The organism is Bacteroides sp. 44_46, from assembly GCF_001915465.1.
Lineage (GTDB): Bacteria > Bacteroidota > Bacteroidia > Bacteroidales > Bacteroidaceae > Bacteroides > Bacteroides clarus.
This window is the reverse complement of record NZ_MNQO01000018.1, coordinates 346030-403700: the sequence shown is the minus strand read 5'-3', so window position 1 is coordinate 403700 and position 57671 is coordinate 346030. Positions and strand designations below refer to the sequence as shown.

The window sequence follows — 57671 nt, the reverse complement described above, 5'->3', positions numbered from 1 at the left end:
CATACACGATAAAACCGTCATCCTCCAACTGCTTTTTCACACTGGCATAAGTACCGGGATTAGAAATCTGTGCCAATGTATTACTCCAAGTAACAGGACGGTTTCTGAAAACCACCTCTACATACTTGTCACAATGGCTGGCTGCCTGATATTCATTTTTAAGAATATCCGCTTCTCCTTTTAATATACTTAAATGAGAACTAACCATGAAAGAAGGAGAAACTACTTTTGCATTATCATCTGCAGGATCGGTCATGTCTTCATCAAAAGTAACATTACTACCTGTATAAGGTATTCTGCGAGGAATACCTATATGATTTTCATCCGAAGTAGCTGCAATACGAATATGATAGACATTAGAATTTTCACGTCCAGAGTTCAGATAATAACATCCCCACCTACTAAACAGAGAAAGGCTCCAGCCATAACTGAAAATTTTTCCTAATCCTGTCTCGACTGAATAATCTTGCAATACTTTAGATATAAATACTGTATTCTCTCCGCTCACCCAATCTGATTCACTATAAGAAGACATATTCCATCGGTCAAAATTCCACTTCCATTTATTCTCGTCAGTACCATTATTTAATTGAACATTAACTCTGTCATTAGTTTCTCTAGGAAGCACGAAATCTAAGTTAAATCCATAATGGCTCACCCACGTCGTTACATTATCCTCTCTATTATTAGCTGTAAAATCCGTCCTATACGAAAAATACCCCAACTGCGAAGTTACATACTCCAGAGGATACTGTTCAAACGTTAATTCCTCTGCTTTTCCTTCTTCATTCGTCACTTTCACTACAATATACCGTACGGCAAGGTTGGTCGGTACAGGGCTACTAATATCAATCACCCCTTCTCCGCTTTCTGTGGAAGCCGAAACCGTAATTGGTAATCCCAAAATTTGAGAATCCTCCAATGTCTGTTTTAAGCCAAATTTATCATAATAATATACCTCTACCACTTCTACCTTCTCGATTGGGGAAGATGAAGAATAACTTACCGAGTGATTTTCTCTCGCATTATCCATACGTACCTTTTTATCGCTCAAAAAGAGGAATTCCGGACTATCTTCACCGCCTACAACAATATCCTTGCTCCGCCAAGGTTCCACCTCGAGTAGCACATCAGTCAGTTCCACCGGCACCGCTTCGTTTTCTCCTCCTCGACCATTGATGGTCACCGTTATATTATATATATGATTACGCTTCAACTGTCCTTTCTCATCCTTCTTCGAACTGAGGTTCACCGGAATCTTATAATAATTCTCATCTACTGTCTCCTCATTTTCTACCAACGGTACGCGCATCAACACACTCGGCTCATTATCGGCAAGTGCATCCTCTCTCCAATCATTCGGATAGGCATAAAGCGTCATAGTCATAGTCGCATTGCTCGTACCCATTCCGGAAACATCCGTACCAAAAATAGTAGTAGACGCGCCACTGTACAATACAGGTCTGAAAGCTTTCATCTCCCCTTCTGAAGGTTCCACCACGAAAGTCGACATCGGGAAGTTCACCGGCTTACGTGACGTCCTGTTCTTCAAGGGTTCAGGGCTGGTTTCATCATGAATGAATTTCACCTTCTCTCCTTGTTTCAACGTAATGACAATCTTCGCCGCCGCGCGCTTCAACGATACAGGTACCTCTATTGCATCCTGCGACGTTCCCTCCGGATTCAAAACCATCGATGTGTGGCCGTCCATCAGGAAACTCCCCGGTACATTCGCATTGGTATCATCCAGCCCCGTTGCGTGTACATTCGCCGTGCGAAGCTTCAAATCTTGCAGCTCTGTCTGTTTTTCAATAGCTGACAGACTATTCTCATTATCCACCGGATAATTGGCAATCAGAAAAACAGTATATTCTTCATCTATCTCAAAAGCAGATTTACGTTTACTCAGAAGTAATGTATTGTCGTCCGACAGATTCTGAAAAAGTTCATGATGTACCTTATTTCCCTCTTTATCGAAAATCAGCACATCCAAATGAGTTACTTTGCTCTCCGTATCCGCATTTGCAGCACGCGTAAGCATACCATCGTCCTTTCCTACAACCAACAGGATATTATCCTTTCCTCCGATAGCACAAGGTACTTCCAAAGAATCCCTGATGCAGCCCGCCAACACCAATAGCATCAACGCCGCAAACAACATATGTATTCGTTTCATCATCCCTGTTTTTAAATTATAAGTCTAATCCCTGAGTTATTTTAATGTGAGAATCCTTCTTTGTTTCCGTCATCCAAGGCCAGTCTTCATTCTTGTTGATAGGCAATGCAATATTTTCCAGCCCCCACAATCTTGTACGTATGCAGAATTCCACTTCCGGATGTTCAATACCCGCTTGCAACAAGGATTGTTTTGCCCGTATCTCGATCACGTATTCCGTATCTCCCGTTGGTACCGGGTAACTTACTTCTTCCTGTTGGGCCGTATTATAGTTTTTATAAACCTTTACTTCAAACTGGTTTGAATCTCCATTGCCCAAAGAAGGGGTCCATGACATAGTACCGCTCGGCATCCTGAATTTAAACCGAGTGGTAATCTCTTTTGAGGAATCATCAGAAAAACAAACTTCCGTACTGAATCTGCCCGGATCATCTCCTGCAAAGAAAGGTGTAAAAGAATATCCCTCCGGGTACACAAAGTCCACCACCGCATCTCCTGCCGAATCATCCCAATCGTCTACCGTATACACCACCGATACCACTCCATCTCTTGGTACCCAGTTCAATACACGGTAAATGGTATTTCGCTTCGTTGGAGGCAGGTAAATATCTTTTGTACCGGGTGCTCCGTCCAGCGTATAACTGACAGTCAGTTTGTAACCGTTCGCATCTCCTGGGGTATTAGTATCATCCGCCCCGTAGTAATTCTCAAACAAATAGAAGGGTGTAGTCTCCAGCACATTTACATACCTGTCCAATTCTGCTCCCGACATCTCGCCTTCCAAAAGAATCTTCTCTATCACCGCAGGTTCCTCCAGCAACGTCAATTCGTTCGTAAAAGTATGGGGAATGTTTTTCAACATCTCTTCCGTAGGCTCTGTCACATAGGCCCAGTCACAAATACCCTCTTTCTGCAAAGCAATGCTGTTCACCGTCAACCCACACTCTGCTCCTTTGGCAAAATACATTTCCAATTTGCTCACACAACGTATCAATTCGAACTTCAATGCATTTTCTTGTAACTGATGATGCCCGTCGTGAGTACCGGTTCCCGCCGCAAAATTCACATTATCGGTGTTCAAATTCCTTGTCACTTTCACAGACATGGGTAACAGTAGTGTTGTTCCTCCCGTTGTAGCAAGGCGGCGTTCCGCAAAATGGAAATCTTCCAGTTCTTTTTTAGTCATTTTTTCCCTAAAGTAAGCAGACCCGCTTGCCATTTCACCACCTGGGCTGTTCCAGCAAACATGCTCATTGGCAATCACATAAAAGTCAACATCCACATTACCCGTACCAGCGGGTATTTCCAAATCCATCCAAAAGTTGGATATAGCGGATGAGTTTGAGCTATAATAATATCCCACCTGTTTCTCACTCCGGTAAGCATATACCCGCAGACGCTCAATGGCATTCTCGCTATCGGTACCGGACTGTATGCCGTCATTCGCTTCCGTTTCAATGCTCATATTGACGGCAATGCCGGACGACACGGGAGAGATGTCCGTATCTTCATGCGTACAACTTCCACAAAGCACTGCCATGCCTGCAACGACAGTGAAAAATATGTTATATAAATGTCTCTTCATAATTAATCCGTCTCCATTATAACCAATTATATCTCTTTTATGCCCTATTATATTTCCGGGTCAATTTCTTCAATAAACCATTCCGGTACGGTTATCGTCACGCCCACTTCCTTAAAGCGAATGGAGATCGGTATTAGAACCTCATTCATTGTGAGGTCTATATCCGGATGGTCCGCCAAAAATTCAGCTAGATTTATTTGTACAACAATTTCGTTGTCTTGATTGAAAAGAGTCAGCACCACCGAACTGTCGATATGGCGCATAATGTTAAAACGTGCCTCACACGATTTCGTTGCGGGGTCGTAATTCCCCAATTCAGGATAATAAGTAACAGGCTCACCACCAACCTGGTTCTCAAAGTTTGTTTCGGGTAACAAGCCACACAGCTCCAGCCTAAATCCACCGTTGCTGCGTGTAAGGAGAGCAGGATCTATACCCACCACTTCTGTATAAATCTTATAATGCGAACTGGCAAAATTTACCATTGCATCTTCCGCCAGCTTATCACTCACCTCAATCCACGTCGAAGCATAATAAAGTGAATCGTTTGATGTTGTCCAGCCACCTGCCAGATAACGAGAACAGGCAAAACTGATTTCATCGCAGTCGCCTACTGTCGGATCGGTTATACCCGTATTGTCCGTGTTTGCAACGCTGACGATGCGATAGCTCCCTTTCGACAACTCCGGAAGTACTACTTCCCGTGCTTTCAATTCTTCTTCCGGTACTAAAAAAGAAGTGACGTGGCTGTCGTCGGGGCGGAAAACATACATCCGGATGTTACGGATCTTATCTCCGATAATTTCAAGCGAACTATCCCCCGTATAACTCAGCTTAAGCGTGAAATTCTTACGGCATCCATCTAAATTCTCCTTGACACAACCGACAAGGAAAAAAATGCCCGATAAGAGCAAAACATATTTCATCAGTCTGTTCATCATGAATGTATGTTAATATAATGTTTACTATTAAAAGGGAGCCGGGCTCTGTACCCGGTTCCCCTAAAATTAGAATGGTGATTATTTCCCGTATTCCGGAGTGGTGATTGTTTCAACCCCCCAGTTTCCAACTGTAACTGTGGCTTCCACACAAATAACCGTATTGTCCAAGTTGGTCAACTCGCCGTTTTTGATAGTCAAATTTTCAATTTTATAAATTTTACCAGCTGCAAGTACTTTTTTATTAGCGTCTGTTGCTTGATCCGTGAAATTTATAATTTTGAGGTATGCGCGCGGAACCGGAGGAATAGTCACAGCATCATCAGCTCTTTCACTATTAAAAGCAAGCATAACTGTCGGTTGGCTACCGGCAGCCAAGTTGTAGCCATGTACCGGCAATGAAAAAGGAGCAGCCGTCGTTGCATCAGTAATCATCTCCTTAGGAGTTAATACATCAAACATCCAACTTCCAGCCGTGGTAAGATCTCCGGGATAACCTTTTGCATTGTCACCTGCTTCAAGTGGAGCCCCTGAAGGAGCACCTGCCAAAGTGAAAGAAGGTGCTACATTATTCAAACCAACATGAGTCGGTTGCAAAGAAGAGAAAGTGAATTTATCCATACCATCACTCACGGTTAGTGTTACGGTTCCACCTATTTCAATACGAGACAAAATCGGATTCACAGTAAAGTCAACAGTGTACATCTTACCGTTTGTATGATCTGTAGCAGTTGCGTCATGGGTTCCTCCTTCAGTCAGCGCAGTGGCAGTAGTGCCGCTGGTCACCGGTACACTTGCCAAAGTCGTATACTCCGACAAGTTAGCTGACAAATTTAGTAAGTCTGCCAACGTATTGAAATGTTTTCCCGACAAATTAATATTACCCACTACATAGGCAGCCTTGGCTGCAGGATTTACATTATGTAACTGCTGGGGGCTCCCCGTTACAGTCAACTCTCTATAATCGCAAACGGTTCCAGTAGTAGCAGCATCCGTCAAAAAGAAGATGGTGGCAGAAGTTAATGTTGCTTTTGTGTTGTTGTCAGTAAAAGCGTCCCCTTCATTTGCCGCTCTTGAATCAACCTTGTTTCCCTTGATAGTCACCGTTACCGTTTTTCCCTTGCCTTCCGGAAGCGTACTTTCCGGAGCATCATCGTTGTTACAAGCAACAAGACCCATTGTCATTGCCGCCATCAAAATCCAATTGTTTAATTTCATAACACTAATTTAAAAAAGATGAATAATTAATTTATTAACACTCTATTCTGTTTTTGCAAAATTCCATTATTTCAGTTGCTCCAGGTTCTTTCGCGCTTCTTCGTGCCCCGTCAGCAAAGCACGTTCAAACCACCCGATGGCTTCCTCCTCATTTTCCAACATCATGTGGCATACACCGATACTGTTGAACGCACGATCGTCTTTCTGATATTCCAACAATATTTGCAAAGCCTCCGCATACTTACCTTCCCGAATCAACCCGTTCGCCGTGTTCACCGCATCGGCCGCCTTGTCGCCCAGCATGTCATAGTAAACAGACACATAGCAGGCATTACGTAATTGCGGATAGAAGTTATCCAACATATAACGGTAGGGCTTGCCGCCTGCCAGTTTCATCAGAATTGTTTTCCAATTTGCCTTCCCCCTCTCATTATCCAGAATTGCCAGTACTTCTTCCCTAAATTCCATATCGGATGCCTCTACCAAAGCACGCAGGCCTTCCCAATTCTCCACACCGTTTATCAGATGGAAATCATCATCTTTCAAAGAAGGTTCCGCTTCTTGTATATAGCCTTTCAAAGACTCCGCACGTTTGGCACCCAGGCGGGTATTCAATTCCAACCCACCTTCGGGGGAGGCAAATCCTGTTATCTCCACACCTTGAAGCCGCAGTTTATCCATATCATTGATTTTACGTATAGTAGCTACTATCTCATCCAAAGTTCTCCGGTTATTGTATCTATCCAAGTGTAATACTGTGACCGACAATGGAAAATATATTCTCATCTCATCCCGGAAGCTCCATTGTTTCTTGGCTTCAACAACCTCGAATTTCCTTGATTGCGGAGCCACTTCCGTCACCGAAATCACCGGTGGCGTATATACCTCTGCATTATTCAGCAGGCTTTGATTGCCGTTGCAACAATTGCAACCGCATCCTTCCAGATAGTAAGCCACTCCCAACGAAGCACGTTTCATCCAACGTTCGTAGACGGCAGTCGATGCATAGCAAAGTGTGTCTTTCTTCCATAATGCCTCATTCTCTTTCAGCATCCAATGACGTTCACCATTCAATGCCGCTTCCTGGCGTTCACGTTTGTATCTTATTTTACCATATATCCGGGCAGGTGCTAACCACAACGTGTCCCTGCCACCGTACAAATAAGGAAGCAACACCATTTTCTGCCGGCTATGCATTCCTTCGGGGCGTTCGTGTACCTCGAAACGTACTTCCACATTACGCTTCACCTTTTTCACACTTGCATTTTCCACCACTATCTGGGCAGATGCAGAGTACCCAAACAGAAAGAGGATTCCGATTGACAGTATATTTTTCATTATTCTTCGTTTTTTAGTTGCAAAGCCTTAGTCTATCATATAAATAATGGATATGCCTGCCTTGGTAGGACTGAAATAGTGTTTCTTGTCACTATTCTTAAAGTCACCACAGGTAGCGCACTCATATTTGTCATAGCTCGAATAAATATAACCGAAACCGAGTGTAGCTTCCAGATTCCAACGTTTGCCTAAAATCCACGAATATCCATAAGAGAACCCCACACCTGTAGCCCAACCCTGATAACGATAATCACGGGTGGACTTATCTTGAAACGGAAACCTTACACCACCGGCATTATAAAAGGCATATCCGCTATGAAGACCCAAGAAGTGACCGTTAAACGCCTCACACAGCCAATATCGTGCTTCAGGTTGTACCATCCAGTGCTTCCACTTCTTATTGTCTGAAAATGTAAAAGGATTATAGTTGGCAGAAAGATCCAGCGTCCATTTTGGAGCCAGACAGAATTCGGCACCTAGATTAAAGGTCGTTGTAGCATCATACAGCAGGTTCGTTTTGACAGCCATATCCTGTGCTGACAAAGAGATGCCGACAAATAGGAAAATAATGCAAAAGCTCTTTTTCATACTCTCCGTTTTTATATGATATAAGTTATCTGTTTATATGCTTTGTCGTTTTAACATTCCCGTTACTTTGTAGGTAACGGAAAGCAAGGAGAAACACGCTGCAAGAGGCATTCTTGTACCGACATAACCAACTGTTACGGATTATCGGATGAATCGAGAGAGTACGAGCAGATCTTCCCGTGTTAATTTTACATAACACGGCTATGGGAGTATTATGCATTTCCCGTTAAGGGAAAATACTGTTATTCAAAGTAATGCACCTTATAAGTATATAGAAAGGCGGTTTTTACTTATTTTTCAAAAAAAATCCTTTTTTTTCTTGTTTGATACAAATGTATTGTTGATATTTGCGATAAACAAATAATTCCCGTTACCTACAAAGTAACGGAGAATGCTTGTAGTATTATCAGAAAGTCAACACGATAAATCGCACACGCCTAAACATTTATAAATCACTGTTTACTAAATACATAAGACACTATTTCCTTATTCATATCCCATATTTTATCATCCGAGTGTCTCTTAAAGTAAGTTTCTGTTACCTTAACAGAAGAATGTCCCATTGCATTACTGATAAGCTCTTGTTGATAATTCCGATAATTGGCAATAGTAGCCCAGCTATGCCTTGCCGTATAGCTCGTCAATCCCGTAATGCCGTTTATATATTCCCCTAATTTCTTTAAGCGGTAATTAAAACCGCGCAGGGCGTTTTGGTATTGCCGGTACTCATCCTTTCCCGGATGATGAATAAGAGGAAATAAATAGGGAGAAGCCCCGTCGGCATTCTTGAGACTGCGGATAATCTCCATTGCTTTAGCCTCAACGCGTACAGTAAGCCATGCGCCCGTCTTTTTACGACGATATACTATCACATTATCATGTAAATCACAATGCCGCAGATAAGCAATATCCACAAACGGCATTCCACGAAGCATAAAAAGCAATAGAAAAAGCAAGCGTACGGACTCCAGACTTTCATCCGCCACAGGTGTATCGAGCCGGCGGAACACATCTTCATCCACAGCACGTTTCACGGTAACCTTTGTTCCCGTATACACCCCTTTGAAAAGTCTGGGTTGATAAGGCGCCATCCCTTCATCCACAGCGCGAAAATAAGTGGCACGCAACATTCTCATATAAGTGGAAATCGTATTCCAATGGAGCTGACGTCCCAACAGATACTCTTGAAACGCTTTCAGCCACACGGGAGTGACTTCTTCAAAACTTATGGAATCCCGCTCCATAAAGTCCTTGATGCGATTCAATGTACTTTGATACACGTGCGCCGTACCCATGCGCCGTTCTCCTCTCAACTGAGAGATAGTCATGGCCATATAGGCCGACAGATTTGTTTTACTCATATAGCTTCTACTTTAAAAGTGAGCCATATAAATGCCTAAAAAACAGATTAGTTCAAGTGACGATTCTGTTAAAAAAGTACACAGATTACAAACTTTAATACACATCCGGAAGTTTGTCTTTCTTCCGAAATACCGGAATTTATCAAAAATTCGCTACGGCAAGTGTCAGCACACTGATACGCACGCCCTCTACGTCCCTAAATACATCGGCGCACGCAGTGGTGGTAGCTCCGGTAGTAAGTACATCATCTACCAGCAGGATATGTTTTCCGACGAAACGTTCGGGATGGCGGAGATGAAAGATGCCGTCCACATTCTCCCACCGCTCATAGGCAGACTTACTTGTCTGCGTCTCCGTATGCTTCCTGCGCATCACGGAAGCAGCATCCAAAGAAATACCCGTAACCGCAGCCACACCTTTGGCGATACATTCACTCTGATTGTATCCCCGCATCCGTTGCTTGCGGGGATGTAAAGGGATGGGCACAATGACGTCCACACTATGAAAGAACCCCGAAACAGTCAGTTCCGCCGCCATAAAACGCCCCATTGTCTCTCCCAAGTCCTTACGGCCGCCATATTTCAATTGATGCAGTATCCGGCAGAAATCACTGCCCTTATGGTAAAAGAAATAGGAGGTAGCACGTTCCAAAGGAAGTTTTCCCCAGAACATACGTTCCACCGGATTGTCCGTACGAAGATGATAATCCGTACGGGGCAGATTCATATTACATTTCAGACAAATAGTCTCCTCTCCTTCCTGCAAGGGTGTGCCACACACAGCACACTGACGGGAAAAGAACAAATGAAGAAAAGATAAAAACCAGGTTTTAAGCGTGTTTTCCATAATACTGCCAATTCATAAAATCAGCGCAACGTCCATAACCGCATGCCGGAGCGCTACATGCCCGAAGGCATGGCTTCCTCTACCAGCTGCAACAGGAACGGATGCAACCGTCCGTTGGTAGCAACCACATGATGCCCGTCGATAAAACAGGCGTTACCATAAAAATCAGTCACCTGTCCGCCGGCTTCCTGTACAATCAAGGCTGCCGCCGAAAAATCCCATTTTCCAAGAAAAGCCTCCAGCCAGGCATCGAAACGTCCGGCAGCCACATAACAGATGGCCATTGCAGCGGAACCATTCATACGAATACCTGCCACCTTGCCATACAGTTTATGTATCAGATACTCTCCCGTACGGGCATACTGCTCCGAATTATAAGGAAGCTCCGTTACTACAAAAGCGTCCTCCAACCTGCGGACGGAAGACACCTGTATGGGCTGTTCGTTAAGATACGCGCCACCGCCTTTCCAAGCATAGAAGCACTCGTCCAGACAAGGGTCATAAACCACTCCCAGCAGCAACTCGCGCTTATTGCGCAAAGCGATGCTGACACAGTAAGGCGCATTGTCATGAATATAGTTGGTAGTGCCGTCCAGCGGATCCGCCACCCAGCAATAAGGTTCATCCCGGTAGACTGCCGAACCTTCCTCCACAATGAAACCGGCTTCGGGCAAAAGAGCTTTCAATGCGGCGACAACACGCTTTTCAGACTCTTTATCCACATAGGAAACATAGTCATGGGCATGCTTTTCCTCTACCGCTTCCCTGCGGAAACTTTTCCGTTCTTCCTTTAGGAAATGTCCTGCCGCACGGGCTATGTCACAGACCTTACCAGTCAGAGTTTTCAAATCATCCATCATTCAAGAAATTATTTGTCCGCCACCTGTTTATAAATGAGCTTTCCACGTCGGCCTACAGTCCACTTGCCATTCTCCAAGCGCACGTTCTTCGTATCGTCATCTTCCATATTCCAGGCATATCCCCCGGCAGGCAAGCTACGACGGTCAAGAATTTCGTTCTGAGCGTCCTCTTCCGAGAAAAACAGTTCTACTTGAGTGGAGTCGGGACTGAACACAATAAACAGTGTATTCTCCGCATCGTCAACAGAAGCCAGGCGAACCCCTTTCTCCCACAGACGGATACAATCTTTCTGCACCTCGCTCCATGTATACCCTGCCGAAGCGATACATCCATGTTCATCCTTATCGTCCCCTACTATTTCCGTTTTCTCCGTTTCAGCGGCAGCAGCAGCATTTTTTTCACGACTGTTTCCACAGCCCGCCAGAAGCGCTCCGGCGCATGCCAGGCAAACAGACATCATTTTTACATTCATAGTTATCGGCTTTTAAAATTTTATACGCATGCCAAAGGTAGAAACAAATCGCTAATAAAAAAAGTTTCTCTCCCGATATCACGGTTTCAAATAGACCACCGTCTTACCGCTGCCATACTTACGTATCACGCCCTCCTCAAGATACCGGTTCAAGTCCGTCATTGCCCGATGCTTCACCAATCCCGTTGCCGATTCATAATCCGTACGCGTGATACATCCATATTTATCCAGATGCCGCAACAGCTTTTCTTTCCGTTCCTCCTCACTCATCGAGGAACGGGACACATACGGAGAAGCCTTACGCTCCAACTCCATCGTATCGAAACGGCTGCGGAACTTACTGCCCAGCCGCAGATTCACGTTCTGAAAGTGTACGGACGGGGAACGGATTTCTTTTTTGTCGGTAACCGGACGGTCACATTTCAACGAAACGGAAAAATAGCCCAGCTCTCCCACTTCCACAGTCCAACCCTCGGACAACCAACTGTGCAGCTCGTCCGTAACAGCCTGCAAAGTTCCGTCAAGTATGGCGGGACTGAAGCCGGTAGCCTTAGCCACCAGTTCACGGAATTTGTCGGCGGAGATAGTTCCCCTCGGCAGGATACGGGCGTGCAGGCGGACATCATCGCGGTTCTCACTCGAAGGATTGGGGGTTTGATACAAATCATAATAAGCGCTCATATATAATAAGGTGTTAGATTGGCATTATCAGCCAATACGTTTATAAACAGCAAGAAGCCGCATCGCCAACCATAATTCGTCAGACAGATGTCATCCTTGCGTTAAACAGCCGTTGCCCGTTCGTTAGACAGTTGTCTAACGAACGGGCAACGGCTGTTTAACGAATTAGCATTCGGTGTCAAAGATACTAATAAATCCGATAGGAATGCATAAATCCCGTGAATCCGAGATTTAATTTATTCAACATGATGTCCAAACCGGAAAGCACGTGATATCAATAATGTTCCATCCTATATCACTTATGTCTAAAAATGAAAGACCAAAGGCGTTTTGTTCATTCAAAGGCTACATAAATAATTATTTTTGCTTTACATTTACAGAGGATTAAGTGCAGTCCGCCCCACTGAAACGGATAGACAAACAACTACTTATTAATATACCAAACGAAAAAACATGAAAAAAAGTATTCTATTTATCACGAGTCTTTTCCTCTGCATTTTCTGTCTGAAAAGCAATGCCCAACAAAGCCGGACAGAAGTCACCTGGGAGAAGATGGAAGATGTCACAGTGCCCGTTCCACCGCAAGTACATCCCCGGCTTTATGTACGTTCCGCCGATTTGCCGGATTTAAAGAAACGGATGAACCATCCGCACGTAAAGGAAGTTCTGGCTACCCTGACAAAATTAGGCAAAGACCGTACGCCCGAAGAAGAAGCGAAAGTTAAGGACAGAGGTTTCCGTTACTATTTCGAAATGCGTGGCGTAACCAGCCGCGTACAGGTGCAAGCGCTCGACTACCTGGTATACGGTGATAAGAAACAAGCCAGAAGCGCCATTACCGCCATGCTGGACACACTTCAGAACGTCAATTATGGGACAAAGGGAGACCTGTCACGCGCCAGCGGTGTGATGCTGACCTGCGGCGCAATGGTATACGACTGGTGCTACGACCAAATGAAAGAGTCTGAGAAAAAAGCTTATATCGAATCGTTCATCCGCATAGCCAAAACAATGGAATGCGGTTATCCGCCCCGCAACAACGAACCGATTGCCGGACATTCCAGCGAATGGATGATACTGCGGGATATGCTTTCCGCCGGCATAGCCATCTACGACGAATATCCGGATATGTACAACTACGTAATAAAGATGATGTTCAAGGATTATCTGCCGGTAAGAAACTACATCTACTCCGGACACAACTATCATCAGGGAACAAGCTACGTAAACGTACGTTTCAGCAATGACCTCTTCTCTCTCTGGATTCTGCAGCGTATGGGTGCAGGGGCCATATACAGCCCAGCACAGCAGTTCGTTCTGTATGACTTCCTCTATCGCCGCCGTCCCGACGGACAAGTAATGCCGGCCGGCGACACCAATCCCATCAGGAAAAACACACCGTCCTATTCGCTGCCCGCCATGCTGGCGTCCAGTTTCTACAAAGACAGCTATCTGGCATACGAATACGAACGCAAGCCCAACATCGAACGCCACTGTCTCATCTTCGACATCCTGTGGAGAGACTTCGATTTGAAAGCCAAAGCGCCCGATGACTTACCGCTGACACGCTACTCGGGAAGTCCGTTCGGCTGGATGATAGCCCGTACGGCATGGGACAAGAACAGTGTGATTGCCGAAATGAAAATAAACGAACAGTTTGTCGGTAACCACCAGCATATGGACGGCGGTTCTTTCCAATTGTATTACAGAGGCCCTCTGGCTATCGATGCGGGAGCCTATCAGGGAAGCTCCGGCGGATATAACAGCCCGCACAACAAGAATTTCTTCAAACGTACCATCGCGCATAATTCTCTGCTGGTATATAATCCCGACGAGAAATTCGCCTGCTGGAACTATGGCGGAGGCGGCAAGACCGAATTTGCAGCCAATGACGGCGGACAACGTATGCCCGGCGACCGTTGGGAAACCTGCCGCTCATTCAAGCAACTGTTAAGCAAGGAATATACTACCGGTAAAGTCCTGGGACACGGATTCGGACCCGACGCCTATAAGCCCGACTATTCCTATCTGAAAGGCGACATCACTCAAGCCTATACAGAGAAAGTAAAAGAGGCCAAACGCTCTTTCGTTTTCCTGAATCTGCACGCTGCCGAGGTTCCCGGCGCGCTGATCGTATTTGACAAGGTAGTATCTTCCGACCCGCAATTCAAGAAGTTCTGGCTATTGCACAGTATTGAAGAACCTGTAATAGAAGGAAACCACTTCACTGTTCGGCGCACGAAGAACGGCGATACGGGAATGTTGCAAAACCACGTATTGTTGCCCGAAACGGGAAATGCCCAAATAGAAAAAGTCGGCGGTAAAGGAAAAGAGTTCTGGGTATTCGGGACCAACTATCCGAATGACGCACTGCCCAACCGCCCCGATGACGCCAACGAACGAGGAGCATGGCGTGTGGAAGTATCTCCGGCCGCTCCCGCCACCGAAAACTACTTCTTGAACGTAATGCAGGTTGCGGACAACACTTGCAAACAGATGAATAACGTGAAACGCATTGACGCGGAGAAAGTGGTAGGCGTACAAATAGCCGACCGGGTCGTTACCTTCAGCAAAGACAGCCGGCCTTTGTCCGGCAAAGTCGATATGACAGTGGACGGAAACGCTACCATGAAATTCGTCATCACCGACCTCATTCCGGGAACATGGCAAATAAAGAAAGACGGGAAAGTGTATATCCCCGCCATGGAGGTTCGTTCGGACGACGGTATTCTTTCTTTTGAAGGTACTGCCGGTCATTACGAGTTTCTGCGCTAAACAGATATTTTAAATAACCTGCCTGGCTATCCAAGCACAGGCTTCCGCATCGGCCAGCGCATGGTGGTGTTGCTCTAACCGGTAACCGCACCATGCCGCTACCGTATGCAGTTGATAATCGGGAAGTCCTTTAATGGCACGGCGTGACGCCTGTAAAGTGCAACGGAAATCATAGTCGGGATAATCCATGCCATAAGTACGAAATACCGCTTTCAGGCAACTTTCATCGAACGCTTTGTTATGTGCCACTAATGTCAGTCCCTCGATACGAGGCGCGATTTCCTGCCATACTGTCGGAAAAACAGGTGCACAGGCCGTATCTGCCAGGGTCAGACCATGTACACGCGTATTCCAATAAGTATAATATTCCGGTTCGGGACGAATCAGACTGTAATAGTTGTCTACAATTTCTCCATCCCGCACAATGACGACACCGACACTGCATACACTGGTACGTTGCTCATTGGCCGTTTCAAAATCTATAGCGGCAAAATTCTCCATGAAGCGATTTATTTATGTTATCTCCTAAATTATTTTTCAGAAAGTTATAATCAGTTGGTAATTAAAGTGCTATACAGACTTTTATAAGACTTTATAGATACAAATGCGACTATCTAAGTACATTTAAAGCACCTGTCCGTTTTGGCATGTTGTAACTTCGCACTGTGATCACAAAGATATAGGATTTCGAAGTAACAACCATTAAAAACAAAAAAGATTATGGCATTCCGTTATGTAATTAAAAAAAGAGTTTTCGGTTTTGATGAAACCAAGTCTGAAAAGTATGTAGCCGCTTCATTCTCTGTGGGAGAAATCAGCTACGATAAATTGTGCGACCAAGTTACGAAAGAAGGTATGGCTCCGCGTGGTGTAGTAAAAATGGTTATGGACGGACTGATTGATGCGCTCAGCACTTACGTCAGTCTTGGAGCAACCGTAAAATTAGGAGATTTCGGCACTATCCGTCCGGGACTGAACTGTAAAAGCCAGACTGAAGCCAAAAACGTAACCGCCGACAGCATTTACCGACAGAAACTTATTCTCACTCCGGGGAAAAGACTGAAAGATATGATAAAGGGCTCCGGCGTAACACGTATCTCAACTAACGGCGAGGACATTACGGCGGGCAACGGCAACAATGGCGGCGGTGGCAATAGCGGAGAAGAAGAAAATCCGTTGGGATAAAAATCCGTGAAATTACAGATGTACATAAATTAAGATTTCTGTAAAAAAGCCTGTATCCGATGTATAAAATCACATTGGGTGCAGGCTCTATTATCCAATCGCCATTTTAACATACCTCAACATCCCCAATCGCTACTATATGTTTTACAACACAAAAAAAACATGAGTATTTTTTTGTTCAACCGCCTCTTTAAATAATATAACGAGATTACTTTAAAACCTTAGTTAAACAATTAAAATTCTATGTGTATGAAAAGAGCACGAAAGGAGCGGCTTATATCAACAAGTCTGATACGAAGACTATGTTTAAGCCTATTGCTTCTATTTGGTGGATGGGCATCCTTACCTATGTATGCCCAAAAAGCAGTTACTCTCAATCTAACGAATCAGCCTTTCTCTACCTTTATCAAACAGGTAGAACAACAAACAGACTACAAATTCTTCTTCGAAGAACAAAGCGTAGACGTAGATCGGCTTGTCAATGTGAAAGCGCAGAATCAAGATATAAAAGTAGTGCTGGATAGAGTCTTGGGCGGCACAAACCTTACCTACACAATCGCTAACAAGAAAATCCTTCTGAAAAAACATGAAAGCCAAAAGCCTCAAAAAGGGAAAGCGCTTCCTCATGAAATCAGCGGAAACGTGATAGGAGAAGACGGGAGTCCTATGATAGGAGTCAGCATTCAGGTTAAAGGAAAAGCCGTAGGTACCGTAACCAATATAGACGGTAACTACCGTTTAGTGCTTCCCAATAATAGCGATGCTATTGTTGTTACCTATGTAGGCTACGTGCCACAAGAAATTTCATTGAAAAATAATAACTGGCAAAGAATAGTCCTTAAAGAGGATGCCAATATGCTTGACGCTGTTGTGGTGGTTGGTTATGGTACCGTAAAGAAGAGAGACTTAACAGGAGCCATTTCAACTGTAAAAGCGGACGAAATGGGTCTTACCGGCGTATCTTCTATCGGTCATGCCTTGGAGGGAAAAGCAGCAGGTTTATATGTTCGTCAAAACAGCGCTCAGCCTGGTGGCGGTCTTGATATTCTTGTACGTGGTGCCGGTTCCATCAATGCCAATAACGACCCGCTATATATTGTAGACGGATTTCCAATAGCCAAATTAGACCAAATAGCTTCTTCGGACCGCAAAATGGATCCGGGTACGCAAGGTGTACTCAACTTTCTGAACCCTAATGACGTAGAGTCCATCGAAGTCCTGAAAGACGCCAGTGCGACATCTATCTATGGAGCACGTGCGGCCAACGGTGTAGTAATCATTACTACCAAACGAGGAAAGGAAGGAAAAGCAAAGGTCAGCTACTCTTATAATTATTCTTACCAGAAGTATTCAGATACCTATGATTTGCTTTCACTGCCGGAATGGATGGAAGAAAAAAACAGAACGACTTGGGAACTATGGGTGTGGAATAACAAAGTAGCTCCCTGGGGTAGTAAATCTTTGGAAGAAGCATTAGCGTCGCCTGTCAACGGTATCAAATACAGCCGCCCATATACGGAACAGGAAATAGCCAATGCCGGAGCTGGTACAGATTGGTTAGGATTAGTCACCCGCAACGGGCACATCCAAGAACATAACATCAATCTGCAAGGTGGAAGTCAGGGTACCCAATATATGTTGTCATTCAACTATTTCAACCATGAAGGTATCATACGTAACTCGGGAATGACCCGCTACACAATGAAAGCCAATATTGACCAAGAGTTCCTGAATATATTTAAAGCCGGATTAAATCTTACCATGACCCGAATTATCAATGACAATACGCAGCTTGGTTCGGACAAATGGGAAAACTCAGGTCTGATTCGTTCTGCAGTCGAAATGGGTCCTCAAATCCAAGCCTATGACCCTGCAACCGGTAAATATCCGACCAACCCGCTGGTTGGTACACGTCCTAATCCTTATTCATTATTGAATAATGTCGACCGGGGTAATACAGACCGCTTATTAGGAAATATCTTCATTGAAGCCCGCCCGTTGGACGGACTGACATTACGCGTTAATGCGGGTATAGACCGTGCAGCACAAAGCAGAAAAACGTATCAACCCAAAAGTACATTAAACGGATATAACCTGCAAGGAGTAGCCAGCGTATACAGCATGGACAACAATCAGTATTTGCTTGAAGCCACAGCAACCTATCTGAAAACTTTCGCAAAAATCCATAAAGTCAATTTACTGGCAGGAACTTCTTATGAGCAGTTCAATTATGAAGGAGTGAATGCCGGCAACAATAACTTTCTGACAGACGGATTTATTTACAATAATCTCGGCGCCGGTGCAGGAAACAAAATTGTAGGCTCAGGCAGCTCGGAAAATAAGATGCTTTCTTACTTCTTCCGTGCCAATTACATTTTAAAAGACCGCTATTTGTTAACAGCTACTTTACGCTCTGACGGCGCCAGTGTATTCGCAAAAAACCACAAATGGGGATATTTTCCTTCTGTTGCTTTAGGATGGACTATCAGTGAAGAAAACTTCATGAAGAAAACTACCGATTGGTTGAGTATGCTGAAACTGAGACTCAGTTGGGGACAAACCGGTAATGCAGACATCAGCACTAATGCTTTTGCAAGCTATTATGCTCAAGAGGCTTATAACAAGGAAGATAAGTCCAAGCAAATAGGTGTATTCCAAGGCCGTCTTGAAAATCCTGACCTAAAATGGGAAACTACCACCGAATGGAACGTAGGACTTGATTTCGGTTTCTTCAACAGCCGTATCAGTGGTTCGATAGAATATTATTATAAGGTTATCTCAGACCTTCTGAACTATAAACCTTTGAATTCCTATCAAACCATAACCCAAGTTATTGCAAATATCGGAAAAACACAAAGCACCGGTGTAGAAGTAACATTGAATACTAAAAATATTGTTACGAAAGACTTCTTCTGGTCTACCGACCTTACTTTTACAAAATACAAAGACCGTTGGAAAGAACGTACTCCGGATTGGAAACCAGCCGTATACGAACAATATGATGCGCCCATCAGAGCCATCTACTCTCGCCGTGCCGACCACATTCTGCAAATAGGCGAAAAAGTACCTGATGCACAACCTCTGTTGGTTCCGGGACAATTGGTAATCAAAGATATCAATGGTTATGTACGTGATGCAAACGGTGACCCGGTAGTGGATGAAAACGGCCGTTTTCAACTATTAGGGCACCCCGATAATATCATTGATGATGCCGATATGGAATTAATCGGTACCAGTGACCCCGGCTGGTTAGCAGGTATGACAAACACCTTTAAATATAAAGATTTCGACCTCAGCTTCCATCTAAATGGAATGTTCGACCGTATAATGGAAGACCCTACCGCCATGGAATATGGAATATCCGGTGACGGTATTGCACGATATGGCTTGAATGCTCTCCGCTCTGTTAAAGACCGCTGGACTTGGGACAATCCATCCACAACCAATCCTAGTACGTTCCAAGGCTGGGAAAACACTTATAGTTCCGGTGACTTCTACTACCAAAAAGCATGGTTTATTCGTATGCAAAACATCACTTTAGGGTATACACTGCCAAAACATTTACTGGCAAAAACCAAAGTTATCTCCAACCTCCGCATACATGCCAGTGTCAACAATGCTTTTATCATCACTCCATATGATGGTTTAGATCCTGAAACGGATTATTACACCGCTTCATATCCTAATGCGAGAACATTCAGCTTTGGAGTTGATATCTCATTCTGATATTCCTAACGTCAAAACACAATATTATGAAACGATACATTAAAACATATCTTACAGCCATTGTATTTATATGTACATGTCTGAGCAGTTGTGTTGATCTCGATCCTGTAGATTATTCCGAGATCAATCCTTCTAACTTCCCCCAAAGCGAGGAAGATCTAAAAGCCTTAGTACTGTCCTGTTACTATCCGCTCCGTGGTAACTGGTGGGATGGTATACATTCTCCTTCAGAACGCGGAGTCATGTTCGTTAATGATGCGACTACAGAAATCCTGACCCAGACATGGGGAACAGCCTATGATTGTTCGTTGCTAAACTTCTTTCCGGAAACCGAAGGAGTAACATTCTTTTATTACGAGAACAAAGAACCCTACGGATTTGCCAACAAAATCAGCCGTTGTACACTTGTTCTTGACCAAATTGAAAAAAGCGCATTGTCTGACGAACTAAAAGCCAGATATGGAGCAGAAGTAAGATGTGCACGCGGTATGCTTTCTTACATTTTATTCGATATGTACGGCCCTTTGGTAATTGCACCGATTGAGGTCTTACTAAATCCGCTGGAAGAAGCTCCTCTGCCGCGTCTGTCTCATGACGAAATGATTAAATTCATTGAAGATGACTTGCTATTTGCAGCAGACTATCTTCCTTATCCCGGAGCTACGGAGTACGGTAAGTTCAGTAAAGGATTAGCGAAAATGTTGCTTATTCGCCTTTACCTGCATGAAACAGTGAATAATAAAGAATATTATACTAAAGTAGAGACCTTGGCTCGTGAATTAATGGATTCCAAATATGGCTATCAATTAATGAGCGACTATCCTGCCATGTTTGAGCTTGGTGGACAAGGCAGTGCCAATAAAGAAATTATATGGGCAATTCCTTCTTCCGGCAAAGGCCCTAATATGAATCAATGGCATATGGGAGCCCTTCCCACAGATTTCAATCAAAATGGTATGGGAGCCGGTTGGGGTATTTGCACCAGTACATGGTGGTTTTATGATACATTTGAACCAAGTGACACCCGGAAAACTTACCTATTAGACCATTACACCAATGCAGCCGGAGAAGTGATAGACAGAAATACACCTAACTCTCCTCTTGCAACCGGTCCTATTCCGTTGAAGATAGGATATGACCCGGCTGTTCTAGGTTCTGGCGGCTACTCTGATATTGATGTTATCATTTATCGCTATGCAGACGTTTATCTTTCATTGGCAGAAGCTCTTGTTATGAAACCTGGGGCAAGTGCAAGTGATTATACTGAAGCGCTGAGCTACGTTAATAAAGTGCGTGCACGTGCCAAACTTAAAGACTTAAAAATGGATGATGTCAATACTCAAGAAAAGTTTATAGACTGTATTCTTACGGAAAGAAGCCACGAATTCTGGTGTGAGAACGGTCAATACCGTGCCGATCTGATTCGTCACGACAAGTTTGTACAACGCGCCATTGACGTTACTCAAACTCCTTATGCTAACAAATATAAAGAACTATACCCATTGCCTCTTTCCGTAATAACAGACGGTAAAGGACAAGTTAAACAAAACCCCGGCTATGACAAATAGAATCCTGAAAAAAAGCAGTTTAATAGCCTTATTGCCTTTTCTATTTATTTTAGGCATGACGGCATGCGGTGGTGATAACCATTCGAACACCGATGACAACGGTTCCGACAGTGACGGTAATGAAACCGTGATTGGTCCTGTAAAAACAGTAAGTTACATATCTGCGAATGATTTGTTTCCGAATCCGGAACGTGGTTTTTATAAATACACTGACAGTAAAGGTACGCCTGCTCTTTCCGAACAGGCATTACGTGAATACAGACAGAATAATGCCTCACTTATTTATCGTCTTTACTATTTGAAAGATTTTAAGAATGTACCGATCAGCGACGCATTCCTCTCGCAAATTAAGCAAGACATGGGAGTAGCCCGTAAAGCAGGAATAAAGATAATTCTTCGTTTTGCCTATTCAATAGCCATGGATGAACCGGATGCACCGCTTTCAGTCATTTTGCAACATCTTGACCAACTTAAACCCATTCTCCAAGAGAATAAAGATGTGATAGCTGTACTGCAAGCCGGTTTTATCGGTTCATGGGGAGAATGGTACTATACAACCAATAATTTGAATAACGATGCCGCCCGCAAAACCATTATAGACAAAATATTGGAAGTATTACCGGCAGAACGTACCGTACAAGTAAGAACTCCTAATTACAAACGCAACTATGTAGGAGTAAAAACAGCTATCCAAGCAGAAGACGCATTCAGCAACAAAGCTGTGGCCCGCATCGGACACCATAATGATTGTTTTATGGCAAGCGCAGATGATTACGGAACTTATACAGACGCAGCCGTTGACAAAAGCTATTTAAATACAGAAGGACTGTATGTACCTATAGGTGGAGAAACTTGTCCGCCTGACGGTGTAGATCCCGCCGACTGTGAAAAAGCACAAGCTGAAATGCGTAACCTCCGCTGGTCTTATCTTAATGAAGATTATTATAAAGGAGTTAATGATACCTGGATTACAGGTGGATGTATGGACGGAATCATCCGTGAAATGGGCTATCGGCTTGTTCTGCAAAAAGGGGAATTCTCCGAAAAACATGCTCCGGGTAGTGAACTATATGCAAACATCACACTACAAAACTTAGGTTATGCTCCTCCGTTCAATCCAAGAAAAGTTGAATTAATCTTACGCTCTAAAGACGGAAAAACCACTTATGTAGCTTCTTTACCGGATGATCCCCGCAAATGGCAACCTTACAAAAGTGCAACTATAAATGCAAAAGTCGCATTACCGACAGATTTGGCAGTCGGTGATTACAAACTGTATCTATATCTTCCAGATCCGGAGGACAGCATACATGACCGCCCGGAATACGCAATCAGATTAGGAAACAAGGATTGTTGGGAAGCAGAAACCGGATATAATGACTTGAATATAGATATTCAGGTAAGCGCATCTTCCGATCTGCCGGCAAGCCAATCATCCATTAAATTTACTTTAAAGAAATAACCTTATGGCAACTGCTAATAAACGTCTGGCTTCCCTAGACCTTCTAAGAGGCTTCGACCTATTTTGCCTCTTGATGTTTCAACCCATCCTCATAACTTGGTTAGAAATAGAAAATAGTCCGGCATTGGCTCCTATTACTAATCAATTCACTCATGTAGAATGGCAAGGTGTTGCATTTTGGGATTTGATTATGCCTCTGTTCATGTTTATGTCCGGCATTACTATTCCATTTGCCATGTCAAGATACAAACAAGGAGATATAGTAGACCATCATTTCTATTTACGACTCCTCAAACGTTTCTTTATTTTGTTCTTATTAGGCTGGGTGGTGCAAGGTAATTTATTAGCATTAGACATCAGGCAGTTTCATATTTTTGCAAATACACTTCAGGCCATTGCCGTAGGTTACGTAGTGGCAGCCTTGCTCTATATCTGGTGTTCTTTCCGTACACAAATTGGTATTACGATTCTGTGTTTCGTCACTTACCTGCTGATTTTTGCCACAGCAGGTAAGATGAATTATGAACCGGGAACCAATATTGCAGAAGAAATAGACCGATATGTATTAGGAGCACTACGTGATGGAGTTATCTGGACAGACGACACATGGAGTTTTACTGCATCTTATCACTACACATGGATATTAAGTAGCTTAAACTTCATTGTGACTGTAATGCTCGGAAGCTTTGCCGGTCATATACTAAGACTTCAGAAAGAGCCTATCCAACGTCTGAAAATACTACTCATAACAGGTACAGCACTTGTAATCACAGCTCTGCTGATGGATCCTATATTCCCAATTATCAAACATATATGGAGTAGTTCCATGACACTCTTTTATGGTGGTGTTTGCTTCTTGCTTATGGGTATCTTTTATTATTTAATAGACATCAAAGGCTGGAAGTACGGAATAGGCTGGCTCAAATATTATGGAATGAATTCCATAGCTGCATACTGCTTATTTGAAGTTGTAAATTTCCGCTGTATATCCGATTCTCTGTTTTTCGGACTGGAACAGTGGCTCGGAGTGTATTATCCGTTGGTTGGCATTTGTTTTCAATCAGCCATTGTACTATTGATTGTCAAATGGATGTACGACCATAAAATATTCCTTAAAGCTTAACCTTTAAAAAATTATGACTATGTCTTTAAAAAGATTTTTTATATTATCATTAGGTATTCTACCGCTATTCTTTTACGGTTGTGATGACGACAATCCGGCTAATGCAGACAATGCACCCAAACCGGAAATGGATATTATGATTTCTCCGCAAAGCGGACTCTCATACGGAGATAAAGTATCTCTTACAGGTACATTAACAGATGAAAAGAATCTCAAAATGTACACTATCCTTTTAAAAGATGGAAATGAAACAGAACTTTATCGTAAAGAGCAAATGTTACTTGGACAAAGTTTTCAGATGAACGAAACATTTTCCATTCCTCTTCCGAAAAACGCTGAAATAGGAGACTTCAAAGTGGAAATGATTTTGGAAAACAGCCGGGACGGAAAGGCCATACAAAGTTTTGATTTAACCTCATTACAAGTTCCGACTTTCAACAAATTGTATCTCTTATTGGGCAATAAGTCAGTTGTCGAGTTATTGCCTAACGGAGATGTATTTGAGGTTGAAGAAACTTTTCCTGCCAACGTAAAGGGTATTATCTCTCCTACCCCTGCCAACACAGGGCTATACTGGGGTACAAGCAACGGAGAAATTCAAACAATGGCAAAAGACTCCATTCTAATAGGCGGCGACATTGAAGCCTCTTGCAAAATTACATTTAACCCCAAGACATTTGAACTAACTTTCGGTGACAGACATGGTTGGACAGCTCTCCCTGCTACAGATAGTTATTATATCCTCGGTACAATTTCCGGCCATTGGCAAGATGGAGAAATCAAAGAGGAAAAAGCCAAAATGCGTATGCAAGGATATGAAAGCGGAAATTTACGCTACTACACTTGGTTCCCGCCTGAAGGTGAAGAGGTAGAAACCGGAATGTGGGGTTCCACAGCTGCAGGAACTTTCCAGCTAAAGAAAGCCGGAGAAGACAGATTTGTATTATGGGACGGAAATCAAATTGCAAGCGGTTCTGCATACGATGCCAGTAAAAGTTTCCCGGTTACTGCGGGTGGTGCCTTTGAGATTCGTGTTTATTTCGAAGAAGATGAATGCACTAAAGTTACTGTTATGAGTAACGAACGGACTCTTGAGTTCACCAATGAGCAAGTAAAAGCAAACGGTGTAGTCATGAGTAACGGAATAGACTTTGCCGGGGCACAATTACAATTAAAGAGTGGAACAAATTATATCTATGAAGGTGAAGTGGAATTAACCAAAGGAGAATCTATAACATCTAACACTGTAGATTTATCACTTTGTACTCCGAATAAAGATCTATTTGCAGGTGGCGGTAATACAAATTGGACTCTAACAGCCACTACCGGAAAATATTTTATCCAAATCGATGCTTTTAGTGGTAGTTCTTATGCCCGTCCGGCAAATGGATACCCCGATGCAATCTATATGTACGGTTGGAGTTGGGCACACTCAGCAAGTGGAACCGCTCAAAGCTGGCAACCAGAAAGTGCACTTCCCTTAGTACGCGTAGGAGATAGTTTTGTTTATGAAGGAACCTGTTATGTGTTCAGCTGGGCGGGAGATATAGCATTTATTCTAACCAATCCTACCGGTAATACGAAAGTGGAATTACCCAATGAAAACTTCGATGCCAATTCAAGCGTCTTAAGTGGAAACCCAACCCACTTCAGTTTACCGACCACTGAAGGCTATTACAAAATAAGTGTCGATTTAAAAGAGGGAATCACCATTTCAGAAGGTGAGCCAAGCATAGTGACTCCCAACGGTAGCAGTAAATTTACTCTAAGATATACCCTTCAATAGGTATTTTAATGATAAGCAATGCTTTAAATAGCACCATTAAAAAGGTCTGTCAGTGATGACAGACCTTTTTAAGTTAATGAGTTAGTACACAAGACTTCCAGGCTCTTACTAAAAGAAAATCGTTTGATTCTCAGCAATTGATTTCTTTGACCAAGGAGATACCGAAGTCCAAAAAGCGAGATCATTCAGTGTAGCCGGATATACAAGATTCCCTAGTAAGTCTTCTGCCAACACTCTCAACATGATATAATCCATGCCCTGATGATGAGCGTCGTGCAGCAGAGCGTCTTTACCCCATTGTTGCCAATAGAGGCTTTCATAATGTTCAATATAAGTACAATCAGATTCCCAAGTTTCATCCGGACTGACATTTTCCACATAAATCCTGCAATTATCCCCCTGCCATATAGCCTTCGTCCCTTGTATTTCAAAATCCAAACTACGAGGACGAGGTAAAGTCGTATCATGAATCAGTGAAATAAGAATACCCTTTTCTGTTTTTATCTGGGTAGAAATAATATCTCCCATCGTAATTCGCACACTCGTATCCCCATGTAAGTCTTTGATCCGCTGCAATAAACCGGCCGGCTTGGAAGCAAAAGAACTCAGTGATTGAAAATAATCCGTTCGATTAATGCCTGCAATCATACACAGAGGCGCCAACCCATGTGTAGGATAAAGATCTCCATTTTCACATTGATAAAACTTACTTCTCCAAACACTCTCCGTTTTCCCACGGTGCCCGATATTGCCAGCATCATCTAACAGCAAAGCACGTAAGTCATGCCGATAGCCGCCACGCATATATATAATTTCTCCGAACAGACCGGCATTTACCATATTACAGATAGCCAATATATCTCTCCGAAAAAGTGTATTCTCCAAAGGATAAACACGACATTTTCCTTGCTCTGCCAACTCAACCAGAGGTTGGTATTCGCCTAAATACAGTCCGCCTTTTATTTCCAAGGCAACATGACACTGTCTTTTCACACACTGTACCGCATGGCGGACATGAAACTGCCAAGGAGAGGTAACAAACACTAACTCCGGCTTATGCCGGTCAAGCATATTCAGATAATCATCGTCTCCATCATTATAGCAGGTAACTCCTGATATATCAACACCTTCAATACCCGGATCAGCAACTGCCACAACTTCAAAAACGGGAAAAGTTTGTAGAAGTTGTAACAACTGTTTACCTCTATATCCAACACCAATAAAAGCTGTCTTAATCTTCTCCATAATTCAACTTCTTTACTTTTACAATCTTTCGATTTACATCAATACAGTAAGACATTTGTGGAGTGATGCTGTCTAACGCGGCAAGAAATTCATTCAAACTTTCATCACGTAATGTAGCCTTATAACTCATTTTTTGTAATTCAGGAGCTATCTCAAATTTATATCCGAAATGCCTTGAAAGCTCTTCTTTCTTTTCTTCCAATGTATGTCCTTCGAAAATAATCTCTTTATGCTCCCAGGCATAAACATGTTTCAATGAACGTTGTTCCACTTGATAGGTTCCGGTCTGATTATCGTACACAAAACTCTCTCCCGGCTGAAGAAACGTATTCTTATTACTTCCGGCGACACCTATTTCTACTTTACCATGTTTCAATGTAACAACTCCCTCCGGATCGTTTCCATACGCCATTACATTAAAATTCGTACCTAATACACGAACATTATAATTACGGGTATGCACATAAAAGGGTTGATCTTTTTTATGCACTACATCAAAAATCGCTTCACCTTCCAACCGTACATCACGCGTATCATTCCAACCTTCTAAAGAATAAGTCAGTTTGGAACAAGCATTCAAAAGCACCGCGGTACCATCCGGTAAGATTGTTTTTGCTTGTTGTCCGATCTCTGTTTCCAAAGTAACTAATCCTCGTGGTACATCCAGTCCCGCATATATCATCCCTGCCGTCCAACCACCGACAATACACAAAAGAATAACAGCAGCAGAAGTCCATATATATTTCAATGAGAAATGTTTACCTGAGGATACAGTTTTTTTAGAGAGGTCTACTCTTTCCGAAAACAGCTTCCACTCATGTTCTGTATCAGCCTCTTTCTTATCTTTTTCGTAATTCAAGTATAGATAAGAGTCTTTCAATGAAAAAAGAAACTCCTGATTCTCTTTATTCTCACGCAACCAGGCAACCAACTGGCGTGTTTCATCATCAGTAAGTTCATTCTTCAAGTATTTCATAAAATAATCTTTATTGATATTGTTCATCATAGCATTATTTTAAAAAGTTCTTTACTAACAAGAGGAGTAATACTGGAAGATAATCCCGCATAGACTTCTTGATTTGTTTTAATCCTCTATATAACTGATTTTCAACAGTACGAACAGACAAGTTCAAAGCTATGGCAATTTCTTCACTTCTCATACCTTCATTACGGTTCATTCTGAAAATATTCTGACATTGTCTAGGCAATTTATCAAGTGCTTCTTGATACTTTTCACTTAGATCTTTGAAATACAGGTCATTCAAGATGTTACATTCCGGCGTATAATGAGAGAGTTCCAGTTCTCTCAATGCCACCTCATTCATATTAGAAAAATTATTGAGTAGTGAATCCCGTCGAATTTGTTTTAAACAGAGGTGTTTCATAATACGGAATAGATAAACACTTATTGCTTCCGGAGCGTTAATTTGAGTACGATGCTCCCAAAAAGCGATAAAGCATTCCTGAACAAGATCCTTCGCCTTATCCTCATCATGCAAAATTCCTTTGCAGAACATATACATTCTAGGGTGATACCTTTTGTACAACCATTCAAAAGAAGCCGTGTCTCCTTGTTGTATCTTAGAGAAAAACATGCGTTCTTCCATACTTTCCTCCTTCCTGAAATAGCTGCCTTATAATAGACATAGTGAGTTGTTTAAATTTAATAACAGGGATATAGAATCGGAGCATTAGAAAAAGAAGTTTTCAAATATAGATAATTCTACATTATCTACCAAGCAAAAAAGCCTTTTTATCTCCTAATCTATATCTTTTTGGATTCTCTTAAACAACGAATATAAACCAAATTGTTAATTATTACTTTATTTTCATATATATGTGAGTATTCCAACAGCCAACAGGTTCTTTTAAAAAAGAACCTTAGAGCATATTAAAGAAGAAAAAACAAAATTTATTAACCATTAATCCTCAAATTCTATTATCATGAAAAAAAACATTCCGCTAATTATATTAGCTATCGCTTGTATAGTGGCAGGTCTGTTCCTCGCAATGGATACGCATAATGAGGACACATATACACAATGTGTCACTGTATCTACTCCCGAACGTCCTGCAGGCCAACGAGATGTTATCGGGTTGAGTTGTCCACCTATTGAAACTGTACGTATTGGGTTTATCGGATTAGGTTCACGAGGTAGTGAAGCCATTCGACGCTTCACCTATCAAAAAGGGATTGAAGTAAAAGCATTATGTGATTTACACCAAGCGAACGTAGACACCTGCCAGCAAATGTTACTACGCGCTAATATGCCCAAAGCGACAGAATATTATGGAAGCGAAGACGCTTGGAAACAAGTATGTGAACAACCGGATATCGACCTTATTTATATAGCTACAGATTGGCTGCACCATACCCCCATGATGGTCTATGCCATGGAACACGGAAAACATGTAGCATGCGAAGTACCTGCAGCCATGAACATGGAAGAGATATGGAAAACGATAGACACAGCTGAACGTACTCGCAAACATTGTATGATGCTTGAGAACTGTGTATACGACTTTTTCGAGATCACAACTTTAAATATGGCACAACAAGGCTTATTTGGAGAAATCACTCACGTAAAAGGAGCTTATAATCACTGTCTACAAGAATATTGGGATGATTACAATGCAGATTGGCGTATGCAATACAACATCAACAATAGAGGAGATGTATACCCTACCCACGGCATGGGACCAGCTTGTCAGTTATTAAATATTCACCGTGGTGACCGGATGAAATACTTAGTGGCAATGGACAGTGATCCTATTTCGCTACCCGAATATCTAAAAGAACATGGAAAAGGAACAGAAGCTCAAAAACTACAAAATGGAGAAATCACCCTGACATTAATACGTACAGAGAAAGGAAAAACAATCCAAATAGAACATAATGTAGCCTCTCCACGCCCTTATAGCCGTCTATATCAACTTACAGGAACCAAAGGATTTGCCGACAAATATCCGGTAGAGGGTTATGCGCTGAACAGTAAAGATCTTCCTCAAGAAATTACAAAAGAACAAGTTTTTACAGCCCATGAATATATGCCTGAAGAAATAAAAAGCCAGTTAATGAATCAATATAAAGATCCTATTATTAAAACAATGGAAGAACAGGCTAAAGAAGTAGGTGGACACGGCGGTATGGACTTCATTATGGACTCAAGATTAATTTATTGCCTACATCACGGATTACCGTTAGACATGGACGTTTATGACCTTGCCGAATGGTGTTCACTTATCCCTTTAACCAAACTTTCTATAGAAAATGGTTCAGTTCCTGTAGAAATCCCCGATTTTACACGAGGTAACTGGAATAAGGTGCAGGGTTATCGGCATGCATTTATCAAGGCTGAAAGAAATTAAAAACAGACTCTCTTTACAAATTCCTCTAACCTTTTATAAATCTATTTAGTTGCACAGTTTGTACCATCAAAATAGTACAAACTGTGCTTGTTTTATAGCTCTATCCGTTTTACAAAAACACCTTATTTGATCCTCTCAAAATATGGCAAACGTTCCAATGGTACTTCTATTTCAATAGTTTTCGGGCCTCTAAACTTTTTACCCATATCATCCCGCCATTCACCTTTGGGTAATTTCACCTTTCGATAAGTTCCTTTTGTTACCATCGGGGCCACCAAATATTTATCTCCTACCATAAACTGGTCATGACAATCTGTAAATCCCTGATGAGGAAATGCATATTCCAAATGTCTTACAATAGGTTCACCCGTTTGAGAGGCATGAACAGCCATTTGCAAAAGATAATTTCCCATTTGCTCGTGAAACCGGGCAAACTTGCAACAAATATCTAAATGCTCTCTGTCCAGTATGCGCCAAGGAGCAACAGAAAATTGCATCATAGGCATAAAAGCATGAATCTGACACGAGCGAACTATTAACTCTTGATCGAAATTGTCAGTATCAATATCTAAGAATGAACCAAACTCACCGCCGCCAATCATGTCGGGACAAGTGTACGCATGTCCTAATAGACCCGCTGCCACCATATCAGGTATTAATAATGCAGAAGCACTCCACGAATAAGATTTATCTCCCAAACGTTGTACAAGAGGTTGCCCACCAAGTTTATATGACGTTCTAAATTCATTATATGAGAATTTCAATCCTAATTCCGCCCATTTTTGAGAAAATGTACACGCATTAGCATTCGAATCATAAAAAGTATATTCATCTGTAAAATGAGCGACATCACCTGCATCAAATTTATAGCCATCAATCCCATATTTCTTTTGAGCATTGCATAACTGTGTTTCCAAATAAGCCGATGCTTCCGGATTTGTCATATCATAACAGGCGCTTACACCATTCCACCAATATATCATAGCCGGAGTAACTCCATCTTTTTCTTTCACCAGATACCCTTTTTGAGCCAAAAATCTGTATTCAGGACTATCAGCAGAAACAAAAGGAGAAATCCATACCATAACTTTAAAACCTTGCTTATGCAGACGTTCAATCATACCAGCCGGATCTGGAAACTTTTCCTGCTTAAAATCAAAATTTCCATAATATTTTTGCCAATTATCATCTATCATAAAGATACCTGTCGGAAAATTATTTGCTAATATATCCTGAGCATATCTCTCTATATCAACTTGATTTTGATTGTACATCAGTTCAATCCATGTGTTATACTGTGGTTTAGAAAAAAATATTTCTTCAGGTAGCTTCCCCGAAGGTGGAAAATAATTGGCAGAAGCATTGAGATAAGCATCCTTTAATGTTTTTCCTGCTGAAATGACATTCAATTTTTCATAATCAGAATGAAGAAGCAATGTATCATTCTGCAATCGAAAACGAAAAGGTTGTTCGCTCCAGATATAACGTCCTTCAGAAGATAATAGCAACGGGACAACCTGATTATTCAAGTTCTTCCTTCCCAAATCGTACCACTCTGTTGTTGAACTAAAAGGCATTTGGCTACCCAACGCAACCAAACCACCCCACCATTTTTCACCTTTCAAAGGTGATACAGCTGTGTCATACTGTTGCGCTACGACAGAAAAAGTCGAGCATAAGACTAAAATAATTAAAAAAACTTTCTTCATAATATTAAAATTTATTTGAGTTTAGAAAAAGATAAGTACAATAAGCAGAAAATATATTCTCATAGTAACAGAACATTAAGCAGCAATAGAAACCTAAGAGCCACATTTTATAACATCTCTTATTGTAAAAAGAGATGAATAATAAATAAGATACTCACCATGCTATTAAAAATAAAATAATAATTAACAATAGAAAGTGACCAATTTTATTTCCTATCTTTGCTTACTGCAACCACTAAAACTATAAATAATATGGAACATCCTCTTTCTCAATTCAGATATTGTCCGAAATGCGGTTCGGAACATTTCGAAATTCATAATGAAAAATCAAAATTCTGCAAGGATTGCGGCTTTGTCTATTATTTCAATTCCTCTTCCGCTACCGTTGCCCTGATACTGAATGAGCGGAACGAACTATTAGTGTGCCGCCGCGCTAAAGAACCGGCCAAAGGAACACTGGACTTGCCGGGCGGTTTCATTGACATGGCGGAAACCGGCGAGGAAGGAGTAGCGCGTGAGGTGAAAGAAGAGACGGGTATGACAGTGACACAAGCCGAGTATCTGTTTTCACTGCCGAACATCTATATTTATTCAGGATTTCCCGTACATACGCTGGATATGTTTTTCCGCTGTACGGTAACCGATACTCTGCATTTTGAAGCAATGGACGATGCGGAGGAAGTTTTCTTTCTTCCTTTACAAGACGTGCATCCGGATGATTTCGGACTGGCTTCCATTCGTAAAGGTCTGCAAATGTTCCTGTCCGGCATATCCTAAAAAAGCCAAATAACCGGAACATTTTCAAACCAAAACCCGTATTTTTGTAAAAGCATCCATTCTATAACCGAAGATGAAACATAAAATTTACCGCATAGTATACACTGCGCTTTGCTGCGCACCATTGCTCGCGACAGCACAGACGAGCGAGAAAATCACTTCTCCGCAACGACTGTATGAAGAAGGACGGAATCTGTTCCAACAAAAGGCATTTGCCGCAGCCATGTCTCCTTTACATACTTTTGTAAAACAACTCAATGCGGAAGGCAACCCGTTGTCTGCCGCCGGAGACAAAGAAGAAGCCGAATATATGCTGGTATGTGCCGAATACGAACTGAGAAGTCCCAATAGTATAGAACTGTTGCGGAGTTACCTCGATGTGTATCCCGACACTCCCCATGCCAATCGTATTTACGCCCTTATAGCATCTGCCTATTTTTTCGAGGGGAAATATGATGAAGCACTCGCCATGTTCAACTCCGCCCGGCTCGACCTCCTAAGTAATGAAGAGCGGGATGACATGACCTATCGTTTGGCAACCTGTTTTCTGAAAACGGGCAATGTGAAAGAAGCCGCTATCTGGTTTGAGACATTACGCAGTACCGGCTCCAAATATGCAGCGGATTGTACGTATTACCTTTCGTATATCCGCTACTCACAACAACGGTATGAAGACGCTCTCAGCGGTTTTCTCAGTCTGCAGGACAATACGAAATACAAGACACTCGTCCCCTATTACATTGCGGAAATATATCTGATTAAAAAGAATTATGACAAAGCGGAAATAGTCGCGCAAAACTATCTCTCTGCCTATCCCAACCAAAAATATACGGGAGAGATGTACCGCATACAAGGTACGGCCGACTATCATTCCGGCAAATACCACGAAGCCGCAGAAGCTTTCAACCGATACCTGAAAGACAATGTGGAATCCACCCGAAGAAGAGATGCGCTCTATATGTTGGGAATGTCCTATTATCAGACGGGAGTCTATTCGCAAGTTCCTGTCATTCTGGGTGAAGTGACTACCGATAACGACGCGCTTACGCAAAACGCTTACCTGCATATGGGATTGGCCTACCTGCAGCTTGCCGACAGGAATAAAGCCCGTATGGCATTTGAACAGGCCGCCGCATCCGATGCTGACCAGAAAATAAAGGAACAGGCATCCTACAACTATGCTCTCTGCATTCACGAAACGTCTTATTCCGCATTCGGCGAGTCAGTGACAGTCTTTGAGCATTTCCTGAATGAGTTTCCCAACTCCGTATATGCCGATAAAGTAAGTAACTATCTGGTAGAGGTCTATATGAACACCCGCAGTTATGATGCCGCCCTCAAATCCATTGAACGCATTGCACGTCCCGGAAAGGCTATCTTGGAAGCCAAGCAGAAAATCCTGTTCCAATTGGGAACCCAATCCTTTGCCAATACGCAGTTCGAACAGGCAATCAATTACTTCAACCAAAGCATTGCCTTAGGCCAATATAATCTGCAGACAAAAGCCGACGCCCTTTACTGGCGGGGCGAATCGTATTATCGGTTGAACCGTATGCAGGAAGCTGCCCGTAACTTCAACGAGTATCTGTCACTTGCCCCGCAGAAAAATACGGAAATGTATGCCCTTGCCTACTACAACCTGGCATACATAGCTTTCCACAAAAAAGATTATGCAACGGCACAAGACCGTTTCTTGAAATTCATCCAACTGCAAAAAAACGGAAACACCACTGTCCTTGCCGATGCGTATAACCGTATCGGCGACTGCTACATGCATGTCCGCCGTTTCGACGAAGCCAGACAATACTACACCCGGGCGGAAAACCTGGGTACGCCTGCCGGTGATTACTCCTACTACCAACTGGCTTTGGTGTCGGGCCTGCAAAAGAACTATGACGGAAAAATTACGTTACTCAACCAATTGGCCAGCAAGTACCCGAATTCACCCTATGCCGTCAATGCGCTTTATGAGAAAGGCCGTTCGTACGTGCAAAGCCGTAACAGGAACCAAGCCATCGCTACTTTCCGGGAGCTGCTGAACAAATATCCCGAAAGCTCCGTCAGTCGTAAGGCTGCCACGGAAATCGGACTGTTATATTATCAGAACGATGATTACAACCACGCTATCGAAGCCTACAAATACGTCATCTCCAAATATCCGGGCAGCGAAGAAGCACGGCTTGCCATGCGCGATTTGAAATCCATCTATGTGGAAGCCAACCGTGTGGATGAATTCGCAGCGCTTGCCGCCCAAATGCCGGGCGTCATCCGCTTTGAACCCAGCGAGCAAGATTCGCTGACTTATATCGCCGCAGAAAAAGTGTATATGAAAGAGGAAATCTCCCCTGCAAGAGAAAGTTTCATCCGCTATCTGCAAAGCTATCCAAACGGAGCGTTCAGCTTGAATGCACACTATTATCTGAGTCTTATCGGAAAAGAGCAGAAAGACGAAACCGCCGTACTGGAGCATACAGGCAAACTGCTGGAGTATCCGGACAGTCCGTATTCGGAAGAAGCCTTGTTGATGCGAGGGGAAATCCTGTTCAACCACAAAGAGTACGAACGGGCCCTGGCAGACTACAAACAGCTGCAAGCCCGTGCCACAACCGCCGAGCGCCGACAACTGGGCCTCACAGGCGTACTGCGCTGTGGTGTGTTATTGAAGGATGATATTGAAGTGATACAGGCTGCGACCGCCTTACTGGCCGAAGCCAAGCTGTCCCCCGAATTGCAGCATGAGGCTTTATACTATCGAGCCAAAGCCTATCTGAACCAAAAAGCGGTGAAGAAAGCGGCGGATGACTTGAAAATCCTGGCACAAGATACCCGTACATTATACGGTGCGGAAGCCAAGTATCTGGCAGCACAACTGATGTACAACGCCGGCGACTACGCTGCCGCCGAAAAGGAAATATTGAACTTCATCGACCAAAGCACACCGCACGCCTACTGGCTGGCACGCAGCTTCATCCTTCTGTCCGACGTATATGTTGCCATGGACAAGAAACTGGATGCACGCCAATATCTGCTAAGCCTGCAACAAAATTATCATGCAGACGATGATATTGAAGGAATGATTCAAGAAAGACTGGAAAAGCTGAAATAAAAGAACACAATGAATATGAGAAAGATACAATATATTCTCAGCGGAATAACGCTGATAACCCTACCTTTGGGTACCCATGCCCAACAACAGCCTCAAGACTCCACTGTGAACCGGACAGTTGTTGTGGAACAGGAGTATAATCCCGATATTCTGGACGCGTCCAAAATAAACGTGCTTCCTAAAGTAGAGCCGCCGACCGCCAATAAGAGGACAGTGGAGTATGATGTAACCCTTATGCCCGCCAATACAATTCCTGCAACTGTCATGCAGGCATATACCGGAAAAGAGACGCAAGCCAAGACACAGCCCGGATATATCAGACTGGGCTATGGTAATTACGGGAATCTGGACGCACGTGCCAGCTATCTGTTCACGCTATCCAACAGTGATCGTATCAACCTGAATTTCCATATGAACGGTATGGATGGCAAACTCGAATTACCTGACAATGACGGCAAATGGAATTCTTATTACTATCGTACTCATGCCAACATAGGTTATTTACATCGCTTCAAGAAAGTAGACTTGGATGTTGCGGGTAACTTTGGATTAAGCAATTTTAATTTCCTGCCTGATGCAGCCGTCAGAAAACAGAAATTCACTTCAGGCGACATTCATTTCGGAGTGAAATCCACGGATGAGGAACTGCCTCTCCAATTCAGCGCAGAGACCAACCTGATGCTCTATGAACGCCAATACGATTTCGGTTCACTGAATAATCAAGAGAATATTATCCGTACCAAAGCACTGGTTGCAGGCGGCATATCCGAGGAACAGATTGTCGGTATCGGTTTGGCAATGGACAATGTACTGTACAAGAATAATAATTTTGAGAACTACACCTCACTCAACCTGAACCCGCATTACCGTTTGGAAAACGATGATTGGAAAATACGTATCGGCGCACAGGTTGACATGGCTTTCGGTTTCGGAAAGAAATTCCGGGCAGCTCCTGATGTGGCGATAGAGTACAACTTCGCGGATAGCTACATCCTATATGCGCAGGCCAAAGGAGGAAGACTGCAAAATGATTTCCGCCGTTTGGAGGCATTCTGCCCATACGGGCTGGTAACTTCGCAACCGGATGCCACATACGAGCAAGTGAACGCCGCCCTCGGCTTCAAGGCCAGCCCGGCAACCGGTTTATGGTTGAACCTGTATGCCGGATACCAGAACTTGAAAGATGATTTGTTTTTCCATCCGGCAGGTTTCGATGAAACTACAGAGGGACACTACCGGACGCTCGCCATCAGCCAATGGAACACCAGCAACATCTATGCCGGTGCAGAGGTACGCTACGACTATAAAAACATATTCTCATTCGTCGCTACCGGAACTTACCGCAGTTGGGATACAAAGGATGACAGTCAATTCGGTGTCAAAGACTATGTGCTCACTTACAAGCCGGCCTTTGAAGCCAATCTGCATATAGACGTACATCCTATATCCGCTTTACTCCTTAATCTTGGCTATCGGCATATTTCGCGCGAGAAGGTAGAGGAAGGCAAGGTTAATGCAGTCAATAACCTTTATTTAGGCGGTAGTTACGAGTTTTTTAAAGGAATATCCGTTTATGCCCGCATAAACAATTTATTAAACCGGAATTATCAATATTACTGGGGATATCCGACCGAAGGCACCAACTTTATCGGAGGTGTAAGTCTCAAATTCTAATCTCCGGATTAAAAACATTACGAGCAAAAAAGGACATTTTTGCTAAATTCTCCTTATATTATAAGGTGGAAAGTTTGTTTTTTCCTACTTTTGCGGGCAAATTAGTGGTTGGAACCACTATAAAACAGAAATTTATGCAGAAAAACCTTGTCATTGTCGAGTCTCCGGCAAAAGCAAAAACCATTGAAAAGTTCCTAGGAAAAGACTATAAAGTCCTTTCCAGCTATGGTCATATACGCGATTTGAAGAAAAAAGAGTTCAGTATTGATATTGATAAAGATTTCAAACCGCATTATGAAATTCCGGAAGATAAGAAAAAGGTTGTGGAAGAATTGAAAGCCGAAGCCAAAGAAGCGGAAACCGTATGGTTGGCATCCGATGAGGACCGTGAGGGAGAAGCGATTGCATGGCATTTATACGAAGTGCTGAAACTGCAACCGGAACATACCAAGCGCATCGTCTTCCATGAAATCACAAAAAGCGCTATCTTAAAGGCCATCGAGCAACCACGTAATATTGACATCAATCTCGTAGATGCACAACAAGCACGCCGTATTTTAGACCGTATCGTAGGGTTTGAACTTTCGCCCGTGCTATGGAAAAAAGTGAAACCGGCACTTTCCGCCGGTCGTGTACAATCAGTATCCGTTCGCCTCATCGTAGAACGTGAGCGGGAGATACAAGCTTTTCAATCGGAAGCATCTTATCGGGTTACCGCCATATTCCTCGTACCCGATGCCGATGGCAAGCTGGTTGAAATGAAAGCCGAATTGGCACGCCGTATCAAAACAAAAGCCGAAGCTCAAAAACTCCTGGAAAGTTGCCGATCAGCCACTTTCACCATCAATGATATTTCCACCCGCCCGCTGAAGAAAAGCCCTGCGGCTCCTTTTACGACATCTACCTTGCAACAAGAGGCCGCCCGTAAATTAGGATTTACAGTTGCACAAACCATGATGGTTGCCCAACGGTTGTACGAGTCGGGAAAGATTACCTATATGCGTACCGATTCCGTCAATCTGTCCGAGCTGGCTGTAAACAGCAGCAAATCAGTCATTGCCAGCATGATGGGAGAACGTTACGTATATCCGCGTCATTTCGCCACGAAGACCAAAGGCGCTCAAGAGGCTCACGAAGCCATTCGTCCTACCGACATGGAAAATGCTAAAATAGAAGGTAGTCCACAGGAACGAAAACTGTATGACTTGATATGGAAACGTACCATAGCCTCCCAAATGGCGGATGCGGAAGTTGAGAAGACTACCGTAAATATCAGCATCAGTAACGAGTCGGATACGTTCAATGCCACAGGAGAAGTTGTGAAATTTGACGGTTTTCTCCATGTATATCGCGAATCCATTGACGACGATGCGGAACAAGAAGATGAAACACACTTGTTGCCGCCTTTGAAGAAAGGACAGATTTTACAGAGCCAAAGCATTACTGCTACGGAACGCTTCACGCAGCATCCTCCCCGCTACACAGAAGCCAGTCTTGTACGCAAATTAGAGGAGTTGGGCATCGGCCGTCCTTCCACATACGCTCCTACCATTTCTACCATACAGCAACGCGGCTATGTGGAGAAAGGCGAAAAAACCGGAGAAGAACGTTCTTATAATATACTTTCATTACAAGACAGCAAGATTACAGACGTTACCCAAACAGAAATAACAGGAGCCGAGAAAGCTAAATTGATGCCTACCGATACAGGCACCGTAGTCAATGACTTCCTGATGGAATATTTTCCCAATATCCTTGACTATAACTTTACCGCCAGTGTTGAAAAACAATTTGACGAGATAGCCGAGGGAGAAAAGAAGTGGACAACTATTTTGGGCGACTTCTATAAGGGCTTCCACCCGTCCGTAGAAAATACGCTCGCTACCAAGAATGCCCATAAAGCCGGTGAACGTATCTTAGGCGAAGAACCGGGCAGCGGTAAGCAGGTATCTGTAAAAATCGGCCGCTTCGGTCCTGTTGTACAGATTGGCACTGCCGGTGACAATGAGAAGCCGCGTTTCGCACAACTCAAGAAAGAAATGTCCATTGAAACAATCACGCTGGAAGAAGCGCTAGACCTGTTTAAACTGCCTCGTACTTTAGGTGAGTATGAAGGTAAGGCGGTTACCATAGGAACCGGTCGCTTCGGACCTTATGTGTACAATAACGGAATGTACACTTCACTTCCAAAGACCATAGACCCCATGGAAATTACACTGGACGAAGCAATCCAACTTATCCAGAACAAAAAAGACGCCGAAGCTCAAAAACATCTCAAGAAATTTGATGAAGAACCGGAGTTGGAGATTCTGAATGGCCGCTATGGACCCTATATATCCTATAAAGGAAACAATTATAAAATTCCGAAAGATATTATTCCGCAGGATTTAAGCCTGGACGCATGCAGAGAAATCATCAAACTGCAAAGTGACCCGGACGCGCCGAAAGCCAAACGAGGTAAATATGCCAAGAAGAAAAAATAATGAGGTTATATTAAAAAAAGAAAAGCCCTCTCTACGGATTCGTAGAGAGGGCTTTTCATATAGAGTACTTTCAACTACATTCTGTCGGGTACTTCAATGCCAAGCAATCCCATTCCCAAACGTACCACCTTGGCTACGTTCTCGGATAAGGCAAGACGGAATATCTTCACCGCTTCATTCTCCTCACGCAAGATACTGAAATCATGATAGAACTGATTATATTCTTTCACAAGATCATAAGTATAGTTCGCAATCAGAGATGGACTGTAATCCTCGCCTGCTTGTTTCACAACAGTTGCAAAATCTGCAACCATCTGTATCAGACCTTCCTCTTTCTCACTCAATTCAATACCCGCGGGAAGTTGTGCAGGAACGGTGATGCCTGCCTCTTTCGCCTTGCGAAGAACGGATTGTATACGTGCATATGTATACTGGATGAACGGTCCTGTATTACCGTTGAAGTCAATGGATTCCTTAGGATTGAACGTCATGTTCTTGCGGGCGTCCACTTTCAATATAAAATATTTCAAAGCGCCCAAACCGACAATACGGGCAATATTATCAGCCTCTTCCTTGGTCAGGCCGTCCAGCTTACCCAATTCTCCGGAAGTCTCCTTAGCGGTATTAATCATTTCAGCCATTAAATCGTCAGCATCCACAACCGTACCCTCACGGCTCTTCATCTTACCTTCAGGCAGTTCCACCATACCGTAGGAGAAGTGAACCAGCCCCTTACCCCACTCAAAGCCCAACTTATCGAGCAAAATAGAGAGTACCTGAAAATGATAATTTTGTTCATTACCTACCACGTAAACCATCTTGTCAATGGGAAAATCGGCAAAACGCAATTTGGCCGTACCAATATCCTGTGTCATATAAACAGAAGTTCCGTCGGCACGGAGAAGCAATTTATGGTCAAGTCCTTCTCCGGTCAGGTCGGCCCATACGGAACCGTCCTCTTTGCGATAGAAGAAACCTTTCTCCAAGCCCTCCATAACTTTCTCCTTACCTTCCAGGTAGGTTTCCGACTCATAGTAAATCTTGTCGAAAGTAACTCCCATCATGCGGTAAGTCTCATCAAATCCTGCGTATACCCAGTCATTCATCTTTTTCCACAAAGCACGTACTTCAGGATCATTGGCTTCCCACTTCACCAGCATTTCACGCGCCTCTTTCATCAAAGGTGATTCAGCTTCCGCTCTGGTCTTGGCCTCTTCTTCGCTCAGACCTTCACTTTGGAACTTCGCCATCAACTCTTTGACTTCAGCCTTGTAATGCTTATCGAAAGCCACATAATAATCACCAATCAGATGATCACCTTTCTTTCCGGAAGACTCGGGAGTTTCACCGTTGCCATACTTCTGCCACGCCAACATCGACTTACAGATATGAATACCACGGTCATTCACAATATTTGTCTTTACCACTCTGTTGCCATTGGCCAAAATGATATTTGCCAATGCATTACCCAACAGGTTATTGCGGACATGGCCTAAATGGAGCGGCTTATTCGTATTGGGCGAAGAATATTCAATCATCACCAACGGGGACTTGTCGGTAACAGCGGCAATGCCATACTGTACATCCGCATGGATGCCATTCAGCAATTCAATCCATGCCGAAGAAGCGATAGTCAGGTTCAGGAACCCTTTGATAACATTGAATGCCGAAACCGAAGGCTCGTTTGCCTGCAGATATTCGCCAATCTCTTGTGCCGTCTGCTCCGGTCCTTTCTTAGACATGCGGAGAAAAGGGAAAACAACCAACGTAAGGTGTCCCTCAAATTCTTTCTTGGTTTTCTGCAACTGCACCTGTGCAGCAGGAACATCCTGTCCGTACAACGCTTTCAATCCGCTAATTACGGACGTTACCAATTTCTGTTCTATATTCATGATTCAAATGTATTTTCTGTGCGCAAAGATACGAACTATTTTTAATTCCATAAAAAAGGAGACGTTGTATGCGTCTCCTTTTCTCAAGTTTTATTTATGATCTATTTATTCGATAGTCAATTCCGAACCTGCTTTAAATTTAGCAACTTTCTTCGCCGCAATCTGAATAGGCTTCTTTGTTGCCGGATTGATACCAACGCGTCCGGCTCTCTCCATTACAGAAAAAGTACCAAAGCCAACCAATGCTACTTTATCACCTGCCTTTAATGCTTTTGTTACTGATGCAATGAATGCATCCAATGCTCTTTTTGAATCGGCCTTTGACAAACCGGCTTCAGCTGCCATTGCGCTAATAAGTTCTGACTTATTCATAATACAAATGATTAATTAATTGTTACACAAAAGAAAAATTCCAATGCTACTTCCTACAAAAATAGAGCAAAAATTCTGAATATCAAATAAAAACATTAAAAAAGGTCGGAAAAATAGAGAAAAAAAAGGAATAGGAGTTCCTTTTTCTGTTATAGAACAGAATTAATTCGTATTTTTGCCAAATAAAGCGAAAAAAACAGATTATGAATACTATACCGACAGTAACCAAAAACCTTTTAATTATCAATGTGCTGATGTTTCTCGGCACGCTTGTAGCCCAAAGTTACGGCATCGATTTAAATAAGTACTTAGGCCTGCATTTCTTCCTTGCCGGAGATTTTAACGCAGCGCAACTGATTACTTACATGTTCATGCACGGCGGATTTACCCATTTGTTCTTCAATATGTTTGCAGTATGGATGTTCGGCCGTATACTCGAACAGGTATGGGGACCGAAGCGTTTCCTGTTCTATTACCTCGCATGCGGTATCGGCGCAGGAATTATTCAAGAGCTCGTACAGTACATTCATTACGAAACGGTACTTTCCGCATACGACAGTGTCAACACCGGATATTCCGTCATTCCCATGGAAGAATATCTCAATATGATGACTACCGTCGGAGCTTCCGGAGCCGTCTATGCCATCTTGCTGGGATTCGGTATGCTGTTCCCCAACCAGCCCTTATTCATCTTTCCGTTACCGTTCCCCATCAAAGCCAAATATTTCGTTATCGGATACGCCTTGATAGAACTGTTCTCGGGACTTGCCAACAATCCGGGCGATAATGTGGCGCACTTTGCACACTTGGGCGGTATGATATTCGGCTTCATACTAATAATGTATTGGAGAAAAAAGAACAGAGGAAATGGCTACTATTATAACTGATTTAAAAGAATCATTCCGTAGAGGAACCATCTACATACAGCTGATTTATATCAATGTGGGAGTATTCATCCTTACTACATTGACAGAAGTTATATTGCAACTTTTCAACCGGAGCCTCGGCGGAGCGTTTGAATGGCTGGAACTGCCTGCTTCACTACCCCGCTTCATAACCCAGCCTTGGTCTATCCTGACGTATATGTTTATGCACGCGGGAGTAATGCATATCCTTTTCAATATGCTTTGGCTGTACTGGTTCGGTGCTTTGTTCCTAAGTTTCTTCTCCGCGAAACATTTACGGGGCGTATATATCTTGGGCGGAATCTGTGGCGGACTGCTTTATATGGCAGCCTACAATATCTTCCCCTACTTCCGTCCGATGACGGAATACTCCTTCATGCTGGGAGCATCGGCATCCGTACTCGCTGTCGTGGCAGCTACCGCCTATCGGGAACCTAACTATCCAATACGTCTTTTCCTTTTTGGAACAATACGCTTGAAATATCTGGCATTGATTGTTATCGGAACGGACTTATTATTCATCACATCCAGTAACGCCGGCGGACACATCGCTCATTTAGGCGGAGCGTTGGCGGGGCTGTGGTTTGCAGCCAGCCTTAGCAAAGGCGCAGATATCACCGCATGGATTAACAAGTCTCTGGATGCCGTCAGTTCTTTGTTCAGTTCCAAACCCCGCAAACCTAAGATGAAAGTTCACTATGGAACTGACAAACAGAAAGATTATAACTATAATGCCCGAAAAAAAGCTCAATCCGATGAAATAGACCGTATCCTCGACAAACTGAAAAAGTCCGGATATGAAAGTCTGACAACAGAAGAAAAGAAGAGCTTGTTCGATGCAAGTAAACGATAATGTACGTATGAAGCATTTCGGTAATTTTATCGCTCTCCTGATTTTAGCGATCAATGCTTTATTCACAGGCCTTTTGCTATTAGTAGCATACAGTCCTTACATCCAACCGGTAGCTCATCCGGTACAATCTTGTTTTGGGCTGACTTTTCCCATTTTTGCACTTATCAACGGCGCTTTCCTGATTTTTTGGTTGGTTATACAACGATACAAAACGGCTTTATTGCCGTTAATCGGTTTTTTATTGTGTTATTCGCAACTACGGACATATCTTCCCCTCAATTTTCATACCGCCAATCCACCCGAAGAAAGTATAAAATTCCTCTCTTACAACATCATGGGGTTCAACGGCGCCGTTAAAAAAGACGGAAAGAATCCGATACTGACATATCTGAAAGAGAGCAACGCCGACATCCTCTGCCTGCAGGAGTATGCATCCGATGAATCTCCCCGTCGCCTCACACAGAAGGATATAGAACGAGAATTAAAAGATTACCCTTACCATCGCATCAGTGTTGTAGGCAGCGGCAGCGGTTATACCAACAAGATAGCCTGCTATTCCAAATTCCCTATTCTATCCGCACGTGTTTTAAACTATCCGAGCGGTTATAATGGTTCCGTACTGTACGAACTCAAACTGAATGAAGACACGATTACCCTTATCAACAATCACTTGGAGTCCAACAAACTGACAAAAGCCGACAAAGACATTTATGAAGACATATTGAAAGCTCCCGAAAAGGAGAAAGTGAAAAGCGGCGCGCGATTGTTAGTGCATAAACTGGCAGAAGCCTCTGCTATCCGCGCTCCACAGGCAGATACCATCGCCCGGGAAATTGCATCTTCCCGGTATCCGTCCGTCATCGTCTGCGGAGATTTCAATGATACCCCCATTTCGTACGCTCACCGTGTCATAGCGCAAAGTCTGGATGATGCTTTCACCCAATCAGGGCGCGGACTGGGAATTTCCTACAACCAGAATAAGTTCTATTTTCGGATAGACAATATATTAATCAGCAAAAACCTACAGTCCTATAACTGTACCGTAGACCGTTCCATAAAGGAATCCGATCACTATCCGATATGGTGTTATATAGCCAAACGGCAATGAGTTTCTTTACAAAATGAAATTATTAATAAACTACTCAATATCTAATACTCTGACTTTATGTTTAAAAGAAGTATTCTAATTTTAGCTGCAAGTTGTATGATGTACTCCTGTGCTACCCAAACGGAAAGTAATCCGTTCCTCACCGAGTTTCAAACCCCGAACGGTGTTCCACCCTTTGATAAAATCAAACTGGAGCACTACGAGCCTGCATTCCTTAAAGGAATAGAAGAACAAAATACCAATATCCAGGCTATTATCGACAATGCCGAAGTACCGAACTTTGAAAATGTAATCGTTGCTTTGGACAACAGTTCCCCCATACTCAACCGGGTAAGCGCCATTTTCTTCAACATGACGGATGCCGAAACCAGTGATGCCCTGAACGAACTTTCTATAAAGCTCGCTCCGGTACTGTCCGAGCATGGAGACAATATTTCGCTTAACCAAGAGTTATTCAATAAAGTAAAAGCTGTTTATCAGAAGAAAGATTCTTTAGGCCTGACAACCGAACAACAAAGACTTTTGGACAAAACGTATAAAGGCTTTGTACGCTCCGGTGCCAATCTTTCTGCCGAAAAGCAAGCCCGCCTACGCGAAGTAAATAAACTACTTTCTACACTGGGTATCACTTTCAGCAACAATATTCTGAATGAAAACAACGAGTTTATGCTCTTTGTAGACAAGCAAGAAGACCTTGCCGGACTTCCCGAATGGTTCTGCCAAAGCGCCGCCGAAGAAGCAAAAGCTGCCGGTCAGGAGGGTAAATGGTTGTTCACATTGCATAACGCCAGCCGTATCCCGTTCCTGCAATATTCCGTTAACCGCCCGTTACGTGAGAAGATATATAAAGCTTACATCAACCGAGGCAATAATAACGACAAGAACGACAATAAAAAAATCATTACCGACATCGTCAGCCTGCGTTTGGAAAAAGCCCGTCTGTTAGGTTTCGACTGTTACTCCAACTTCGTATTGGACAATACCATGGCTAAAAACTCGACCACAGTAATGGAATTCCTGAACAACCTGTGGGGGTATGCCCTGCCTAAAGCCAAAGCCGAAGCTGCCGAACTCCAGAAATTAATGGATAAAGAGGGTAAGGGCGAAAAACTGGAAGCCTGGGACTGGTGGTATTACACCGAAAAACTACGTAAAGAAAAATACGACCTTGAAGAAGACCAAATCAAGCCTTACTTTAAATTAGAGAACGTACGCGAGGGAGCCTTTGCCGTTGCCAACAAACTATACGGAATCACACTGACGAAACTCAACGATATCCCTGTCTATCACCCCGATGTAGAAGTATTTGAAGTAAAAGATGCAGACGGATCGCAGCTGGGTATCTTCTATGTAGACTACTTCCCGCGTCCCGGCAAAAGTGGCGGAGCATGGATGAGCAACTATCGTGAGCAAAGAGGCGGCATCCGTCCGTTAGTATGCAACGTAGCCAGCTTCACCAAACCCGTTGGTGACACCCCTTCCCTGCTCACAATGGATGAAGTGGAAACCCTTTTTCATGAATTCGGCCATGGGCTGCACGGACTGTTGACCAAATGTAACTATCTGGGCGTTTCCGGTACAAATGTAGTGCGCGACTTTGTAGAACTTCCGTCACAAATCAACGAACACTGGGCTACCGAACCCGAAGTTCTGAAAATGTACGCCAAACATTACCAAACCGGTGAAGTCATTCCCGACAATCTCATCGAAAAGATTCTGAAACAAAAAACTTTCAACCAAGGTTTCATGACTACCGAGTTGCTGGCTGCCGCCATTCTCGATATGAATCTGCATAACCTGACAGACACGAAAGACATAGATGTTGTGGCCTATGAAAAAGAAGCCATGGATAAACTCGGATTAATCTCCGAAATAGCTCCCCGCTACCGTACCACCTACTTCAATCATATCATAGGCGGTTATGCAGCAGGCTATTACAGCTATCTGTGGGCGAACGTACTGGATAATGACGCTTTTGAAGCATTCAAAGAACATGGCATTTTTGACAAGACGACCGCCAACCTTTTCCGCCATAATGTTTTGGAAAAAGGAGACAGCGAAGATCCGATGACGCTCTACAAGAATTTCAGAGGGGCAGAGCCTCAATTAGAGCCGATGTTAAAAAATCGCGGTATGAAGTAAGAATTGTGAAAAAAAAGCTATATTTGCAGCCTTATATACGATAGAAATCAATTAAAAAGTAATCATAATAAACTAAAAGTAACATGCAAAACAAAGGATTTGTAAGGGTTTTTGCGATATTGCTCACATTGGTATGTGTGTTCTATCTCTCCTTCTCTTTTGTGACTCGCCACTATACAAATAAGGCAAAAGAGTTCGCAAAAGGCGATGTGAAAGTGGAACAAGACTACCTCGATTCTCTGTCAAACGAGAAGGTGTGGTTCGGCAATTGGACGCTGAAACAATGTCGTGAAATGGAGATCAGTTTAGGTTTGGACTTGAAGGGCGGTATGAACGTCATTCTTGAAGTGTCAGTACCCGATGTTATCAAAGCATTGGCGGACAACAAGTCTGACGAAGCATTCAACCAAGCGTTGGCAACTGCCGCCAAACAGGCTACTACCAGCCAGGACGACGTTATCACGTTGTTCATCAGAGAGTATCACAAAATAGCTCCGGGCGCTTCACTCTCACAACTGTTCGCTACCCAGCAATTAAAGGACAAGGTAAACCAGAAGTCTTCCGACGCAGAAGTTGAGAAAGTATTGCGCGAAGAAGTAAAGGCAGCCGTTGACAACTCATTCAACGTACTCCGTACCCGTATCGACCGTTTCGGTGTGGTTCAGCCCAACATCCAGAGTCTGGAAGACAAAATGGGACGTATCATGGTGGAGCTTCCGGGTATCAAAGAGCCGGAACGTGTAAGAAAATTGTTACAAGGTTCCGCCAACCTGGAATTCTGGGAAACATACAATGCAAAAGACGTTGCTCCGTATTTACAATCAGCTGACGCCAAGTTGCGTGCAATTTTGGCAACTACAGAAGACGCTGAAGAAGTTACAGACAGCGTAGCAGCCGAAGCTCCTGCCGTAGCGCAAGCTACTAGTACAGCCGACAGCCTTGCCGCAGCACTGAAAGGTGAAAGCAAAGCACAAGCTGCCGATCTGGAGCAAATTAAGAAAGAACACCCATTGCTGGCAGTTCTTCAGGTAAATCCCAGCGGCCAAGGTCCTGTTGTAGGTTATGCAAACTACAAGGATACAGCTGACATCAACAAATACCTCTCCATGCCGGAAGTTCAGGCTGAAATGCCGAAAGACCTGCGCTTGAAATGGGGTGTTTCTCCTTATGAATACGACCCGAAAGCCCAGACTTTTGAATTGTATGCAATCAAGTCTACCGAACGTAGCGGACGCGCCCCATTGGAAGGCGATGTAGTTGTAAACGCCAAAGACGAATACGACCACTATGGCAAACCTGCCGTAAGTATGTCCATGAATACGGATGGTGCACGACGTTGGGCGCAACTTACCAAACAAAATGTAGGTAAAGCCATCGCTATTGTATTGGACGGTTATGTGTACTCCGCACCGAACGTAAACCAGGAAATTACCGGCGGTAATTCACAAATCACCGGCCACTTCACTCCCGAACAGGCGAAAGACTTGGCGAACGTATTGAAATCAGGTAAGATGCCGGCTCCCGCCCACATCGTACAGGAAGATATCGTAGGCCCGTCTTTGGGACAAGCATCTATCAACGCCGGTATCATGTCATTCGTCGTGGCATTGATTCTGTTGATGGTTTACATGTGTACCATGTATGGTTTGATTCCGGGTATGGTCGCCAACGGCGCTCTGATATTGAACATGTTCTTCACGCTGGGTATCCTTTCATCTTTCCAAGCCGCGCTAACTATGTCCGGTATTGCCGGTATGGTGTTGTCACTCGGTATGGCCGTGGATGCCAACGTATTGATTTACGAACGTACCAAAGAAGAATTGCGTGCAGGTAAAGGGGTTAAAAAAGCGCTTGCCGACGGTTACTCCAACGCTTTCTCCGCAATCTTCGACTCCAACTTGACATCTATTATCACAGGTATCATCCTGTTTAACTTCGGTACCGGTCCTATCCGCGGTTTCGCCACCACATTGATTATCGGTATCTTGATTTCATTCTTTACCGCCGTATTCATGACACGTTTGTTCTACGAACACTTCATGAGTAAAGACAAGTTGTTAAATCTGACATTCTCCACAGGTATCTCCAAGAACCTGATGGCAAATGTACACTTCGACTTCATGGGCAGAAACAAACTGTGGATGACATTTACGGGAATAGTTGTTGTAATCTGCATCGGCTTCCTCAGCATACGCGGCTTAAGCCAAAGCATCGACTTCACCGGTGGACGTAACTTCAAGGTACAATTTGAAAATAAGGTAGAGCCCGAACAAGTACGTGAACTCATCGCCAGCAAGTTTGGTGACGCTAACGTAAGCGTTATCGCTATCGGTGCGGACGGCAAGACTGTACGTATCAGTACCAACTACCGTATTGAAGAAGAAGGCAACAACATCGATTCTGAAATCGAAGCATACCTGTATGAAACGCTGAAGCCGTTGCTGACTCAGAATATCACGCTGGAAACATTCATCGACCGTGAGAACCATACGGGCGGTAGTATCATCAGTTCACAGAAAGTAGGTCCGAGTATTGCGGACGATATCAAGGTATCGGCCATCTGGTCTGTCGTACTGGCATTGATTGCTATCGGTCTGTACATCTTGCTTCGTTTCCGTAATATTGCCTACTCTATCGGTTCCGTATGCGCATTGGCTTGCGACACGATTATCATTTTGGGTGCATATTCCATGTTCTGGGGTATTCTTCCGTTCTCTCTGGAAATCGACCAGACATTTATCGGCGCTATCCTGACGGCTATCGGTTACTCAATCAATGATAAGGTGGTAATCTTCGACCGTGTACGCGAATTCTTCGGTCTGTATCCGAAACGCAACAAGAAAGTACTGTTCAACGACTCACTGAACACAACTTTGGCACGTACCATCAATACTTCATTGAGTACATTGATCGTATTGCTGTGTATCTTCATCCTCGGTGGTGACTCTATCCGCAGCTTCGCATTCGCAATGATTCTGGGTGTTGTATTCGGTACATTGTCTTCTCTGTTCGTTGCATCTCCTATCGCTTACATGCTGATGAAGAACAAAAAGGGAATAGAACAAGCCGTAGCGGCCGTTGAAGAAGTAAAATAATCCTGAACTTATTCAGATTAAACATAGAAAAAGGGGCTAAGTCATTGACTTAGCCCCTTTTTCTATATACAGGCTACGCACGCCTTACATCATTATTTATTCCACTGTTATAATTTCTATCGTCTGCGACTTTACTACATCCAGCGGCTTTGCCCGGTATTGTACCTTTGAGAAATCTATTGCATGCAAGTCTATACTCCGAATAACACTGTTGTACATCGTGCGGTAGTACAGTATTCTATGCGTCATATCCGTAGCAGCCGTCCACTGGGTAGCACTCGGTATATCGGCAGGAATCTCCCCCTCCGAAAATTGTGCTCCAATCGGAATATCGAAATTATTCAGAATATGAAAGCACTGCAAGATACTTTCGAAAGCAGTAGTACGCTGAGGAGCTGTAACCTGTAAGAAAGCGGCACGGACAAAACGTGACGGTGGTGTAAAATCTCCGGGTAATCCCAGAAATCCGCTTCCTCCACCCAAAGGAGCTAATTCTATATTGCCGAATAAATGCTCGGAAGCACCACCGGGAAATAGGTTAACGTAATTATTAAGATTTGTCAGATGCCATTCAAAGCCGGGAGAATTGGTAAGCACACCCAACTTATTTTCATAGAAGCGAGGCACTCCTCCTACTATCTCAAGCACCAGCTGTCGCCCCGAAGTATCCGCAAAACGCCAATGAACAGTAGAAGCCCGAGGGTCTACGTTCGTAATGCGCACTTCGTTTACTTTCGATTTCACTTCATCCACAGTGCCGCACTCACCCAGTATAAAAGACACAAGCTGCAGGTCTGCAATACTCCTATTCTTTTCGGCAGGGTCATACTTTTGATATTCGCCGGAATTAGGGAAATAAAACAGTCCGGCTGAAAGTCCGGTTTCATTCAGCCCCTCGGCTATAAATTCCTTCTGTTCTACGGCAAAGCCGACATAACCGTGACGAGCCGTAAAGCGCATGCCGTTCATACCACCGTCGGGTGTATAGGACTGTTGAGTATATCCGCGCGGCACAACTACATACTGGCTATTCAAATTACTGCCCGCCCACTCTATGGTACGTGCCACAACCGTAGTTCCATCCTTACTCCTCAAAGTAATGCCCGTACAAGCATCCGCAGAAAGCGGAACCGCCAATACACCGACAAGCGCCAATAAAGTTATTGATAAAATAGTTTTTCTCATAATTTCTTTTTATAAAGAAACAATAAGGGCACGGAATATGTTCAATATCATCCCCTTAAGGAAAGTATGGAATGAAAGAAGAGTAACAAAGATAATCGGTAGTAAGAAAGATATTTTTAAAACAAAAAAGGAATATCGATCGTAACCGATATTCCTTTCGTAGCTCCGAGGGGAATCGAACCCCTATCTAAAGTTTAGGAAACTTCTATTCTATCCGTTGAACTACAGAGCCTTTTTGCATACATTCTGCATATAGCAATAGAATGCGGGCACAAAGATAATGTATTCTGCTGATTTTCCGAAAAAAGTTTTGTTAATCCGATTAACTTTACGAAATTTGTCCGTCAACAAAATAACAATGTAACTTTTCTAATATAATATATAGTAATTCGTAAGTTATGGCAAACGACATGATGGTCAAAGAACTGGAGCAGGTGGTAGTCCGCTTCTCCGGAGACTCCGGCGACGGTATGCAGCTCGCCGGCAACATCTTTTCAACAGTTTCGGCTACGGTAGGTAATGACATCAGCACATTCCCTGACTATCCGGCAGACATCCGCGCCCCGCAAGGCTCGCTGACAGGTGTATCCGGTTTTCAAGTACATATCGGTGCGAACAAAGTTTATACCCCCGGTGACAAATGCGATGTACTGGTAGCAATGAATGCCGCTGCATTGAAAACCCAATATAAGTTTGCCAAATCTACCGCATGTATCATTATCGATACGGATGCATTCCAAAAGTCGGATTTGGAAAAAGCGGCTTTCAAGACAGATGATCCCATCGAGGAAATGGGCATCAAACAGGATGTCATTGCCGCTCCTATCTCCAAAATGGTGAAGGACTGCCTTGCCGACACAGGTATGGATAACAAATCCATGCTGAAGTGCCGTAATATGTTTGCAGTGGGACTGGTATGCTGGCTCTTCAACCGCGACCTGACAATAGCCGAAGACTTCATCCGTGAGAAATTCGCCAAGAAGCCCGAAATTGCGGAAGCCAATATCAAGGTTATCCGCGCCGGATACGACTACGGACATAATACCCACGCATCCGTTGCCCACACTTACAAGATAGAAAGTAAGGTAAAGACCCCCGGACGCTATATGGACATTACGGGTAACAAAGCCACAGCCTACGGTTTCATCGCCGCTGCCGAGAAGGCCGGCTTGAAGCTGTATTTGGGTTCTTACCCCATCACTCCCGCCACCGATGTGCTGCACGAACTCTCCAAACACAAGTCACTCGGTGTTATGACCGTACAGTGCGAAGACGAGATTTCCGGTTGCGCCTCTGCTGTCGGAGCATCCTTTGCCGGAGCATTGGCGGTTACTTCCACTTCCGGACCGGGTATCTGTCTGAAATCGGAGGCCATGAACTTGGCTGTTATCATGGAGTTACCGTTGGTAGTACTCGACGTACAGCGTGGCGGTCCTGCAACAGGCCTGCCCACCAAGTCCGAACAAACCGACCTGCTGCAAGTACTCTTCGGACGCAATGGCGAAAGCCCCATGCCTGTACTTGCCGCCACCTCACCGACAGATTGCTTTGAATGTGCCTATATGGCATCCAAAATAGCTTTGGAGCACATGACTCCCGTCGTATTACTTACAGACGCTTTCGTTGCCAACGGATCGGCGGCATGGAAACTGCCCAAACTTGCCGACTACCCCGTTATCGTTCCACCTTATGTACGTTCCGAAATGCAGGGCTCATGGACACCCTACCAACGTGACGAAAAGACCGGCAGCCGCTATTGGGCCATCCCCGGAACAGAGGGTTTCACTCATATCCTCGGCGGACTGGAAAAGGACAATAAGACAGGCGCCATCTCCACCGACCCGGAAAACCACGACTTGATGACGCGCCTGCGTGCCGAGAAGATTGCCAAAATCGAAATACCCGACGTAGAAATAGAAGGCGATAAGAACGATGCCGACCTGTTGATTGTCGGTTTCGGCGGTACTTACGGCCACTTGCACGCTGCGATGGACGAACTTCGTGCAACCGGTAAGAAGGTAGCTCTCGCTCACTTCAAGTTCATCAACCCGCTGCCCAAGAATACGGCGGAGGTGATGAAACGTTACAAGAAAGTAGTGGTGGCAGAACAGAACATGGGACAGTTTGCCGGATACCTGCGTATGAAAGTAGACGGATTCGTTCCCTATCAGTTCAACCAAGTGAAAGGCCAGCCTTTCTTGGTAAACGAGTTAGTACAAGCATTTGAGGAGATTATCAAAAACTAAAAACGAAAAGAACTATGTGCGAATATACAGCAAAAGACTTCAAGAAAGGGCAACCCCGCTGGTGTCCGGGTTGCGGTGACCACTTTTTCCTCGCATCTCTGCATAAGGCTATGGCCGAAATCGGCGTACCGCCTCATCAGACAGCGGTAATTTCAGGTATCGGTTGCTCCAGCCGTCTGCCCCACTATATGAATACGTATGGTATGAACACCATCCACGGGCGCGCCGCAGCCATCGCCACCGGTTGTAAGGTAACCAATCCGGAACTCGCCGTATGGCAAGTGAGCGGAGACGGTGACGGACTTGCCATCGGTGGTAACCACTTCATCCATGCCAACCGTCGTAACATCAACCTGAACATGATTCTGCTGAACAACCGCATCTACGGTTTGACGAAAGGGCAATACTCCCCAACGTCTCCCCGCGGCTTCGTTAGCAAGTCATCCCCTTACGGTACGGTAGAAGACCCGTTCCAACCGGCAGAACTCTGCTTCGGTGCACGCGGTCACTTCTTTGCACGTGCCGTAGCCACGGATGCAGCCGGAACAATAGAGGTTCTGAAAGCCGCCTACAACCATAAAGGCACAAGTGTCTGCGAAATTCTCCAAAACTGCGTTATCTTCAATAATGGTACGCACGACTCCGTTGCCAAGAAAGAAGACCGTGCCAAGAACGCCATCTATCTGGAACACGGCAAGCCCATGCTCTTCGGCGAGAACAACGAATACGGACTGATGCAGGAAGGTTTCGAGCTGAAAGTGGTGAAACTCGGTGAAAACGGTATTACGGAAAAGGACATCCTTATCCACGACGCTCATTGCGAGGACAACACCCTGCAACTGAAACTCGCCCTGATGGAAGGTCCCGACTTCCCGATCGCCCTCGGTGTAATCCGCGATGTGGAAGCCCCGACTTATGACAATGCCGTACATGCGCAAATCGAAGAAGTATCCGCCAAGAAGAAATACCACAACTTCGAAGAGCTGCTTATGACAAATGATACCTGGGAAGTGAAATAACCTTTCACCGAACAAAAAATCTGTTTAGACTTACTCCCCTTCACCCGCCACATCCCTTTATTCAAGAAGGATAGCGGGTGAAGGGGATTTTTTCGCTCTATTTGAATTTAAAGGCCTGGCAATATCACCGCTCTAAAGGCACAGACTGAATATCGATATACTTCATTTCAAATGTAGCGAGCAAGCACCGCAACTGTGGAATTGCAACACACCACTGTGGATTTTTTCCACAACATTCCACACCACGCACACATATATTACAAGTATTTATAAAAAATAAAGAACTGAATATCATATATATAAACTATCATCCGCATCCTACCTACCGTTTTTGGCATACTGATTGCCCCATAATATCTGCAAAATTCCAACGGATTTAATTATACAAGGCAATAATCATTGTAGAAATATGAAGTTTATTAAGAAAGAATGGGGCGAGGCTTCTTATAGGAAGTTGCATCTTCAAAAGGGATTAGGTATTATGGGTATGGTATTGGCGTTCCTTTTCGCAGAAAATATCTATGCGCAAGACTCCCAGACAATTAAAGGTATGGTAAGAGATGTGACAGGCGAACCGCTTATCGGAGCCAGCGTCATAGAAAAAGGCACTAACAACGGTGTTATTACAGATGTGGACGGAAACTTCACCTTGAAAGTTCCCGCCGATGCAACACTCTCCATTGCCTATATGGGTTATGCCACCCGTGAAATCAAATTGGCAAGACGCAAGAAACAAGGCGATTTACGAGTGACACTGAGAGAGGACTCGCAACAACTGAAAGAAGTGGTCGTTACAGCTATGGGTATCAAAAAAGATACCAAACGGTTGGGCTACGCCGTCAGCACTATCGAATCGGACGAAATAGTAAAGGCGGGAGCGACCAATTTTGCATCTGCCATGTACGGCAAAGCGCCAGGCATCCGCATCACGCAGACACAGGGCGGTTCGGCCGGCGCGGTATCTATCAACGTACGCGGACTGACCTCCATCACAGGAAACAACCAACCGCTTATTATTCTGGACGGCGTACCCATCCGTAACGGCGGAACAGGTAAAAACACCGACTTTGCCGAGTTCGGCAACGACGGACAGATACGCTCCAACGGTCTGGTGGATATCAATCCGGAAGATATTGAAAGTATAAGCGTGCTGAAAGGCGCTTCGGCTACGGCGCTTTATGGTTCGGAAGCCGCAAACGGCGCAGTGGTTATCACCAGCAAGCGTGCTAAAAGCGGCAAACTGACGGTGGATTTCACAGCGCAAGTAACCGCCAACTTGCCCGCCTATCTGCCGAAAGTACAGACACTGTACGGCCCGGGACGCTACAACACCGACTATAGCGATTACGAAAAACAGACAGGAGGTTTCTACCAACGCACCATGAACGGTGAAAATTACAAAAGCTTATATAACACCACCATGTCCTTCGGCCCGAAATACGACGGAAGCAACGTACTGTACTGGGACGGCAAGGTTCGTCCTTACCTGCCGGCTACGGACAATCCGTGGAAAGAGTTGTTCCGCACGGGATGGAACCAGACGTACAACCTCGCCATTTCACAAGGAACGGAAACAAGCAGCAACCGTTTCTCCTATACCTTTATGGACGAAATACCGAATTCGCTGACAGGCAGCTTCACGAAGCACAACTTCAAACTGACGGGGTCCTACAAACTGGCCAAGCCCTTGACACTGGAATACTCGCTGAACTACATCATACAGGATGTGAAAGACCGCCCTCAAACCTCTTTGAACCTGTACGGCAGCTTCGGCAATATGTTCTCGTCTTTCATGGATATTCCTTATCTGAAGCAGAGTTATGTCACCAGCCTGGGCTATCGCAACACATATGCCATAGGCGGTGACGCCACACTCACTCCGGATGAGTCATGGGCATACGACCCCGGATATCTGAGCGGCGTATCGAATATGCTTTGGAATATGTATCATCACCACAGCGAGGAAACGGAAAACCGTCTCATCGGCATGATACGTCCCACCTGGCAGATAACCAATTGGTTGAGCCTTCGCGCACAACTCTCTACGGACATAACGGATACCAAGCAGACCTTGGAATATGAAACGGAGCGTCCCAACTCTTTATACGACCCCAGCGGCAGTTTCCAAAATATCAACCGCCGCTACGACATCGTGTACGGTGATGTAATGCTGAACTTCAACTACAACATCCGCCGCTTCGACATCGCCGCCACATTGGGTTGGACGGGGCGTTACGAAAATATGAACAACATGCGTGTTTCCACCAACGGCGGTCTGGTTACGGAAAACTGGTTCGACCTTAATGCCAGCCGCTACACCGCCAGCAGCACATTGCAGCGCATGGAACTGTTGAAAACAGGATATATGGGTACGCTGAGCCTGGGTTGGGACAACTACCTGTTCCTCGAACTGACGGGACGGCAGGAACGTTCGTCCACCCTGAAAGACCAAAGCTTCTTCTATCCATCCGCCAACCTCAGCTTCCTGTTCTCAAACGCTTTCCGCATGCCGGCATGGTGGAATCACGGTAAACTCCGTCTCTCATACGGTATCGTAGGTAATGCGCCGGAGACGTATGCCGCCAACATCATCTACGAGCAAGGTTCGGACAATGGCTTCACATGGAACTATGTGCCTTCTTCATGGGGTAACGCCAACATCCGCCCCGAAAAAAAGTATGAGTACGAAATAGGACTCGAAAGTAAGTTCTTCAACAACCGTCTGGGTTTCGACGTATCGTACTACAACAACCGTGTGAAAGACCAGATACTTTCCACTCCCCAACCGTCTTCTTCGGGCG

39 protein-coding genes and 1 tRNA gene (2 of these 40 only partly in view) are annotated in these 57671 nt (G+C 44.0%); 20 read left to right on the top strand and 20 right to left on the bottom strand.

The features are described from left to right. From fimD to BHV73_RS11120, 11 genes are all read right to left on the bottom strand, one after another. Positions 1–2176, bottom strand: partial view of a fimbrial tip adhesin FimD gene (gene fimD, locus BHV73_RS11170; RefSeq protein WP_286738334.1) — the 5' portion only. The gene continues 239 nt to the left of window position 1, outside the view; only the first 2176 of its 2415 coding nucleotides appear in the window; it begins with the start codon at positions 2174–2176; its stop codon lies off the left edge, out of view. Positions 2177–2192: 16 nt separating this feature from the next. Next, entirely contained in the window at positions 2193–3761 is a 1569-nt protein-coding gene (locus tag BHV73_RS11165) for a fimbrial protein (RefSeq protein WP_286738333.1), read from the bottom strand. A 47-nt stretch (positions 3762–3808) separates the two neighbouring features. Then, positions 3809–4702, bottom strand: a complete 894-nt coding sequence (locus tag BHV73_RS11160; protein ID WP_286738332.1) for a FimB/Mfa2 family fimbrial subunit — start codon at positions 4700–4702, stop codon at positions 3809–3811. A 78-nt stretch (positions 4703–4780) separates the two neighbouring features. After that, positions 4781–5917: a hypothetical protein gene (locus tag BHV73_RS11155; RefSeq protein WP_286738331.1), complete on the bottom strand. Its 1137-nt coding sequence runs from the start codon at positions 5915–5917 to the stop codon at positions 4781–4783. A 66-nt stretch (positions 5918–5983) separates the two neighbouring features. Then, positions 5984–7255, bottom strand: coding sequence for an OmpA family protein (locus BHV73_RS11150; RefSeq protein WP_286738330.1), 1272 nt, complete (start codon positions 7253–7255; stop codon positions 5984–5986). 27 nt (positions 7256–7282) lie between these two features. Next, complete coding sequence (locus BHV73_RS11145; protein ID WP_286738328.1) at positions 7283–7843, bottom strand: DUF3575 domain-containing protein; 561 nt, start codon at positions 7841–7843, stop codon at positions 7283–7285. A 452-nt stretch (positions 7844–8295) separates the two neighbouring features. Next, complete coding sequence (locus tag BHV73_RS11140) at positions 8296–9204, bottom strand: tyrosine-type recombinase/integrase (RefSeq protein ID WP_286738326.1); 909 nt, start codon at positions 9202–9204, stop codon at positions 8296–8298. A 142-nt stretch (positions 9205–9346) separates the two neighbouring features. After that, on the bottom strand, positions 9347–10051 hold the full coding sequence (locus tag BHV73_RS11135) for a ComF family protein (protein WP_286738324.1): 705 nt from the start codon (positions 10049–10051) through the stop codon (positions 9347–9349). A gap of 53 nt (positions 10052–10104) precedes the next feature. Beyond that, a complete protein-coding gene (locus BHV73_RS11130) occupies positions 10105–10908 on the bottom strand; it encodes an inositol monophosphatase family protein (protein WP_286738347.1) in 804 nt (267 codons plus the stop codon). Positions 10909–10919: 11 nt separating this feature from the next. Beyond that, the gene (locus BHV73_RS11125) at positions 10920–11384 is read right to left on the bottom strand and encodes a hypothetical protein (protein ID WP_286738323.1); all 465 of its coding nucleotides are present in this window, start codon (positions 11382–11384) and stop codon (positions 10920–10922) included. Between the two features lie 78 nt (positions 11385–11462). After that, complete coding sequence (locus tag BHV73_RS11120; protein ID WP_009122182.1) at positions 11463–12065, bottom strand: HU family DNA-binding protein; 603 nt, start codon at positions 12063–12065, stop codon at positions 11463–11465. Between the two features lie 453 nt (positions 12066–12518). Between BHV73_RS11120 and hepB the strand changes: the two genes are divergently transcribed. Continuing rightward, positions 12519–14840: a heparin/heparin-sulfate lyase HepB gene (hepB, locus tag BHV73_RS11115; protein ID WP_286738321.1), complete on the top strand. Its 2322-nt coding sequence runs from the start codon at positions 12519–12521 to the stop codon at positions 14838–14840. Between the two features lie 9 nt (positions 14841–14849). On the opposite strand, the gene BHV73_RS11110 is transcribed toward hepB, so the two are convergent. Further along, complete coding sequence (locus BHV73_RS11110; protein ID WP_009122179.1) at positions 14850–15341, bottom strand: 3'-5' exonuclease; 492 nt, start codon at positions 15339–15341, stop codon at positions 14850–14852. A 219-nt stretch (positions 15342–15560) separates the two neighbouring features. On the opposite strand from BHV73_RS11110, the gene BHV73_RS11105 reads away from it, so the two are divergent. From BHV73_RS11105 to BHV73_RS11080, 6 genes are all read left to right on the top strand, one after another. Next, positions 15561–16025, top strand: a complete 465-nt coding sequence (locus BHV73_RS11105; protein ID WP_009122178.1) for an HU family DNA-binding protein — start codon at positions 15561–15563, stop codon at positions 16023–16025. A 249-nt stretch (positions 16026–16274) separates the two neighbouring features. Next, entirely contained in the window at positions 16275–19751 is a 3477-nt protein-coding gene (locus BHV73_RS11100; RefSeq protein WP_286738319.1) for a TonB-dependent receptor, read from the top strand. A 26-nt stretch (positions 19752–19777) separates the two neighbouring features. Then, positions 19778–21319: a RagB/SusD family nutrient uptake outer membrane protein gene (locus BHV73_RS11095; RefSeq protein ID WP_286738317.1), complete on the top strand. Its 1542-nt coding sequence runs from the start codon at positions 19778–19780 to the stop codon at positions 21317–21319. Continuing rightward, positions 21309–22781 (top strand): DUF4832 domain-containing protein, encoded by a 1473-nt coding sequence (locus tag BHV73_RS11090; RefSeq protein ID WP_229097113.1) that lies wholly within the window; start codon positions 21309–21311, stop codon positions 22779–22781. The genes BHV73_RS11095 and BHV73_RS11090 overlap by 11 nt, the downstream gene beginning before the upstream one ends. Positions 22782–22785: 4 nt before the next feature. Continuing rightward, positions 22786–23904 (top strand): acyltransferase family protein, encoded by a 1119-nt coding sequence (locus BHV73_RS11085; protein ID WP_195500382.1) that lies wholly within the window; start codon positions 22786–22788, stop codon positions 23902–23904. Between the two features lie 13 nt (positions 23905–23917). Beyond that, entirely contained in the window at positions 23918–25690 is a 1773-nt protein-coding gene (locus BHV73_RS11080) for a cadherin repeat domain-containing protein (RefSeq protein ID WP_286738316.1), read from the top strand. Positions 25691–25798: 108 nt separating this feature from the next. Here the strand turns inward: BHV73_RS11080 and BHV73_RS11075 are convergent, their stop codons facing one another. From BHV73_RS11075 to BHV73_RS11065, 3 genes are read right to left on the bottom strand one after another with little or no spacing between them, the layout of a single operon-like run. Then, positions 25799–26935: a Gfo/Idh/MocA family protein gene (locus tag BHV73_RS11075; protein ID WP_286738314.1), complete on the bottom strand. Its 1137-nt coding sequence runs from the start codon at positions 26933–26935 to the stop codon at positions 25799–25801. Continuing rightward, the gene (locus BHV73_RS11070; RefSeq protein ID WP_286738313.1) at positions 26922–27911 is read right to left on the bottom strand and encodes a FecR family protein; all 990 of its coding nucleotides are present in this window, start codon (positions 27909–27911) and stop codon (positions 26922–26924) included. Before BHV73_RS11070 ends, BHV73_RS11075 begins: the two co-directional genes overlap by 14 nt. A 34-nt stretch (positions 27912–27945) precedes the next feature. Continuing rightward, complete coding sequence (locus tag BHV73_RS11065) at positions 27946–28542, bottom strand: RNA polymerase sigma-70 factor (protein ID WP_118045265.1); 597 nt, start codon at positions 28540–28542, stop codon at positions 27946–27948. A 337-nt stretch (positions 28543–28879) separates the two neighbouring features. On the opposite strand from BHV73_RS11065, the gene BHV73_RS11060 reads away from it, so the two are divergent. Further along, positions 28880–30304, top strand: coding sequence for a Gfo/Idh/MocA family protein (locus tag BHV73_RS11060; RefSeq protein WP_087412103.1), 1425 nt, complete (start codon positions 28880–28882; stop codon positions 30302–30304). 122 nt (positions 30305–30426) lie between these two features. Here the strand turns inward: BHV73_RS11060 and BHV73_RS11055 are convergent, their stop codons facing one another. Further along, positions 30427–32013 (bottom strand): glycoside hydrolase family 31 protein, encoded by a 1587-nt coding sequence (locus BHV73_RS11055; protein ID WP_087412104.1) that lies wholly within the window; start codon positions 32011–32013, stop codon positions 30427–30429. A 252-nt stretch (positions 32014–32265) separates the two neighbouring features. Between BHV73_RS11055 and BHV73_RS11050 the strand changes: the two genes are divergently transcribed. The 4 genes from BHV73_RS11050 (at position 32266) to topA (ending at position 40053) form a co-directional block, all read left to right on the top strand. After that, on the top strand, positions 32266–32790 hold the full coding sequence (locus BHV73_RS11050) for an NUDIX domain-containing protein (protein ID WP_087412105.1): 525 nt from the start codon (positions 32266–32268) through the stop codon (positions 32788–32790). Between the two features lie 73 nt (positions 32791–32863). Continuing rightward, the gene (locus BHV73_RS11045) at positions 32864–35896 is read left to right on the top strand and encodes a tetratricopeptide repeat protein (RefSeq protein ID WP_087412106.1); all 3033 of its coding nucleotides are present in this window, start codon (positions 32864–32866) and stop codon (positions 35894–35896) included. A gap of 9 nt (positions 35897–35905) precedes the next feature. Continuing rightward, entirely contained in the window at positions 35906–37570 is a 1665-nt protein-coding gene (locus tag BHV73_RS11040; protein WP_087412107.1) for a TonB-dependent receptor, read from the top strand. Between the two features lie 134 nt (positions 37571–37704). Further along, entirely contained in the window at positions 37705–40053 is a 2349-nt protein-coding gene (topA, locus tag BHV73_RS11035) for a type I DNA topoisomerase (protein ID WP_087425520.1), read from the top strand. A 74-nt stretch (positions 40054–40127) separates the two neighbouring features. Here the strand turns inward: topA and argS are convergent, their stop codons facing one another. Next, positions 40128–41945: an arginine--tRNA ligase gene (gene argS, locus BHV73_RS11030; RefSeq protein ID WP_009122173.1), complete on the bottom strand. Its 1818-nt coding sequence runs from the start codon at positions 41943–41945 to the stop codon at positions 40128–40130. 105 nt (positions 41946–42050) lie between these two features. After that, a complete protein-coding gene (locus BHV73_RS11025; RefSeq protein ID WP_009122172.1) occupies positions 42051–42317 on the bottom strand; it encodes an HU family DNA-binding protein in 267 nt (88 codons plus the stop codon). 203 nt (positions 42318–42520) lie between these two features. Between BHV73_RS11025 and BHV73_RS11020 the strand changes: the two genes are divergently transcribed. The 5 genes from BHV73_RS11020 (at position 42521) to secDF (ending at position 50420) form a co-directional block, all read left to right on the top strand. Beyond that, positions 42521–43204, top strand: a complete 684-nt coding sequence (locus BHV73_RS11020; protein ID WP_022217581.1) for a rhomboid family intramembrane serine protease — start codon at positions 42521–42523, stop codon at positions 43202–43204. Then, on the top strand, positions 43185–44075 hold the full coding sequence (locus BHV73_RS11015; protein WP_195621262.1) for a rhomboid family protein: 891 nt from the start codon (positions 43185–43187) through the stop codon (positions 44073–44075). Before BHV73_RS11020 ends, BHV73_RS11015 begins: the two co-directional genes overlap by 20 nt. Positions 44076–44082: 7 nt before the next feature. Further along, complete coding sequence (locus BHV73_RS11010; protein ID WP_286738345.1) at positions 44083–45183, top strand: endonuclease/exonuclease/phosphatase family protein; 1101 nt, start codon at positions 44083–44085, stop codon at positions 45181–45183. A gap of 57 nt (positions 45184–45240) precedes the next feature. Further along, entirely contained in the window at positions 45241–47325 is a 2085-nt protein-coding gene (locus tag BHV73_RS11005; protein WP_286738308.1) for a M3 family metallopeptidase, read from the top strand. Positions 47326–47408: 83 nt separating this feature from the next. Next, a complete protein-coding gene (gene secDF, locus BHV73_RS11000; RefSeq protein WP_286738307.1) occupies positions 47409–50420 on the top strand; it encodes a protein translocase subunit SecDF in 3012 nt (1003 codons plus the stop codon). A 96-nt stretch (positions 50421–50516) separates the two neighbouring features. On the opposite strand, the gene BHV73_RS10995 is transcribed toward secDF, so the two are convergent. Beyond that, positions 50517–51605, bottom strand: coding sequence for a linear amide C-N hydrolase (locus tag BHV73_RS10995; protein WP_281696310.1), 1089 nt, complete (start codon positions 51603–51605; stop codon positions 50517–50519). Between the two features lie 160 nt (positions 51606–51765). Then, a tRNA-Arg gene (locus BHV73_RS10990) sits at positions 51766–51837 on the bottom strand. 166 nt (positions 51838–52003) lie between these two features. Here BHV73_RS10990 and BHV73_RS10985 point away from each other — a divergent pair. The 3 genes from BHV73_RS10985 to BHV73_RS10975 form a co-directional block, all read left to right on the top strand. Beyond that, on the top strand, positions 52004–53851 hold the full coding sequence (locus BHV73_RS10985) for a 2-oxoacid:acceptor oxidoreductase subunit alpha (protein WP_087412113.1): 1848 nt from the start codon (positions 52004–52006) through the stop codon (positions 53849–53851). A gap of 14 nt (positions 53852–53865) precedes the next feature. Further along, a complete protein-coding gene (locus tag BHV73_RS10980) occupies positions 53866–54870 on the top strand; it encodes a 2-oxoacid:ferredoxin oxidoreductase subunit beta (protein ID WP_286738305.1) in 1005 nt (334 codons plus the stop codon). 409 nt (positions 54871–55279) lie between these two features. After that, positions 55280–57671 carry the 5' portion of a SusC/RagA family TonB-linked outer membrane protein gene (locus BHV73_RS10975; RefSeq protein WP_286738303.1) on the top strand. 992 nt of this gene lie beyond the right edge of the window, so 2392 of the gene's 3384 nt are visible here — the first part of the coding sequence; the start codon lies at positions 55280–55282; its stop codon lies off the right edge, out of view.

Excerpts from the sequence above, each read along its gene's own strand:
- BHV73_RS10980 (WP_286738305.1), top strand. The coding sequence starts at position 53,866 with ATGTGCGAATATACAGCAAAAGACTTCAAGAAAGGGCAACCCCGCTGG.
- BHV73_RS11025 (WP_009122172.1), bottom strand. The coding sequence starts at position 42,317 with ATGAATAAGTCAGAACTTATTAGCGCAATGGCAGCTGAAGCCGGTTTG.
- BHV73_RS11150 (WP_286738330.1), bottom strand. The coding sequence starts at position 7,255 with ATGAAAAATATACTGTCAATCGGAATCCTCTTTCTGTTTGGGTACTCT.
- BHV73_RS11105 (WP_009122178.1), top strand. The coding sequence starts at position 15,561 with ATGGCATTCCGTTATGTAATTAAAAAAAGAGTTTTCGGTTTTGATGAA.
- BHV73_RS11005 (WP_286738308.1), top strand. The coding sequence starts at position 45,241 with ATGTTTAAAAGAAGTATTCTAATTTTAGCTGCAAGTTGTATGATGTAC.
- hepB (WP_286738321.1), top strand. The coding sequence starts at position 12,519 with ATGAAAAAAAGTATTCTATTTATCACGAGTCTTTTCCTCTGCATTTTC.
- BHV73_RS11090 (WP_229097113.1), top strand. The coding sequence starts at position 21,309 with ATGACAAATAGAATCCTGAAAAAAAGCAGTTTAATAGCCTTATTGCCT.
- BHV73_RS11040 (WP_087412107.1), top strand. The coding sequence starts at position 35,906 with ATGAATATGAGAAAGATACAATATATTCTCAGCGGAATAACGCTGATA.
- BHV73_RS11140 (WP_286738326.1), bottom strand. The coding sequence starts at position 9,204 with ATGAGTAAAACAAATCTGTCGGCCTATATGGCCATGACTATCTCTCAG.
- BHV73_RS11165 (WP_286738333.1), bottom strand. The coding sequence starts at position 3,761 with ATGAAGAGACATTTATATAACATATTTTTCACTGTCGTTGCAGGCATG.
- BHV73_RS11155 (WP_286738331.1), bottom strand. The coding sequence starts at position 5,917 with ATGAAATTAAACAATTGGATTTTGATGGCGGCAATGACAATGGGTCTT.
- BHV73_RS11125 (WP_286738323.1), bottom strand. The coding sequence starts at position 11,384 with ATGAATGTAAAAATGATGTCTGTTTGCCTGGCATGCGCCGGAGCGCTT.
- secDF (WP_286738307.1), top strand. The coding sequence starts at position 47,409 with ATGCAAAACAAAGGATTTGTAAGGGTTTTTGCGATATTGCTCACATTG.
- BHV73_RS11100 (WP_286738319.1), top strand. The coding sequence starts at position 16,275 with ATGAAAAGAGCACGAAAGGAGCGGCTTATATCAACAAGTCTGATACGA.
- BHV73_RS11130 (WP_286738347.1), bottom strand. The coding sequence starts at position 10,908 with ATGGATGATTTGAAAACTCTGACTGGTAAGGTCTGTGACATAGCCCGT.
- BHV73_RS11160 (WP_286738332.1), bottom strand. The coding sequence starts at position 4,702 with ATGATGAACAGACTGATGAAATATGTTTTGCTCTTATCGGGCATTTTT.
- topA (WP_087425520.1), top strand. The coding sequence starts at position 37,705 with ATGCAGAAAAACCTTGTCATTGTCGAGTCTCCGGCAAAAGCAAAAACC.
- BHV73_RS10995 (WP_281696310.1), bottom strand. The coding sequence starts at position 51,605 with ATGAGAAAAACTATTTTATCAATAACTTTATTGGCGCTTGTCGGTGTA.
- BHV73_RS11065 (WP_118045265.1), bottom strand. The coding sequence starts at position 28,542 with ATGGAAGAACGCATGTTTTTCTCTAAGATACAACAAGGAGACACGGCT.
- BHV73_RS11060 (WP_087412103.1), top strand. The coding sequence starts at position 28,880 with ATGAAAAAAAACATTCCGCTAATTATATTAGCTATCGCTTGTATAGTG.
- BHV73_RS11015 (WP_195621262.1), top strand. The coding sequence starts at position 43,185 with ATGGCTACTATTATAACTGATTTAAAAGAATCATTCCGTAGAGGAACC.
- BHV73_RS11095 (WP_286738317.1), top strand. The coding sequence starts at position 19,778 with ATGAAACGATACATTAAAACATATCTTACAGCCATTGTATTTATATGT.
- BHV73_RS11135 (WP_286738324.1), bottom strand. The coding sequence starts at position 10,051 with ATGGAAAACACGCTTAAAACCTGGTTTTTATCTTTTCTTCATTTGTTC.
- BHV73_RS11070 (WP_286738313.1), bottom strand. The coding sequence starts at position 27,911 with ATGAAATACTTGAAGAATGAACTTACTGATGATGAAACACGCCAGTTG.
- BHV73_RS11085 (WP_195500382.1), top strand. The coding sequence starts at position 22,786 with ATGGCAACTGCTAATAAACGTCTGGCTTCCCTAGACCTTCTAAGAGGC.
- BHV73_RS10985 (WP_087412113.1), top strand. The coding sequence starts at position 52,004 with ATGGCAAACGACATGATGGTCAAAGAACTGGAGCAGGTGGTAGTCCGC.
- BHV73_RS11045 (WP_087412106.1), top strand. The coding sequence starts at position 32,864 with ATGAAACATAAAATTTACCGCATAGTATACACTGCGCTTTGCTGCGCA.
- BHV73_RS11055 (WP_087412104.1), bottom strand. The coding sequence starts at position 32,013 with ATGAAGAAAGTTTTTTTAATTATTTTAGTCTTATGCTCGACTTTTTCT.
- BHV73_RS11145 (WP_286738328.1), bottom strand. The coding sequence starts at position 7,843 with ATGAAAAAGAGCTTTTGCATTATTTTCCTATTTGTCGGCATCTCTTTG.
- BHV73_RS11110 (WP_009122179.1), bottom strand. The coding sequence starts at position 15,341 with ATGGAGAATTTTGCCGCTATAGATTTTGAAACGGCCAATGAGCAACGT.
- BHV73_RS11020 (WP_022217581.1), top strand. The coding sequence starts at position 42,521 with ATGAATACTATACCGACAGTAACCAAAAACCTTTTAATTATCAATGTG.
- argS (WP_009122173.1), bottom strand. The coding sequence starts at position 41,945 with ATGAATATAGAACAGAAATTGGTAACGTCCGTAATTAGCGGATTGAAA.
- BHV73_RS11120 (WP_009122182.1), bottom strand. The coding sequence starts at position 12,065 with ATGAGCGCTTATTATGATTTGTATCAAACCCCCAATCCTTCGAGTGAG.
- BHV73_RS11075 (WP_286738314.1), bottom strand. The coding sequence starts at position 26,935 with ATGGAGAAGATTAAGACAGCTTTTATTGGTGTTGGATATAGAGGTAAA.
- BHV73_RS11010 (WP_286738345.1), top strand. The coding sequence starts at position 44,083 with ATGAAGCATTTCGGTAATTTTATCGCTCTCCTGATTTTAGCGATCAAT.
- BHV73_RS11050 (WP_087412105.1), top strand. The coding sequence starts at position 32,266 with ATGGAACATCCTCTTTCTCAATTCAGATATTGTCCGAAATGCGGTTCG.
- BHV73_RS11080 (WP_286738316.1), top strand. The coding sequence starts at position 23,918 with ATGACTATGTCTTTAAAAAGATTTTTTATATTATCATTAGGTATTCTA.